At 75.0% G+C, this 56,676-nt stretch carries 54 protein-coding genes and 1 tRNA gene (1 of these 55 only partly in view); 23 read left to right on the top strand and 32 right to left on the bottom strand.

Annotated features, from left to right (window positions below):
• Together ACI78Z_RS10145 and ACI78Z_RS10140 are read left to right on the top strand one after the other, a co-directional pair.
• Positions 1-14, top strand: partial view of an ATP-binding protein gene (locus tag ACI78Z_RS10145; RefSeq protein WP_457036410.1) — the 3' end only. It extends 1,969 nt beyond the left edge of the window; 14 of the gene's 1,983 nt are visible here — the last part of the coding sequence; the start codon falls outside the window, past its left edge; it ends in the stop codon at positions 12-14.
• Between the two features lie 2 nt (positions 15-16).
• Positions 17-1,171 (top strand): acyl-CoA dehydrogenase family protein, encoded by a 1,155-nt coding sequence (locus ACI78Z_RS10140; RefSeq protein WP_457036409.1) that lies wholly within the window; start codon positions 17-19, stop codon positions 1,169-1,171.
• Between the two features lie 116 nt (positions 1,172-1,287).
• Here ACI78Z_RS10140 and ACI78Z_RS10135 read toward each other — a convergent pair whose 3' ends face one another.
• The 6 genes from ACI78Z_RS10135 to ACI78Z_RS10110 form a co-directional block, all read right to left on the bottom strand.
• On the bottom strand, positions 1,288-1,644 hold the full coding sequence (locus ACI78Z_RS10135; RefSeq protein WP_457036408.1) for a hypothetical protein: 357 nt from the start codon (positions 1,642-1,644) through the stop codon (positions 1,288-1,290).
• A 153-nt stretch (positions 1,645-1,797) separates the two neighbouring features.
• Positions 1,798-2,919, bottom strand: coding sequence for a glycerate kinase (locus ACI78Z_RS10130; protein ID WP_457036407.1), 1,122 nt, complete (start codon positions 2,917-2,919; stop codon positions 1,798-1,800).
• Between the two features lie 12 nt (positions 2,920-2,931).
• Complete coding sequence (locus ACI78Z_RS10125; protein ID WP_457036406.1) at positions 2,932-3,945, bottom strand: NADPH:quinone reductase; 1,014 nt, start codon at positions 3,943-3,945, stop codon at positions 2,932-2,934.
• Positions 3,946-3,988: 43 nt separating this feature from the next.
• On the bottom strand, positions 3,989-4,384 hold the full coding sequence (locus ACI78Z_RS10120; RefSeq protein ID WP_457036405.1) for a VOC family protein: 396 nt from the start codon (positions 4,382-4,384) through the stop codon (positions 3,989-3,991).
• A 36-nt stretch (positions 4,385-4,420) separates the two neighbouring features.
• Positions 4,421-4,987, bottom strand: coding sequence for a hypothetical protein (locus tag ACI78Z_RS10115; protein WP_457036404.1), 567 nt, complete (start codon positions 4,985-4,987; stop codon positions 4,421-4,423).
• A gap of 52 nt (positions 4,988-5,039) precedes the next feature.
• Positions 5,040-5,495, bottom strand: coding sequence for a hypothetical protein (locus ACI78Z_RS10110; protein WP_457036403.1), 456 nt, complete (start codon positions 5,493-5,495; stop codon positions 5,040-5,042).
• Between the two features lie 118 nt (positions 5,496-5,613).
• Here ACI78Z_RS10110 and ACI78Z_RS10105 point away from each other — a divergent pair, with 118 nt between their 5' ends.
• Positions 5,614-6,459 carry an ATP-grasp fold amidoligase family protein gene (locus ACI78Z_RS10105; RefSeq protein WP_457036402.1) on the top strand — a complete coding sequence of 282 codons (846 nt, stop codon included), beginning with the start codon at positions 5,614-5,616 and terminating at the stop codon, positions 6,457-6,459.
• A 36-nt stretch (positions 6,460-6,495) separates the two neighbouring features.
• Here ACI78Z_RS10105 and ACI78Z_RS10100 read toward each other — a convergent pair whose 3' ends face one another.
• From ACI78Z_RS10100 to ACI78Z_RS10070, 7 genes are all read right to left on the bottom strand, one after another.
• The gene (locus tag ACI78Z_RS10100) at positions 6,496-9,099 is read right to left on the bottom strand and encodes a bifunctional FO biosynthesis protein CofGH (protein ID WP_457036401.1); all 2,604 of its coding nucleotides are present in this window, start codon (positions 9,097-9,099) and stop codon (positions 6,496-6,498) included.
• 199 nt (positions 9,100-9,298) lie between these two features.
• Positions 9,299-10,156: an ABC transporter permease gene (locus ACI78Z_RS10095; protein WP_457036400.1), complete on the bottom strand. Its 858-nt coding sequence runs from the start codon at positions 10,154-10,156 to the stop codon at positions 9,299-9,301.
• Positions 10,153-11,142 (bottom strand): ABC transporter ATP-binding protein, encoded by a 990-nt coding sequence (locus ACI78Z_RS10090; protein ID WP_457036399.1) that lies wholly within the window; start codon positions 11,140-11,142, stop codon positions 10,153-10,155. The genes ACI78Z_RS10095 and ACI78Z_RS10090 overlap by 4 nt, the downstream gene beginning before the upstream one ends.
• Entirely contained in the window at positions 11,139-12,218 is a 1,080-nt protein-coding gene (locus tag ACI78Z_RS10085; RefSeq protein ID WP_457036398.1) for a hypothetical protein, read from the bottom strand. Before ACI78Z_RS10085 ends, ACI78Z_RS10090 begins: the two co-directional genes overlap by 4 nt.
• The gene (locus tag ACI78Z_RS10080; protein ID WP_457036397.1) at positions 12,202-12,729 is read right to left on the bottom strand and encodes a sigma-70 family RNA polymerase sigma factor; all 528 of its coding nucleotides are present in this window, start codon (positions 12,727-12,729) and stop codon (positions 12,202-12,204) included. Before ACI78Z_RS10080 ends, ACI78Z_RS10085 begins: the two co-directional genes overlap by 17 nt.
• Positions 12,730-12,988: 259 nt before the next feature.
• Positions 12,989-13,504, bottom strand: a complete 516-nt coding sequence (locus ACI78Z_RS10075) for a flavin reductase family protein (protein ID WP_457036396.1) — start codon at positions 13,502-13,504, stop codon at positions 12,989-12,991.
• Positions 13,505-13,556: 52 nt separating this feature from the next.
• Positions 13,557-14,084 carry an NUDIX domain-containing protein gene (locus tag ACI78Z_RS10070; protein WP_457036395.1) on the bottom strand — a complete coding sequence of 176 codons (528 nt, stop codon included), beginning with the start codon at positions 14,082-14,084 and terminating at the stop codon, positions 13,557-13,559.
• Positions 14,085-14,142: 58 nt separating this feature from the next.
• Between ACI78Z_RS10070 and ACI78Z_RS10065 the strand changes: the two genes are divergently transcribed.
• A complete protein-coding gene (locus tag ACI78Z_RS10065) occupies positions 14,143-14,937 on the top strand; it encodes an SGNH/GDSL hydrolase family protein (protein ID WP_457036394.1) in 795 nt (264 codons plus the stop codon).
• Between the two features lie 92 nt (positions 14,938-15,029).
• Here the strand turns inward: ACI78Z_RS10065 and ACI78Z_RS10060 are convergent, their stop codons facing one another.
• On the bottom strand, positions 15,030-16,973 hold the full coding sequence (locus ACI78Z_RS10060) for a putative bifunctional diguanylate cyclase/phosphodiesterase (protein ID WP_457036393.1): 1,944 nt from the start codon (positions 16,971-16,973) through the stop codon (positions 15,030-15,032).
• A gap of 218 nt (positions 16,974-17,191) precedes the next feature.
• Here ACI78Z_RS10060 and ACI78Z_RS10055 point away from each other — a divergent pair, with 218 nt between their 5' ends.
• Entirely contained in the window at positions 17,192-18,217 is a 1,026-nt protein-coding gene (locus ACI78Z_RS10055; protein ID WP_457036392.1) for an LLM class flavin-dependent oxidoreductase, read from the top strand.
• 58 nt (positions 18,218-18,275) lie between these two features.
• Here the strand turns inward: ACI78Z_RS10055 and ACI78Z_RS10050 are convergent, their stop codons facing one another.
• The 4 genes from ACI78Z_RS10050 to ACI78Z_RS10035 form a co-directional block, all read right to left on the bottom strand.
• Positions 18,276-18,938 (bottom strand): DUF4333 domain-containing protein, encoded by a 663-nt coding sequence (locus ACI78Z_RS10050; RefSeq protein ID WP_457036391.1) that lies wholly within the window; start codon positions 18,936-18,938, stop codon positions 18,276-18,278.
• A 149-nt stretch (positions 18,939-19,087) separates the two neighbouring features.
• Positions 19,088-19,160: transfer RNA gene (locus tag ACI78Z_RS10045), tRNA-Arg, on the bottom strand.
• Positions 19,161-19,216: 56 nt separating this feature from the next.
• Complete coding sequence (locus ACI78Z_RS10040) at positions 19,217-20,260, bottom strand: NlpC/P60 family protein (RefSeq protein ID WP_457036390.1); 1,044 nt, start codon at positions 20,258-20,260, stop codon at positions 19,217-19,219.
• Between the two features lie 181 nt (positions 20,261-20,441).
• The gene (locus ACI78Z_RS10035) at positions 20,442-21,266 is read right to left on the bottom strand and encodes a hypothetical protein (protein WP_457036389.1); all 825 of its coding nucleotides are present in this window, start codon (positions 21,264-21,266) and stop codon (positions 20,442-20,444) included.
• A gap of 110 nt (positions 21,267-21,376) precedes the next feature.
• Here ACI78Z_RS10035 and ACI78Z_RS10030 point away from each other — a divergent pair, with 110 nt between their 5' ends.
• The 4 genes from ACI78Z_RS10030 to ACI78Z_RS10015 are packed head-to-tail and all read left to right on the top strand — an operon-like array spanning position 21,377 to position 24,763.
• Entirely contained in the window at positions 21,377-21,523 is a 147-nt protein-coding gene (locus tag ACI78Z_RS10030) for a hypothetical protein (protein WP_457036388.1), read from the top strand.
• Positions 21,495-22,376 (top strand): hypothetical protein, encoded by an 882-nt coding sequence (locus tag ACI78Z_RS10025; protein ID WP_457036387.1) that lies wholly within the window; start codon positions 21,495-21,497, stop codon positions 22,374-22,376. Before ACI78Z_RS10030 ends, ACI78Z_RS10025 begins: the two co-directional genes overlap by 29 nt.
• On the top strand, positions 22,373-23,737 hold the full coding sequence (gene pgsB / locus ACI78Z_RS10020) for a poly-gamma-glutamate synthase PgsB (protein WP_457036386.1): 1,365 nt from the start codon (positions 22,373-22,375) through the stop codon (positions 23,735-23,737). Before ACI78Z_RS10025 ends, pgsB begins: the two co-directional genes overlap by 4 nt.
• Positions 23,738-23,743: 6 nt before the next feature.
• Positions 23,744-24,763: a poly-gamma-glutamate biosynthesis protein PgsC/CapC gene (locus ACI78Z_RS10015; RefSeq protein ID WP_457036385.1), complete on the top strand. Its 1,020-nt coding sequence runs from the start codon at positions 23,744-23,746 to the stop codon at positions 24,761-24,763.
• Here ACI78Z_RS10015 and ACI78Z_RS10010 read toward each other — a convergent pair.
• Both ACI78Z_RS10010 and ACI78Z_RS10005 read right to left on the bottom strand, forming a co-directional pair.
• A complete protein-coding gene (locus ACI78Z_RS10010) occupies positions 24,750-26,009 on the bottom strand; it encodes a GAF domain-containing protein (protein ID WP_457036384.1) in 1,260 nt (419 codons plus the stop codon). The genes ACI78Z_RS10015 and ACI78Z_RS10010 overlap by 14 nt on opposite strands.
• Positions 26,010-26,095: 86 nt before the next feature.
• Positions 26,096-28,186: a CapA family protein gene (locus ACI78Z_RS10005; protein ID WP_457036383.1), complete on the bottom strand. Its 2,091-nt coding sequence runs from the start codon at positions 28,184-28,186 to the stop codon at positions 26,096-26,098.
• Positions 28,187-28,357: 171 nt separating this feature from the next.
• Here ACI78Z_RS10005 and ACI78Z_RS10000 point away from each other — a divergent pair, with 171 nt between their 5' ends.
• The 5 genes from ACI78Z_RS10000 (at position 28,358) to ACI78Z_RS09980 (ending at position 33,649) form a co-directional block, all read left to right on the top strand.
• Positions 28,358-28,984 carry a single-stranded DNA-binding protein gene (locus ACI78Z_RS10000; RefSeq protein WP_457036382.1) on the top strand — a complete coding sequence of 209 codons (627 nt, stop codon included), beginning with the start codon at positions 28,358-28,360 and terminating at the stop codon, positions 28,982-28,984.
• A gap of 194 nt (positions 28,985-29,178) precedes the next feature.
• Positions 29,179-30,849 carry an energy-dependent translational throttle protein EttA gene (gene ettA / locus ACI78Z_RS09995; protein WP_457036381.1) on the top strand — a complete coding sequence of 557 codons (1,671 nt, stop codon included), beginning with the start codon at positions 29,179-29,181 and terminating at the stop codon, positions 30,847-30,849.
• Positions 30,850-31,017: 168 nt separating this feature from the next.
• Complete coding sequence (locus tag ACI78Z_RS09990) at positions 31,018-31,431, top strand: acyl-CoA thioesterase (protein WP_457036380.1); 414 nt, start codon at positions 31,018-31,020, stop codon at positions 31,429-31,431.
• Positions 31,432-31,433: 2 nt separating this feature from the next.
• Entirely contained in the window at positions 31,434-32,498 is a 1,065-nt protein-coding gene (locus ACI78Z_RS09985; RefSeq protein ID WP_457036379.1) for an AMP-binding protein, read from the top strand.
• Positions 32,495-33,649, top strand: a complete 1,155-nt coding sequence (locus ACI78Z_RS09980; protein ID WP_457036378.1) for a thiolase family protein — start codon at positions 32,495-32,497, stop codon at positions 33,647-33,649. The genes ACI78Z_RS09985 and ACI78Z_RS09980 overlap by 4 nt, the downstream gene beginning before the upstream one ends.
• Before the next feature lie 9 nt (positions 33,650-33,658).
• On the opposite strand, the gene ACI78Z_RS09975 is transcribed toward ACI78Z_RS09980, so the two are convergent.
• Genes ACI78Z_RS09975 through ACI78Z_RS09960 form a run of 4 tightly spaced genes read right to left on the bottom strand, consistent with a single transcriptional unit; the run spans position 33,659 to position 36,127 of the window.
• The gene (locus ACI78Z_RS09975; RefSeq protein WP_457036377.1) at positions 33,659-34,189 is read right to left on the bottom strand and encodes an MOSC domain-containing protein; all 531 of its coding nucleotides are present in this window, start codon (positions 34,187-34,189) and stop codon (positions 33,659-33,661) included.
• A complete protein-coding gene (locus tag ACI78Z_RS09970; protein ID WP_457036376.1) occupies positions 34,189-34,830 on the bottom strand; it encodes a CbiQ family ECF transporter T component in 642 nt (213 codons plus the stop codon). The genes ACI78Z_RS09975 and ACI78Z_RS09970 overlap by 1 nt, the downstream gene beginning before the upstream one ends.
• A complete protein-coding gene (locus ACI78Z_RS09965) occupies positions 34,827-35,567 on the bottom strand; it encodes an energy-coupling factor ABC transporter ATP-binding protein (protein WP_457036375.1) in 741 nt (246 codons plus the stop codon). Before ACI78Z_RS09965 ends, ACI78Z_RS09970 begins: the two co-directional genes overlap by 4 nt.
• Positions 35,564-36,127 carry a biotin transporter BioY gene (locus ACI78Z_RS09960; protein ID WP_457036374.1) on the bottom strand — a complete coding sequence of 188 codons (564 nt, stop codon included), beginning with the start codon at positions 36,125-36,127 and terminating at the stop codon, positions 35,564-35,566. Before ACI78Z_RS09960 ends, ACI78Z_RS09965 begins: the two co-directional genes overlap by 4 nt.
• A 562-nt stretch (positions 36,128-36,689) precedes the next feature.
• Here ACI78Z_RS09960 and ACI78Z_RS09955 point away from each other — a divergent pair.
• Positions 36,690-37,058, top strand: a complete 369-nt coding sequence (locus ACI78Z_RS09955) for a hypothetical protein (protein ID WP_457036373.1) — start codon at positions 36,690-36,692, stop codon at positions 37,056-37,058.
• Positions 37,059-37,275: 217 nt separating this feature from the next.
• Here ACI78Z_RS09955 and ACI78Z_RS09950 read toward each other — a convergent pair whose 3' ends face one another.
• From ACI78Z_RS09950 to ACI78Z_RS09925, 6 genes are all read right to left on the bottom strand, one after another.
• The gene (locus tag ACI78Z_RS09950; protein WP_457036372.1) at positions 37,276-38,805 is read right to left on the bottom strand and encodes an ATP-binding cassette domain-containing protein; all 1,530 of its coding nucleotides are present in this window, start codon (positions 38,803-38,805) and stop codon (positions 37,276-37,278) included.
• Positions 38,806-39,011: 206 nt separating this feature from the next.
• Positions 39,012-40,604, bottom strand: coding sequence for a glycoside hydrolase family 13 protein (locus tag ACI78Z_RS09945; protein WP_457036371.1), 1,593 nt, complete (start codon positions 40,602-40,604; stop codon positions 39,012-39,014).
• Positions 40,605-40,677: 73 nt separating this feature from the next.
• Positions 40,678-41,067, bottom strand: coding sequence for a globin (locus tag ACI78Z_RS09940; protein WP_457036370.1), 390 nt, complete (start codon positions 41,065-41,067; stop codon positions 40,678-40,680).
• The gene (locus ACI78Z_RS09935; RefSeq protein WP_457036369.1) at positions 41,064-42,491 is read right to left on the bottom strand and encodes an MFS transporter; all 1,428 of its coding nucleotides are present in this window, start codon (positions 42,489-42,491) and stop codon (positions 41,064-41,066) included. Before ACI78Z_RS09935 ends, ACI78Z_RS09940 begins: the two co-directional genes overlap by 4 nt.
• Complete coding sequence (locus ACI78Z_RS09930) at positions 42,377-43,336, bottom strand: mechanosensitive ion channel family protein (protein ID WP_457036368.1); 960 nt, start codon at positions 43,334-43,336, stop codon at positions 42,377-42,379. The genes ACI78Z_RS09935 and ACI78Z_RS09930 overlap by 115 nt, the downstream gene beginning before the upstream one ends.
• A 121-nt stretch (positions 43,337-43,457) precedes the next feature.
• Positions 43,458-45,527 (bottom strand): prolyl oligopeptidase family serine peptidase, encoded by a 2,070-nt coding sequence (locus tag ACI78Z_RS09925; RefSeq protein ID WP_457036367.1) that lies wholly within the window; start codon positions 45,525-45,527, stop codon positions 43,458-43,460.
• A gap of 149 nt (positions 45,528-45,676) precedes the next feature.
• Here ACI78Z_RS09925 and ACI78Z_RS09920 point away from each other — a divergent pair, with 149 nt between their 5' ends.
• From ACI78Z_RS09920 to ACI78Z_RS09905, 4 genes are all read left to right on the top strand, one after another.
• A complete protein-coding gene (locus tag ACI78Z_RS09920) occupies positions 45,677-46,282 on the top strand; it encodes an HNH endonuclease (RefSeq protein WP_457036366.1) in 606 nt (201 codons plus the stop codon).
• 112 nt (positions 46,283-46,394) lie between these two features.
• Positions 46,395-47,258 carry an SCO6745 family protein gene (locus ACI78Z_RS09915; protein ID WP_457036365.1) on the top strand — a complete coding sequence of 288 codons (864 nt, stop codon included), beginning with the start codon at positions 46,395-46,397 and terminating at the stop codon, positions 47,256-47,258.
• 262 nt (positions 47,259-47,520) lie between these two features.
• Positions 47,521-48,678, top strand: coding sequence for a hypothetical protein (locus ACI78Z_RS09910; protein WP_457036364.1), 1,158 nt, complete (start codon positions 47,521-47,523; stop codon positions 48,676-48,678).
• Complete coding sequence (locus ACI78Z_RS09905) at positions 48,669-49,304, top strand: class F sortase (RefSeq protein ID WP_457036363.1); 636 nt, start codon at positions 48,669-48,671, stop codon at positions 49,302-49,304. Before ACI78Z_RS09910 ends, ACI78Z_RS09905 begins: the two co-directional genes overlap by 10 nt.
• Positions 49,305-49,361: 57 nt before the next feature.
• On the opposite strand, the gene kynU is transcribed toward ACI78Z_RS09905, so the two are convergent.
• On the bottom strand, positions 49,362-50,618 hold the full coding sequence (kynU, locus tag ACI78Z_RS09900; RefSeq protein ID WP_457036362.1) for a kynureninase: 1,257 nt from the start codon (positions 50,616-50,618) through the stop codon (positions 49,362-49,364).
• Positions 50,619-50,651: 33 nt separating this feature from the next.
• Between kynU and ACI78Z_RS09895 the strand changes: the two genes are divergently transcribed.
• From ACI78Z_RS09895 to ACI78Z_RS09885, 3 genes are read left to right on the top strand one after another with little or no spacing between them, the layout of a single operon-like run.
• On the top strand, positions 50,652-52,085 hold the full coding sequence (locus ACI78Z_RS09895; protein ID WP_457036361.1) for an amidase: 1,434 nt from the start codon (positions 50,652-50,654) through the stop codon (positions 52,083-52,085).
• Between the two features lie 38 nt (positions 52,086-52,123).
• Positions 52,124-52,522 carry an aa3-type cytochrome oxidase subunit CtaJ gene (ctaJ, locus tag ACI78Z_RS09890; protein ID WP_457036360.1) on the top strand — a complete coding sequence of 133 codons (399 nt, stop codon included), beginning with the start codon at positions 52,124-52,126 and terminating at the stop codon, positions 52,520-52,522.
• A gap of 52 nt (positions 52,523-52,574) precedes the next feature.
• Positions 52,575-53,039, top strand: a complete 465-nt coding sequence (locus ACI78Z_RS09885; protein ID WP_457036359.1) for a DUF5130 family protein — start codon at positions 52,575-52,577, stop codon at positions 53,037-53,039.
• A 176-nt stretch (positions 53,040-53,215) separates the two neighbouring features.
• Here ACI78Z_RS09885 and pepN read toward each other — a convergent pair whose 3' ends face one another.
• Positions 53,216-55,768 (bottom strand): aminopeptidase N, encoded by a 2,553-nt coding sequence (gene pepN / locus ACI78Z_RS09880; protein ID WP_457036358.1) that lies wholly within the window; start codon positions 55,766-55,768, stop codon positions 53,216-53,218.
• Positions 55,769-55,889: 121 nt separating this feature from the next.
• Here pepN and ACI78Z_RS09875 point away from each other — a divergent pair, with 121 nt between their 5' ends.
• Complete coding sequence (locus ACI78Z_RS09875) at positions 55,890-56,555, top strand: mycothiol-dependent nitroreductase Rv2466c family protein (RefSeq protein ID WP_457036357.1); 666 nt, start codon at positions 55,890-55,892, stop codon at positions 56,553-56,555.
• Positions 56,556-56,676 lie beyond the last annotated feature (121 nt).

The following is a 56,676-nucleotide window of genomic DNA, read 5'->3' as shown; positions in this document are numbered from 1 at the left end:
CCGGGGAGGACTGACCGTGCTGGACTACCGGCTCGACGACGAGACCGAGGCCCTGCGCAAGGTCGTGCGCGAGTTCGCGCACGACGTGATCGCACCGCAGATCGGCGCGTTCTACGAGGCCGACGAGTTCCCCACCGCGATCGTGCGGCAGATGGGCGAGCTCGGGCTGTTCGGCCTGCCCTTCCCCGAGGAGTACGGCGGCTCGGGTGGCACCTACTTCACCCTGTGCGTGGCGCTCGAGGAGCTGGCGCGGGTCGACTCGTCGGTGGCGATCACCCTCGAGGCCGGCGTCTCGCTGGGCGCGATGCCGATCTACCGGTTCGGCACCGAGGAGCAGAAGCGGCAGTGGCTGCCACGGCTGTGCAACGGGGAGGCGCTGGCCGCGTTCGGGCTGACCGAGCCCGGCGGCGGCTCGGACGCCGGCGCCACCCGCACCACCGCGCGCCTGGAGGACGGGCACTGGGTGGTCAACGGGTCCAAGGCCTTCATCACCAACTCCGGCACCGACCTGACCGAGCTGGTCACCGTCACCGCGGTCACCGGCACCCGACCGGACGGCGGCAAGGAGATCTCGGCGATCGCCATCCCGTCGGGGACGCCGGGCTTCAGCGTCGGCAAGCGGTACTCGAAGGTCGGCTGGAACGCCTCGGACACCCGCGAGCTGTCGTTCAGCGACTGCCGGGTGCCTGCGGAGAACCTGGTGGGGGAGCGCGGCCGCGGCTACGCGCAGTTCCTCTCCATCCTCGGCGAGGGGCGGATCGCGATCTCGGCGTTGGCCGTCGGGCTGGCCCAGGGCTGCGTCGACGAGTCGGTGAAGTACGCGGCGCAGCGGGAGGCGTTCGGCCAGCCGATCGGCCGCAACCAGACGATCCAGTTCATGATCGCCGACATGGAGGTGCGGGCGTCGACCGCGCGGCTGGCCTACTACCGGGCCGCGGAGAAGATGCTGCGCGGCGAGCCGTACGCCCGGGAGGCTTCGATCGCCAAGCTCTACAGCTCCGAGGTCGCGATGGACAACGCCCGCTACGCCACCCAGGTGCACGGCGGCTACGGGTTCATGAACGAGTTCCCGGTCGGCCGCTTCTACCGCGACGCCAAGATCCTCGAGATCGGTGAGGGCACCAGCGAGGTGCAGCGGATGCTCATCGCCCGCGACCTCGGCGTCGGCTGAAGAAGGACCTCCCCTCCCCGGCGAGATCACGCGATCCCGCACGCTCCGGGCCCCGTAGCCGTGCGAGATCCCGGGATGCCGACATCCGAGCGCGCGCGATCGCGTCGACCACGAGGTCAGCGCGGCTCGCTCCCCGGCGCGGCCGCCCGCGGGTCCCGCGAGGGGAGCTCCGACTGCACCCGCCGCCAGTGGTAGAGGTACAGCGGGGCGGCGATGGCCAGCGTGGTCGCCGAACCCACGACGCCCAGGACGTCGTTGCGCCGCTGGGACTGCCGGCCGATCTCCTCCTGCCGCAGCCGCTCGGCCTCGCTGAGCCCCTCCCCGGGCACCGCGTAGTAGCCGGGGTCGGGATAGAAGAGCCCGACCGTGCTCCGGGTCAGCTCGACCGCTGCGAACAGGGCGATCACCAGGGTCACCAGGCAGACCAGGTAGAGGTACAGGCTGCGGATGGTGAGCCGCTCGGGCAGGGCCACGGCACGTCCTCTCTCGGACCGGCGAGGCGCTCCGCCGGCACGCGTCGGATCCTGCCGCAGGGAGATCACCGTGCGGGCTCCGGCGCGGCGCCGTGACGGGATCGCGATGACTCGTCCCGCGGGCCCGGTGCGACCAGCGACGCCAGGGGCGGCCTACAGCCGGTCGGCCGCGATCCGGCCGGCCAGGCGTTCGAGCAGCGGACCGGCGTCGACCATGCAGCGCTCGGGGTCCGGCTCGAGGTCGGTGAGCGCGTAGGCGGCGTCGATGCCGGCCTCCCGCAGCGCCGCGTCGTCCAGGTCGCGGCGCCCGCAGACGGCGACCACGGAACCGACCCCGGCCGCCCGGGCCCGCCGGGCCACGCCGACCGGCGCCTTGCCGCGCAGGCTCTGCTCGTCCAGCGACCCCTCGCCGACGACGACCAGGTCGGCGCCGGCCACCAGCCGCTCGAAGCCCAGCAGGTCCAGCAGCAGGTCGATGCCCGGCCGCAGCTGCGCCCCGAGGACGGCGAGCGCCGCGAACCCCACCCCGCCTGCGGCGCCCGCGCCCGGCTCGTCGCGCAGGTCGCGGCCGGTGGCGTCGGCGACCGCGTCGGCCAGCCGGGCCAGGCAGCCGTCGAGGTAGGCGACGTCGTCAGGGCCGGCGCCCTTCTGCGGGCCGTAGACCGCGGCGGCGCCGGAGGGGCCGGTCAGCGGGTTGTCCACGTCGCAGGCCACGACCACCTCGGCCCCACCCAGCGCGGCGGCGACCCCGCTCACGTCCACCCGGGCCAGCCGCTCCAGCCCTGCGCCGCCGGGCCCGACCGGTGCACCGTCGGCGTCCACCAGTGCGGCGCCGAGGGCCTGCAGCAGCCCGGCGCCGCCGTCGGTGGTGGCGCTGCCCCCGATGCCGAGGACCACCTGGCGGGCCCCGGCCGCGAGCGCCGCGGCGACCACCTCACCGGTGCCGCGGCTGGTGGCGGTGCGCGGCTGCTTCCGGCCGCCGGGCAGCCGCGCCAGCCCCGAGACGTCGGCCATCTCCACGACGGCGACGTCCCCGAGCCGGGCGTACGCGGTCTCCACCGGCTCGCCGGTCGGGCCGGTGGCGGTGACCGGGACCCGCTCGTAGCCGGCGGCCAGCGCGGCGGCGAGGGTCCCGTCTCCGCCGTCGGCGACGGGCAGGCAGCTCACCTCCACGCCCGGACGACCGGCGGTGAGCCCGCGCGCGACGGCGGCGGCCACCTCGGTGGCGGTCAGCGATCCCTTGAACTTGTCCGGGGCGACGAGGACGGAAGGCACCGCCCGATCCTGTCAGGCCGTCACGTCGACCAGCACCTTGCCGACGACACCGTCCTCGACCGCGCGGTGCGCCTGCGCGGTCTCGGCCAGCGGGAGGACGTGCAGCGGCAGGCCGGCGTCCTCACCGACGCGTACGGCACCGTCGAGCACCGCGGCGTTGACGTCCTCGACCGCGATCGCCTTGGCGCGCCCCGGCTCGGTGTAGACCAGCACGAACTGCCAGCGCGCGTTGGCGTTCATCTGGGCGCGCACCGGCACCGTGACCTCCGCCCCGCCGTCGTCGGCGTACATCGCGACCGCCCCGTGCAGGCCGATCACCTGGGCGTCGACGGCGGCGTTGGTCGCGGCGGAGACCTCCACGATGGCGTCCACGCCCTTCGGGGCGATCTTGCGCACCTCGGCGACGACGTCCTGCTCGCGGTAGTTGACGACGTGCGAGGCCCCGGCCGCCGCGGCGAGCTGGGCCTTCCGCGGGCCGCTCACCGTGGCGACGACCGTCGCATCGGCCCAGCGGGCCAGCTGGATCGCGGCGTTGCCGACCGCGCCGGCCCCACCCTGCACCAGCACGGTGTGCCCGGTCAGCGCTCCCGGGCCGAGCCGGTCGGGCAGCGACTCCGCCACGGTCAGGCAGCGGTGCGCGGTGAGGAACGGGATGCCCAGCGCCGCGCCCAGCTCGAAGGAGGGCCCGGCGCCGAGCAGCACGACCTGCCGCGCCGGGACGACGGTGTACTCCGCGGCCGTCCCGTGCGGACGCTGCCAGGCCGCCTCCCAGACCCACACCCGCTCGCCGACCAGCACCGGGTCCACGCCCTCGCCGACCGCGTCGACGGTGCCCGAGCCGTCCTGGTCCGGCACCTGGCCACCGTCACCGGGCGGAGCGGTGCGCCGGCGCTTCCAGTCGGTCGGGTTGACGCCGGAGAAGGCCAGCCGCACCCGCACCTCGCCCGGGCCGGGCTCGGGGTCGGGGCGCTCGACCAGCTGCAGGACGTCGGGGTCGCCGTTCTCGGTGTAGACGATGGCTCGCACGGTCCCGTCCTACCGTGTCCCGCACGGCCACGCGCGATCGGGCTCAGGCGAGGTTGAGCTGCCAGGAGACGCCGAAGCGGTCGTTGACCCAGCCGAACCGGCGGCTGAAGCCGTGGTCGCCGAGCTCCATGAGGACGGCACCCCCGTCGGACAGGCCCGCATACAGCCGCTCGAGCTCCTCCGCCGACGTCGTCTCGACCCAGATGGAGAACGACGGCGTGAAGGTGAAGTCGTGGACCGGAGGGCTGTCGAAGCAGCGGAACACCTGGCCGGCGATAGAGAAGGTGGCGCCCTGCACCGTGCCCTCCGCGCCGGGACCGTCGGCTCCCCACCGGGTGAGCTCGAGGACGCGGGCGTCGTCGAACAGCGACGTGTAGAGGTCGAGCGCCCGCTCCGCGTCGCCCGTGAACATCAGGAAGGGGGTCACCTGCTTCGGCATGGCCGTCACCGTAGGGGGAGCTGCTGACGGAAACGCTCACTGCAGTGCGTCGGCGACCGCGGCCAGGAGGTCGTCGACCACGCGGAGGTCGGCGTCGCTGTCCCCCGCCGCGACGACGAGCACCACCACCTCGTCGGAGCGCACCAGGCGGGTCTCGCCGACCGCCGGGTCCGGTCCCGAGACCACGGTGCGGATCCGGACCCCGGCCCACGCCGCCCCCGTCCAGTCGGCCACCGACCGGGTCAGCGCGGACGCCGGGCCGGCGTCGGCCGACGGCGGTGCCGACGCGCAGTCCGGTGCCTCCATCCGCGCCTGCTCGAGGACCGCCTCCGCGACCATGGGAGCCGACGTCACCCAGCCGTACGCGTGCAGGGTCATCCCCTCGGCGGCGTGGCCCACGGCCACCGGCTCGCCGAGCGCGGGATCCAGGCGGGGAGCCCGCGTGCCCGGCGCCGTCGTGCAGAGCTGCCAGGGCGCCGGGGGCGGGTCCACCGGCCGCAGCCCGGGGACGGGCACGGAGAGCGCCGCCGGGAGGTCGGGCGGCCCGCCGGGGGAGGCGGTCCCGTCCACGGTGGCGGTGCAGGAGGCCAGCACACCGACCACAGCCGCAGCCCACGCCACCGTGGTCGTCCGGCCGCTCGGGCGGCCGGGTGGCTCAGGCAGGGCTGAGGGACGGCGCCGGCGCGGGATCGGGCGCCCAGCGGCGGGCCGTACGGCCGATCAGCACGGCCTCGGCCCCGATGACCCCCGCCATGGCCACGAAGACCGCGGTGAGCAGCACCCACTCGTCGGGGGTCAGGTGGTGGGTCGCGCCGAGGTCGCCCGACCCGATGCCGACGGCCTGCACCGCCAGCAGCCCGAGGCCCGTGCCGAGCACGAGCCACGGCCACCGGCCTCGGCTGTAGGCGAGGGCGATGGCGCCGGGGAGAGCGAGGACGACGAAGAAGACCGCGATGAACGCCGTCCCTGCGAGGCTGAACGTGGTCGCGGTCGAGGTCACCTCGGCGACCGCGCGCATCAGCAGGCGGAAGACCAGCGCGGCCACCAGGCCCCAGAGCAGGGCGGCGGTGCCGCCGGCGACCACGGCCTTCACGAGGCGGCGTCCGTTCATGATCGCCGGAGGTTAGCGGGGGGACGTGCTCTGCGGGTCCTTCCCGGTCCCGGGAGGCGCCGCGGCCGGCCACTCGCCTGCGGTTGCCGGTCGCCGTCCCGGCTGGTGGGGTCGAGCGGTGCCCGCTCCGCCACCCGGCGTCCTGCCCGCGCCGGTGCGCCGGACACTGCTCTACCGGCAGGCCACCGGGCACCTCCCGCGGCTGCTGCGCCCGCGCACCTTCACCGAGAAGCTCAACTGGCGGATCACGCTCGACCGGCGGGAGCTGCTCGCGCCCACCTGCGACAAGCTGGCGATGAAGGAGCACGCCCGCACGCTCGCGCCGGGCCTGGTCCGCGTCCCGGAGACCCTCTGGGCGGGCACCGACGTCGGCGAGCTGGCCGACGTCGACCTGCCCGTGCACTGGGTGCTCAAGCCCAACCACTCGTGCATCCGGCGGTTGTTCGGCCGCGGGCCGGCCGACGTCGACGAGCTGCGTCGGCGCACCGCGGGCTGGGTGGCGGAGCGGTACTGGCGCAAGAGCGAGGAGTGGGCCTACCGGCGGGCGCGGGCGTGCCTGCTTGTCGAGGAGTTCGTCGGCGTCCCGGGCGCGGTGCCGGCCGACGTCAAGGTGCTGGTCGTCGACGGCGAGCCCCGGCTGGTCGAGCTGCACACCGGTCGGGACGACGACCACCGCGCCCGCCTCTACTCGCCGGAGTGGGCGCCGCTGCCCTGGACGATCGGCTTCCGGCCCGGTCCGGACGCCGCCCCGCCCGAGCGCCTCGAGGACCTGCTCAAGGCCGCCACCGCGCTCGCCGACGGCTTCGACATGCTGCGCGTCGACCTTTACGAGGTGGACGGCGAGCTGTGGTTCGGCGAGCTCACCCCGTACCCGGGCGCCGGCCTCTCGCCGCTCGAGCCCGACCTGGACGCCTGGCTGGGCGAGGCCTGGACCCTCCCACCGCTCCGGCGCACCCGCGGCTGACCCCCGGCGGTTTCCGCGGAAACCCCCGGCAGCGGGTCAGACCGGGGTGATCGACAGGTCGAGGGCACGGCGGCCCTCCTCGGAGCGGGCGGTCGCCAGCCGCTCGGCCGACGGGGTGCCGTACTCCGTCGTCCGCTGGCGGGCCGGGCGGCCGATCGCGGCGGCGATGGACTCCAGTTCGGCGATGGTCTTCAGCGAGCCGTTCTCGCTGCCGGCCATCCGGCTGATCGTCTCCTCCATCAGCGTGCCGCCCAGGTCGTTCGCCCCGCCGGCCAGCACCGCCCGGGTGCCGACGTCGCCGAGCTTCACCCACGAGGTCTGGACGTTCGGGATCCGCCCGTGCAGCAGCAGCCGGGCGACGGCGTGCACCGCGCGGTTCTCCCGCACCGTCGGCCCGGGGCGGGCGACGCCGGCGAGGTAGATCGGCGAGCTGTGGTGCACGAACGGCAGCAGCACGAACTCGGTGAACCCGCCGGTCTCGTCCTGCACGCGGGCCAGGGTGCGGAGGTGCGCGACCCAGTGGGCGGGGGTGTCGACGTGGCCGTACATCATGGTCGACGTCGTCGGGAGGCCCACCCGGTGGGCGGTGGTGATGATCTCCAGCCACGTCCTGGTGGGCAGCTTGCCCTTGGTGAGCACCCAGCGGACGTCGTCGTCGAGGATCTCCGCCGCCGTCCCCGGCACGCTGTCGAGACCCGCTTCACGAGCGGCGACCAGGAAGTCGGCGAACGACAGCCCGGTGCGGGCCGCGCCGTTGACGATCTCCATCGGGGAGAAGGCGTGCAGGTGGATGCCCGGCCGCCGGCGCTTCACCTCGCGGGCCAGGTCCAGGTAGGCGGTGCCGGGCAGGTCCGGGTGGATGCCGCCCTGCATGCAGATCTCGGTCGCGCCGGCGGCCCACGCCCGGTCCACGCGGTCGCCGACCTCTGCCAGCGACAGCGTGTAGGCGTCGGCGTCGGTGCGCCGCTGGGCGAAGGCGCAGAACCGGCAGCCGGTGTAGCAGACGTTGGTGAAGTTGATGTTCCGGTTCACGACGTAGGTGACGTCGTCGCCGACCGTGTCCCGGCGGACGGCGTCGGCCAGCCCGCACAGCGCCTCGAGGTCCGGGCCGTCCGCGCCCAGCAGCGCCAGGTACTCCGCATCCGACAGCCCCGCCGGGTCGGTCTCGGCGGACCGCAGCGCGGCGTGCACCGCGGGATCGCCGGCGGACCGCGCCGTGGAGCGCCCGTCGCGGGCGGAGACGGTGCGGTCGCGCAGCTCGGCCCAGTCGCCGTAGACGGCGTCGAAGTCGCTGCGCCGGTCGCCGGTGCGTCCGGAGGCGTCGACCTCGACGTGCAGGTCGGTCCGCCCGGACGACACCCACGCCGCGTCCGGCTCCTGCCACGGCAGCCCGGCCGGGACCCGCCCTTCCACGGCCAGCCCGTCGGGACCGGCCAGGGCTGCGACGTGCGGGCGGACCCGCGGGTCCAGCCACGGCTCGGGGGAGAGCACGTACGGCGGTTGGGCGGCCAGCCGCTCGCGCAGCTCGAACCCGGCCTCTGCGGACAGCGCGGCCAACTTGTCGGTGTTCGGCCACGGCCGCTCGGGGTTGACGTGGTCGGGGGTCAGCGGCGACACCCCGCCCCAGTCGTCCACGCCGGCGCGGAGCAGCAGGCCCAGCTCGGTGGAGTCCGACAGGTTCGGCGGCGCCTGCACCCGCGCCTTCGGGCCGAGCAGCAGCCGGGTGACGGCGACCGCGGCGACGTACTCCTGCAGCTCCAGGTCGTCGTGCGCGGCCATCGCGGTGCGCGGCTTGGCCCGGAAGTTCTGGACGATGACCTCCTGCACGTGCCCGTGCCGCTGCGCCGAGGCCCGGATCGCGCCGACGGCGTCCACCCGCTCGGCGTAGGTCTCGCCGATGCCCAGCAGCACGCCGGTGGTGAACGGGACGGCGGAGCGGCCGGCGTCCTCGAGCCCCCGCAGCCGCACCCGCGGCTCCTTGTCCGGCGAGCCGAAGTGCGGGCCGCCCTTCTCCGACCACAGCCGGGTGGCGGTCGTCTCGAGCATCATCCCCATCGACGCCGACACCGGCTTGAGCCGCTGGATCTCCTCCCACGACAGGACGCCGGGGTTCAGGTGCGGCAGCAGCCCGGTCTCCTCGAGCACCCGGATGGCCATCGCCCGCAGGTAGGCCAGGGTGGAGTCGAAGCCGTGCGCCTCCAGCCACTCCCGGGCGACCGGCCAGCGCTCCTCCGGGCGGTCGCCGAGGGTGAACAGCGCCTCCTTGCAGCCGAGCGCGGCGCCGGCCCGGGCGATGTCGAGCACCTCGTCGGGGGAGAGGAACGGCGCCCTGCCCTGGGCACGCAGCTGCCCCGGTGTGGTGACGAACGTGCAGTAGTGGCAGCGGTCGCGGCACAGGTGGGTGAGCGGGATGAAGACCTTGCGCGAGTAGGTGACGACCCCCGGCCGCCCGGCCGAGGCGAGCCCCGCGTCGCGGACCCGGCCGGCCGCGACCAGCAGCCGGTCCAGCGGCTCGCCCTCACCCAGGCCGCGGGCGTGCAGCAGCGTCTCGGCCTCGACGGCGTCCAGGGTCGCCCCGCGCTCCGCCCGGGCCAGCGCACGGCGCACGGCGGACGGCGAGGGGATCAGCGGCTCGGTCATCGATCCCGACGCTAGTAGAAGGACCCCCTGCCCCCCACCACTCGCAGGCTCGCGGCGGGACCCTGCAGGGGGCCGGGGGCCCGCTGCCCGACGTCCTCCGGCCGCGCCTCCCGACGATCATGGAGCTGCGGGAGCGGCACGCCGGGTCCGGACGGCATGTCGCTCCCCGAGCTCCGCGATCGTCGACGGGCGGGAGCCGCTACACGTCGCGGCGGGCGAAGGAGAGCGCGGTCAGCCCCCACACCATGGCGATCCACACCCCGGCCCACGCCAGGTAGGCCGGGGAGAGCGCGGCGTCGGCCAGGAAGGGGAACCCGCCCTCACCCGGGCCCATCTGGACGAGTGCGATCGGGTCCTGGAAGGCGTTCATGGCGCCGCGCCACAGGCCGTCGGTGGGCAGCAGGACCCGCGACACGGTGCCCACGCTCTCCACGCCCTCGTTGCCCAGCGCTCCGCCGATCCCCCCGACCACGCCCGCGACCCAGGTCGCCCCGAACAGCCCGACGGCGACGATGCCCGACGCCATGGTCGACACGACGCTGGACAGCAGGAGGGCCAGGGTGAGCAGCACGACCGTCTCCGCCCCGAGCAGCGCCAGGCCGGTCGCGGGCGACGGCGGCCAGTAGCCCACCGTCGCCGCGACGACGAGGATCTCCCCGAGGCCGGCCAGGACCACGTAGCCGCAGCCGAAGGCCACCAGCCCGAGCCACTTGCCGAGCAGGACCGCCGACCGGCGGACCGGGCGCGCCAGCATGACCAGCGCCTGTCCCGACTCCAGCTCACCGGCCAGCGTGGGTCCGGCGAGGAACGCCGTGCCGATCGCCGCGATGAGACTCAGCCCGAACATGATCAGGTTGAGCAGCAGCGAGGCCACGAGGCGGGCCTCACCACTGGTCATGGTGCCGAGCTCGCTGTCCAGCCCCACCAGCTTCGAGAAGCCCCAGGCGCTGAGCGCGAGCAGGACCACCGTCAGCGCCAGGAGCGCCCAGACGACCCGCCGCCGGACGGCCTCGCGCAGGGTGAGCCCCGCGATGGTCAGCACGGTGCGGGCGGTCACGGCCGGCCGTCCCCGGCGCCGGCCCGCAGGATGCCGAGCAGGCGTTCCTCCAGGCTGATCCGCGCCGGTTCCACCGCGTGGACCCGCACGCCGAGCGCCACCAGGTCGCGCACCAGGCCGGGCACGGCGGTCCCGTCGTCGTCGGCCGGCAGCGCGACGGTGGACCACTCGCCCTCGCGCTCGACCGGCCCCGCCGCGGCCAGCCGGGCCTCGGCCGCCGGGACCACGCCGGTCAGGTGCAGCCGGACCTCGCGCTGACCGAGCAGCTCGGCCAGCGTCCCGGCGGCGGCGACCCGGCCGCGGTCGAGGACGACGACGCGGTCGCACACCCGCTCCACCTCGCCGATGAGGTGCGAGTTCAGCAGCACCGCCACGCCGCGTTCGCGCAGCGAGAGCACCACGTCGCGCACGTCGGCCCGGCCGAGCGGGTCCAGGGCGCTCGTCGGCTCGTCGAGCACCACGAGCTCCGGGCGGGCGACCAGCGCCACGGCCAGTCCCAGCCGCTGCTGCATCCCCTTGGAGAACCCGCCCACCCGGTCGCCGGCGCGGGCGGCGAGCCCGACCAGCTCCAGGCAGCCGTCCTGCTCGGCCCGGGGGACGTCGGCGCCGGACAGCCGGACGTGCAGCCGGAGCACCTCGGCCGCGGTCAGCCACGGCTGGTAGCGGAACAGCTCGGGCAGGTAGCCCACCCGGGCCCGGGCGGAGGGATCGGTGCCGGGCCGACCGAGCACCATCACCTCGCCGGCGTCGGGCCGGACCAGGCCCAGCAGCATCTTGATGACCGTGGTCTTGCCGGCTCCGTTGGGCCCGAGCAGGCCGACCACCTCACCGCGGCCCACGGCCAGCGAGACGCCGTCGACCGCGGTGCGCCGTCCGTACCGCTTGCGCAGGCCGTCACACCACAGCGCCGGGGCCGGGGGCAGGTCCCGGACCAGCTGCGCCGCGGCCCGGACGGCGGCGTCCCCGGGCCCGGCGACCGTCGTCACCGCAGGTCCCCGGCCACGTCCAGCACCTCGTCGGGGCTGAGCGAGCCGCCCACGAGCGTGACGACGCCGTCCTCGACCCACACCACGGCGGCCAGGGCCTGGTTGCGCGCCTCGAGCACGGTGGCGGGTCGGCCGCCGACCTCCGCGGCGGAGGTCTCCACCAGGTCGACCGGCACGGGGAGCGGCAGGGTCGAGCCGTCGGCGGTGTAGGTGCGCAGCTGCGCCGCCACGTCGTCGGGCAGGCCCGGCAGCGAGAGCAGGTAGTCGCGCACCGTCTCGAACGGCACCCCGGAGGAGAAGGCCTGGGGGGCCACCGCGCGGGCGACCAGCAGGGTGGGCACCCCCGAGGGCTGCGACCACACCGCCGCCACACCGGGACCGGCGGTGAGCCGGACCTGGCTGCCGTCGAGGCCCGGGGGCACCGGCGGCAGGGACTCCCCGGACGCCGCCGCCGCGTTCGCCGCCTTCTCCGCCGAGAAGGTGAAGACGCCGCTCAGCTCGCCCACCACCCGGTACGCCGGCTCGCCCTCCACGCCCTCGGGCAGGTCGCCCACCGCGGGGACCCCCAGGCCGGTCTCGGCGCGGGCCGCCGCGGCGTCGGGCACCGGGTGCGGCCCATCGTCCCCGGTCACCTCCACGTCGCCGTAGGAGGTCAGGTCCGGCAGCGCCACCAGGTCGTCGGGGTTGACCTCGAGCGGGGCGACCTGCTCGGTGCGGAAGATCGGCAGCCAGTCGTTGGCCGCCGCGACGCCGGCGCCGGAGAGGACGACGACGAAGGCGAGCACGGCCGCGGCCGGGCGGTGCAGCAGCCCGCTGCGCCGCCGGGGCGCCGCCGGTGCCGGCGTCGCGGTGCGGGCGGGCAGCGCCGTGGACAGGCGTTGCCAGGCGGCGGCGGGGTCGACGTCCGCGGTGCCGTCGGAGCGCAGCGCGGCGCCGACCACCGTGGCGTCCTCGCGTGCGGCGGCCAGGCCGACGAGGCACACGGGGCAGTCGGCCACGTGCTGGCGGTCGGCGTCGGAGACCCCGGCCGGCTCGTCGACGAGACGGCGCAGCACGCCTTCAGTCGGATGACGCATGGCGGTCCAGCTCCTTCCGCAGGGCGGATTCGGCGCGCCGCACCGTGGTGCCGACGCTGGTGGGGGAAAGGTCGAGTGCCGCCGCGACCTCGGCGTAGCTCAGGCCGCTGTGCCGCAGCACGAGCGCCACGGCCTGCCTGTGGGGCAGCCGGGCCAGCGCGGCGCGCACCCGGCGCCGCTCCTCGAGGGTCACCACGGCGTCGGCGACGTCGGGGGTGACGGGGTCGTCGGCCGCCGCGGCGCTCTCCTCGCGGGCGGCGCGGCGGCGACCGGAGCGGATCAGGTTCAGCGCGGTGTGGGCCGCGGCGACGGACAGCCAGCCCCGGGCCTCCCCGGCCGGCACCGACGAGCGGCCGAAGGAGAGGAACACCTCCTGGGCGACGTCCTCGGCGGAGTCCCGCGACCCCAGCACCCGGGCGGCCACGCCGACGACCCGCGGGTACTCCTGGCGGAACACCTCGGCGAGGTCGGCACGCACGCTCCCGGGGGCCGCCGACCGCGGAACCGCCACGCCCTCCGCCCCTCCGACCCGCCCCGTCGCGCTCCGCCGCACCGCGCCGGGGACGGCCAGGACGGCCTCGGGTCGCGCATGCCGCACCAGGTCCATGTCCCTACAGCACCGCCCGGGGCCGCGGTGTGACATCCGCCGCGGATGCCTGCCGATGCCCCCCTGCAGGGTCCCGCCGCCGGCCCCGTCCCGAGGCTCACCCCGAGCCCGCGAGGGGTGCGGAGGACGGGGTCCTCCAACGGCAGGGGCAGGGGGTCCTCTCTCAGGCGCGACCGGCCGCGGACCCCGTCGTGTCGACGTAGCGGCCCCGGTGGCGGAGCAGCGGCACGGCCGACGGGTCGCCGCCGGGCAGCACGTCGTCGACGGCGAGCAGCGCCAGCACGTGGTCGCCGGCCTCGACCAGCCGCTCCAGCCGGCAGTCCAGCGCGACCAGGCCGCCGCCGAGCACGATCCCGCCGCTGCCGGGAGCGCGGGTCCAGGGCACCGACTCGAGCAGGTGGCGGGCGCTGGGCCGCCCGGCCGAGGAGAACCGGCTGGCCACGATGGCGTGCTCCGCAGCGAGGACGGTCAGCGCGCACCGGCCCACCTCCGCCAGCACCTCGGCCGGGTAGCCGCTCGCGGAGAGGCCCACGGCGACCAGCGGAGGCTGCGCGGACACGCTCATCACCGAGGAGACCGTGGTGCCCACGTCGTCGATGTCGTCGCGGACGGTCAGCAGGCACACCCCGGCCGCGTACTGGCGGAGGGCCTCGGCGAACGTGGCGGGGTCGACCGGCATGGCGGCCAGTCGACCACACGCTCTCCTGTGCCGGACGGTGTGCGCCGGGGGCCTACCCGCGGTCCAGCAGCAGGAGGCTGTAGGCGGCCAGGCTCGGCCCGTCGGTGAACCGGCCGTCGCGGACCATCGCGCGCAGCTCGGTCTCGGTCACGAAGGCGTGCCGCATGTCGGCCTCGGTGACCTCGCGCGCGGTCGGCCCCTGGGTCAGGTCGGTGGCCAGCCAGACGTCGAACTCCTGCGTGGACAGCCCCGGCGCGAGGTCCAGGTGCCCGAGGTGGCGCACCGACCCGGCGCGCAGGCCGGTCTCCTCGGCGAGCTCCGCGCGGGCCAGTTCCTCGGCCGAGCCCTGCGCTCCGGCTGTCCAGGTGCCCTGCGGGAACTCCCAGGCCCGCCGGCCGACCGGGTAGCGGAACTGCTCGACCAGCCAGAAGCCGTCGCGCTCGGCGGGCAGCACCAGCGCGAAGTGCGGCTTCTCGACCACGCTGTAGACCCCGGCGCTGCCGTCGGCGCGCTCCACCGCGTCCTCCCGCACCCGGATCCACGGGTTGCGGTAGACCTCCCTGCTGCCCGTCGTCCGCACGACCGCAGCCTCTCAGGGCGGCGGAGGGTGCGCCCCACCACCGTGCTGGAGTGGAGGGGTGCAGCTCGGACCCTCCCGCACCACCTGGCACCGCTACGTCGCCCTCGGGGACTCGTTCACCGAGGGGCTGGCCGACGCCGACCCGCAGCTCCCGGGGGAGTTCCGGGGCTGGGCCGACCGGCTGGCGGAGCACCTCGCGGCCGCGGCGGACGGCGCGGTCGAGTACGCCAACCTGGCCATCCGCGGCCGGCTGCAGGGGCAGGTGCTCGCCGAGCAGGTGCCGGTCGCGCTGGCCGCCGAGCCGGACCTGGTGAGCCTGGTCGCCGGCGGCAACGACCTGCTGCGCCCCGGCGCCGACCCCGACCGGCTCGCCGTCGACCTGGAGGAGGCCGTCGCCCGCTTCCGTGCCACCGGCGCCGACGTGCTGCTGGCGACCGGCGTCGACCCGCGGCAGACGCCGATCCTGCGGCGCACCCGCGGCCGGGTCGCGGTGTTCAACACCTCGCTGTGGTCGATCGCGGCGCGGCACGGTGCCGTCGTCCTCGACCAGTGGGGCGCGGGCTGGATCCAGGACTGGCGGATGTGGGACGGCGACCGCATCCACCTCACCGCCGAGGGCCACCGGCGGACCGCACTGGCCGCGGCGACCGCGCTGGGCCTCCGGGTGGACGGCGACTGGCGCACGCCGCTGCCCCCGCAGCCGCCCCGGGCGCTGCGGGCGGCGCTGGCCGAGGAGGCGGCGTGGGTGCGCGGGTTCGTCGCGCCGTGGATCGGCCGGCGGCTGCGCGGCCGGTCCTCGGGGGACGGCCGCGCTGCCAAGCGGCCGGTGCCGCTGGCGCTACCGCGCGGCTGAGGAAGGACCCCCTGCCCCCGGCCCGGTCCAGGGCACCGCCCTGAGCTCGCGAAGGGCGGGGAGGACGGGGTCCTTCCACCTGCAGGGGGCCGCTACTCCTCCACGTCGGCAGGGCGCTCCTCGGCGAGCGGCCCGATCGGCGGCAGCTCCTCCGCGGTCAGCTCGTCGACCGACATCGCGCGGGTGGCCGGCGGTTGGGGGGCGGGCACCGGCGGCAGCCCGGAGGTCGCCAGGGCCTCGCCGTCCAGCACGTCCTGCACGGTCACCTCACCGGGCGGCAGGGTGCCGGTCAGGTCGACGTCCCCGGTGCTCGGGATGGTGGTGGGCAGCGGCGCCGGGCGGCCGAAGGCGTAGCCCTGGGCCATCTCGCAGCCGTGCTCGCGCAGCCAGTCGGCCTGGTCGAGGTCCTCGATGCCCTCGGCGATCACCTGCAGGCCCATGCCGAGGCCGAGCTGCACCAGGCCCTGCACGAGCGCCGCGGTCGAGGGCTGGGTGACCACGTCGGCGACGAACGATCGGTCGATCTTGACCGTGTGGATGGGCAGCCGGTGGAGGGCGGTGATGGCCGAGTAGCCGGTGCCGAAGTCGTCCAGCGCCAGGGTGACGCCGGCGTCGGTCACCTCGGAGACCGCGTGCAGCGTCGCGTCGGCGGCGAACAGCGCGGTGGACTCCGTGATCTCCAGCTCCAGCCGCTCCGGCGGCAGCCCGGACCCGGCCAGCGCGTCGGCGACCAGGTCGGCGAAGCCGGGCTCGGCGAGGTGCCGCGCGGAGATGTTGACGTGCACCCGCAGGCCGGCCGGCCAGCCCGCCGCGTCGAAACAGGCCTGGCGGAGCACCCAGGCGCCCAGCCGGGAGGTGAGCCGGTTGTCCTCGGCGGCGGTGAGGAACGCCCCCGGCGGCAGCAGCCCGCGGGTCGGGTGCTGCCAGCGGATGAGCGCCTCGTAGCCCAGCAGCGTCTCGTCGGCCAGCGACACGATGGGCTGGTAGAACAGCCGCAGCTCGTCGGACTCCAGCGCGTTGCGCAGGTCGGCCTCCAGCTGCAGCTGGTCGACCTCGCTGTCGGAGAGGCCCCCGTCGTGCACCTCGATGCGGGCGCGGCTGCCGTCGGCCTTGGCGCGGCTGAGCGCGGCGTGCGCCTGGCGCAGCAGGTCGTCGGGGGCGACGTCGGAGCCCAGGGTGAGGCCCACGCTGGCCGAGAGCACGATCTCGCGCTGGCCGATGAGGAACGGGTCGTCGAGCACCCCGAGCAGGCGGTCGGCCATCGTGCGCAGCCCGTCGAGGTCCTCGACGTCCTCGGCGAGGATGAGGAACTCGTCGCCGCCCAGCCGGACCGCGGTGTCCTCGACCCGCGTGCTCCAGCGCAGCCGGTCGGCGACCTGGATGAGCAGCTGGTCGCCGGCCTCGTTGCCGAGGACGTCGTTGACCGCCTGGAACCGGTCGAGGTTCAGGTGCACCAGGCCGACCTGCAGGCCGCGGCGGCGGGACAGCGCCAGGGCGTGGTTGAGCCGGTCGTTGAGCGCCCGCCGGTTGGGCAGGCCGGTCAGCGGGTCGGTGAAGGCCCGCCGCACCAGGTCCTCCTCCGCGCGGCGGCGGTCGGTTCCGTCGACCAGCGAGAGGACGACGAACTGCGGCGCCCCGGTGCTGGTGTGGATGACCTCGTGCGACTGCGTGGCCCACAGCTCGGTGCCGTCGGCGCGGCGCAGCCGGCGCTCGCCGTCCACGCGCAGCCACGGGTCCAGCGGGCCGTCGGCGCGGTCGGGCACCGGGGCCTCGTCGGGGTGGGCGAGCAGGTCGACGTGCCGGCCGACCATGTCCTCGGGCGTGCGCCCGGTCATCGCGCAGAGGGCGTCGTTGACGACGAGGAGGTGGCCGTCCAGGTCGACGAGGGCCTTGGGGATCGGCGCGGTGAGGAACAGGGCGCGGAACAGCTGCCCGCGGTCGGCCAGCAGGGTGTCGATCGCGCGGAGCCTCGAGCCGGCGGCGGCACCGGCGGTCCCCTCCGGGGGACGCGACACGTCGGGGGCGCTCAGGTTCACCCGGACAGCCTGCGGGACAGGAGCCGTCCGGTCCGGGAACCCGCTGACGGAGAGTCGTGGTCGGCTCGTCACAGATCGTGACTGCTTGAGCACGGTGGGGCGCGAGTGCCGGATGGGACGTCGACGGCTCCCCATTCGAAGGGGCGGCGCCCGCCGTCGGGGAACACGCGCGGGGCCCGTGGTGCTCGACCGCAGCAGAGCGACGAGAGGTGAGGGTGATGGAGAAGCGGATCGGGTTCCTGTCCTTCGGGCACTGGCAGCCGATCGCGGGCTCGCGGGTGCGGACCGGGCGGGATGCGCTCGTGCAGAGCGTGGAGCTGGCCGTGGCGGCCGAGGAGATCGGGCTGGACGGCGCCTACGTGCGGGTGCACCACTTCGCCCGGCAGCTGGCCTCGCCCTTCCCGCTGCTGGCCGCCATGGCCGCGCGCACCCGCCGGATCGAGGTCGGCACCGGCGTCATCGACATGCGGTACGAGAACCCGCTGTACATGGCGGAGGAGGCGGCGACCACCGACCTGCTCGGCGACGGCCGGCTGCAGCTCGGCGTCAGCCGGGGGTCACCCGAGACGGCGCTGCGGGGTTCGGAGGCCTTCGGCTACGTGCCGCCGGACGGCATGAGCGACGCCGACCTCGCCCGGCAGAAGACCGCGCTGTTCCTGGCCGCGATCCGGGGTGAGCGGCTGGTGGACGCCGATCCGCGGATGACCGGCGGCATGCCCGGCAGGCTGGCGGTCCAGCCGCAGTCGCCGGGGCTGGCCGAGCGCATCTGGTGGGGGGCCGGCACGCGGGCGACGGGGGAGTGGGCCGCCCGCCAGGGGCTGAACCTGATGAGCTCCACGCTGCTCAGCGAGGACACCGGCGTGCCCTTCGACGAGCTCCAGGCCGACCAGATCGCCCGGTACCGCGCCGCCTGGGCCGACGCGGGCTGGGACCGGACGCCGCGGGTCTCGGTGAGCCGCAGCGTCCTGCCGGTCACCACCGACCTGGACCGGCAGTACTTCGGCGAGCGCTCGGGCGAGGACCAGGTCGGCCTGCTGGAGGGCGTGCGCGCCCGCTTCGGCAAGAGCTACGTCGGCGAGCCCGACCAGCTCGCCGAGGAGCTGGCCAAGGACGCCGCCGTCCGCGAGGCCGACACCCTGCTGCTCACCGTGCCCAACATGCTGGGCGTCGAGTACAACGCGCGGCTGCTGGATACCGTGGCCCGCCACGTCGCCCCGGCCATCGGCTGGCGCCCGCGGACCTGACGCGCGCGGACGCGGTGGCGCCGGTCGGCGCCACCGCGTCCGCGGCGGGGTGTGGCGGTCAGGCGGCTTCGTAGGTGACGTTCCCGGCGTCGTCGACCGTGGCGATGACGTCGAGGCTGTCGGTGGCGTCGGTCGCGTTGGTCACCGTGCAGGGGATCGGGGTCCCGAAGCCCTCGACCAGCACGCTGCGGCCGTCGGCGTCGCAGGTCGTGGTGACCTCGACCTGGGCCTCGGCGCCGACCTGCTGGCTCAGCGCGGCCTCGACGTTGGCGATGATCACGAAGTCCTCGACGCTGGCGATCTGCACGTTCCCCTCGTCGTCGGTCTGCTCGACGGTGAACGAGATGGGCTGACCGTCGAGGGTGCCGGTGCAGGTCGTCGTCGTGCCGGCCTGGAGCGGCACGTCGTCCGGGCAGCTGACGTCGGACGCCGCCAGCCCGGCCTGCTCCTCGGTGATCCGGGCGATCTCGCGCTCGGCCTCGGCGGTGTCGAGCAGCTTGGTGCCGAAGAAAAACAGCGCCGCGACGCCGAGGCCGACGATCGCGAGGACGGCGACGACGATGCCGCCGACGAGGGCGCCGGTGCGGCGGCGCCGGCGCGGCTGCGGGGCGCCGGATCCGGCGGGCGGAGGACCGAACGGCGCGGCCGGCTGACCGGGGGGGCCGTACGACGGGGGCTGCGGCTGCGGGGGGTATGCCGGGTGGCCGATCTGCTGGGTCATGACCTTGGTTCCTTCCGTGGCGGGGGCTCGGGAGGAACGGTGGCGGGTGGGTCTGGTGGCGGACTTGCCGCGGCCTTGAGGCGCACTTGAGTGCCTGCCCGCCGCGTCGCGGAACCCGTGGTGGGTCCGCGCGACGGCGGCCGGGTGGGCGCGCCCGGCAGGGATCGAACCTGCGACCAAGTGCTTAGAAGGCACCTGCTCTATCCGCTGAGCTACGGGCGCTCGCGCTCCGATCATCGCACCGCCCCCAGGACGGCGGATCATCGGCGCCGGGTGGTTCAGAGGCGGCGCGCGGACCTGAAGGACGTGGCGTACAGGCCGCTGCCCGACAGGGTGGACCGGCCACGGACGTCGCCCATCGTGGGGCCGTCGGCTCCCTTCCGGCTGGAGAGGAAGCGGGGCGCCTTCGCGGAGTCGAGCCCGAGGTAGATACCGACGTGGTCGGTGAGCGTGTCGTCGTCGGTGCTCGCGTCGAAGAAGACCAGGTCGCCGGGTTGGAGTGCCCCGAGGCCCGACGGACGTGTGCCGGTGTTGGGGAGCACCATGACACCCGGCGCCGAGGCGTCCATCTGCACGGCCCGCCGCGGCAGGGCCATGCCGTCGGGCTCCAGCACCATGGGGATGCCCGACCGGTACCCGAAGACCATCCGCACGTACCCGGAGCAGTCCACGGCGCCGTGCTGGTCGGTCTCCGGCTGGTCGACCCTGCTCCCGTACGACCAGGGGGTGCCCAGGTAGTCGTTGAAGTCCGAGCCCTCGGCCCGGGTCCCGTCCGCCTGCAGTGGGCCGTAGGAGGCGTCGCCGGCGATGCGCAGCCCCGTGCCGTCCCGCAGGTCGGGTGCGCCGGTGGTGTACTGCCGCGCCACCTCCAGGACGTCGGGGGTCGTGTCGCCGATCCGCGCGGCCAGCCAGGCGTAGTCCACCGCCCCGGCGAACGGCTGGTCCAGCAGCCGCACCCAGGTCGTCGTCGTGACGGTGGCCGAGGTCGTGGACTCGGCGAAGGTGCGCTGTGGACCGCGCAGGGTCACCGAGCGAGAACCCACGGTGAAGGTGGCCACCGGCCCGGCACCGTCCTTGACGACGACGCGATCGGGAGCCGAGAACCGCTCCTCCCGGAGTTGGCCGGTGGTGCCGGGGACGGATGTCCCCGTCTGCGAGGTGGTGGCGACCGTGGCCATCGTGGCGCTGTCTCCAGCGCCGGCCATCGGGGTGGGGCCGGGGCCGGCCACCGCGTCCCCCGCCAGCGCCAGGACGGCCAGGGCGAGTGCCGCCCGGCGCGCCCGTCTCGTCCCCGCAGAACACCGGCTGTCGTCCGTCCGCATCTTGCCGTCTCCGTCCCGGCGCGCGCAGCACCCGATCGACCGATCCCGTCGGCGTGCGATCGACGGCGGACGGCGGCCGGTTGAGGGGGACAGCGGGGCCGGTCACCCCGTCGGGGGAGCGGGGATGCCGCATCGGGTGGCCGGGTCCGGTCGGTGGTCCCGGAGGGTGAGCGCCGACGGGTCAGGAGCCGAGGATCTCGGTGAGGACCTCGACCACCTCGTCGCGGGCGGGGCCGCTCTCGCGCAGGTCCGCGGCGAGCTCCAGGTGGACGAAGGTCGCCCCGACGGCTCGTGCGTGCGCGGCCTGCGTGTTGCGGGTCCCGGCCAGGGCGTCGCAGTGCTCACCGTCGTAGACGCAGGTGTCGAGCCCGGCGTCCTCCAGGGCGTCCGCGAGTTCCTCCACGACCCTGCCGGGTGTCGGGTCGGTATTGGAGAGGACGACGTCTGCCGGACCCCCGTGCTGGGAGGTGTCGAAGCCGTGGACCTGCACCACGACCGTCCCGGTGCCGACGATCGCGCGGTCCACGGCGGCGAACGCGCTGGCGGGCTGGTGCGCCACGTCGGCCGACCCGCCCCCGGCGGTCCGGTGGGCTCCGGCGACGAGGAGGGCATCGGCGCCGAGGGCCGAGAAGAGCTCGACCCCCAGGTCCTCGGTCCACCTGTCGGCGCGGGGGTGCGGGACCTCGACGACGAGCGACGCCGGCGCCCCTGCTGCCTCCCGGACGGCGTAGACGCCCAGTCCCGCCTCGGCGTCGCCGGCCACCACGCGGACCGGCCGGGCGTCCGCGTCCACGCTGCGCAGGAGGGTCACCCCGTCCGGCAGGGCCGGCTCGTCCGCACCGGACAGCAGGGCCAGCACGGCCAGCGCCATCTGGTGGGCGACGAGCGGCTCCGGTGAGCGGTAGGCGGGTGAGTCGCGCCCCGGACCGGCGTCCACGATGCCGGTGACGACGGTGTCGAGCCGGTCCGGTGACGAGCACGCGGTGAGCAGCACGGCCGCTGCCACGGCCGTCACCGGTCCCCGCCGCCGCCCGGGCCGCGTCCGGGACGTCGGCATGTGTCACCCACCACTCGGGTCCGGTTCGAGAGCCGCTCCCCAGGGTATGGGCCGCCGCCGTGGATCTCGTTCCGGCGGCCGCTCTCGACGCCCTGCTGCGCGGCGGTCTCGGCGCCGCGGGTTTCGTGCTGCTGTTCCTGGCCGCTCGCCGGTGGTGGAAGGAGCAGGACAGCAGCGATGCGCAAGCTGATGTCGGGCTGGACTGACCAGCACGTCCCGGTGGCCCTCGCGCTGGCAGTGGCCGCCCTGGCAGGTGCCGTCGCGATGGCGGTGGCCGGGTCCTACTCGCTGGTCGGACTGGCCGCGGTGCTCGTGACGGCTCTCGGCGCGCTGTTCCTGGATGCGTTCGGTGGTCTGGTCCTGGGGTTCGCGACGGCGGCCGGGGTGGTCCTCGTGCTCCGTGTGGCGGAGCGCTGGACACCCGCGACCTTCGCGACGGACCTGGCGCTCGTCCTCGGCCTCGTGGCGCTGGGCTGGCTGGCCGGGATGGTCTCCGCCGGCATCCACGCCCGTCGTGCGGGCGACGGTGAGGGCAGCGGAACGGCCAGACCTGCATACGGGTCGCTGGGGTTGATCACGGAGGAGGTGGCCGAGGCCCGCCTCGACGAGGAGGTGGCACGGGCGCGGAGCCACGGCCGCCCGCTGAGCGTCGTCGTGATCCGCGTGACGATCCTGGATCCGGCGCTCGACGCCAACGCCCGTAACGCCGCGCAACGTGCGGTGGCCCGTCTGGTCGAGAGCATGCTGCGGGACACCGACGTGCCGTTCGCAGCGCCGCCGGACGAGTTCGGCGCGATCCTGCCGGAGACCGACGGAGCGGCCGCCTGGGAGGTCGTAGGGCCGGTCCTGGACGCCGCAGCGCGGGCCGCGTTCACCGTGCGGGAGCAGGACGAGCGACGCAATCTCGTGGAGTGCGCGGAGCTGCACGTGGGGCTCGCCACGCTCGGGGACCAGACCAGCGGGGCGATCGCCCTCCTCGAGGCGGCCCGCCGGGCGGCCCGGGTGGAGGAGGCGGCCGGCGGTGCGCACCGCTCGTCGACGGAGGAGTCTGCGGCGTGACCGCCGGACTCTTCAGCCTCCTCTTCCTGGTCGTCGTGGCCCTCGCACTGATCGTGTACTGGCGCACGTCGGTGTCCGGGCACCGGAACCGGCTGGACCAGCTGGACGTCCGTGTCCACGTCAACGGAATCCGGGGCAAGTCGACCGTCACCCGGCTGGTGGCCGGGGTCCTCCGCGAGGGCGGCTTCGTGACCGTGGCGAAGACGACCGGCAGCGCCGCCCGCGTCATCGAGCGCCGGGGTGAGGAGACGCCGATCTTCCGACGCGGCGCCGCGACCATCAACGAGCAGATCGACGTGGTCGCCCGGCACGTGGACCCGGAGGTCGAGGCGCTGGTGATCGAGTGCATGGCCGTGCGCCCGCTCTACCAGCAGTACTCCCAGGACTACATGGTCCGCTCGGACATCACCGTGATCACCAACGTGCGCGAGGACCACCAGGAGGAGATGGGGGAGAGCCTCGAGCAGATCGCCGACTCGCTGTCGCTGACCATCCCCCGCAACGGCATCCTGATCACCGCTGAGGACCGCACGCACCTCCGGGACCGGCTGCGCGAGCGAGCGGAGGAGCGTGGCAGCCGGCTCATCTACGCGGACCCGCGGGCGGTAGGCGACGAGGACATGCGGGGCTTCGACTACCTCCAGTTCAAGGAGAACGTGGCCATCGGCCTGGCCATCGCCCGCCTCCTCGGGATCCGGCGCCAGGTCGCCCTCCAGGGGATGTGGAAGTCCGTCCCGGACATCGGCGTCGTCCGGCTGCGCTGGTACGACGTCCTGGGCAAGCGGATCCTGTGGATCCCGCTGTTCGCGGCGAACGACCGCGAGAGCGTGGTGCTGACGTTCGAGACGCTCCAGGCCCAGTTCCCGCCCGGTGCCCCGGTGATCGGCATCCTGAACAACCGCCGGGACCGCGGCCGTCGCGCCGAGCTGTTCGCCCAGATGGTCCCCACCGACCTGTCCTCGTACCTCGACCACGTCATCACCTTCGGTGCGTACGAGGAACAGGTCAGCCGCACCATCGTGGAGCTCGGCTATCCGGCCGAACGGGTGCACCTGCTCGGTGAGACGGTCCAGCCCACCCTCGACCAGATCCTGACCACGATCGCAGGGCTCGTCGACGGACCCGAGGGCGTCCTCATCGGCATGGTCAACATCCACACCGACCAGGCCGAGCTGCTCATCGAGTACTTCGAGCACCTGCAGGGTGCCGAGCACCGCAGTGAGCTCGACGAGTCCCGTGACCCCGCCCGGATGCCGGCCAGCACCGGCCGGATCCGTCGCGCCGGTGCGCACCCCGGCGGGACCGGACAGCGGCCGGGCACCGCAACGGACAGCGGCGGCGACGGCCGATCGGGAGGGTGACCGGCGGTGCACGAGTACCTGTTCCGGCCCGAGGTGGTCCGGGTCGCCCTCGTGGTCGGCGTCATCGTCAGCATGTTGTTCTACGAGCGGGTCCAGCTGACCACCGGCGGCGCGATCGTGCCGGCCTACCTGGCCCTGCACCTGCCGCGGCCGCTCTTCATCGCCACCACCGTCGTCGCTGCCTACGGCACCTACCTGGTCGTCAACCGGGCGCTGGCCCGTCGGGTGATCCTCTACGGCCGCCGCAAGTTCGAGGTCGAGGTCCTGGTGGGACTCGGGCTCGTCATGATCCTCACGCTCACCGCCGACCGACTCGCCGCCCTGGACCCGGTCCTGCTGGGACTGGCGGGGATCGGCTTCCTCATCCCGGGGATCCTGGCGCACGACATGGCGCGCCAGCGCCCCGGCAAGACCGTCGTCGCCGTCCTGGGGACGACGGCGATCCTCGGCGTGTTCGTCTACGTCTACACGTCCCTGCTCGAGATCGCGCCGCTGGAACCCGGCGAGACCGTGGGTGGCCTGGTCTCGGTAACCGGGTTCCCGAGGGAACTCCTCATCGTCGCCGCTGCGGCCAGCGTGCTGATCGGGATGTTCGTCTTCTCCCGGCTGGGTCTCCGTTCCGGGGGCTTCATCTCCGGCGCGTACATCGCCCTCGTCGCCCCTCGGTGGCTGGACCTCGTCTTCGCGGCCGTCGTCGCGGTCGCCACCTGGTTCGTCGTCGTGCACCTGCTGATGCCACGGCTCCTGCTCTTCGGGCGGCGCAAGCTCGCCACGATGGTCCTGGTGGGGGCGATCCTCGGGTGGGCCGCCGAGGTGGCCGTGGTGGCCTGGACCGGTGGGGACTACGTCCCGTGGCGGGGGCTGACGATCATCACGCTGATGGTGCCGGCGCTGCTCGCCAACGACGCGCAACGGCAGGGTTGGGCGAAGACGGTCTGGGGGGCCACGCTGACGTCGCTGGGAACGTTCGCGGTCATGAACCTCCTCGGCGCCGCCCTCATGGCCGGCGGTGTCATCGACGGCTGACCTCGGCGGAGCGCGCGGCGAGGTCCCACCGCGCCTCCAGGACCAGCCGGCCGTCCCGCCGGCTCTCGCCGCGCACGGTCCCGCTCTCCGCGGTCACCGCGCCGCCCGTCATCCGGACGCTGGCGGGTGCCGTCGCCGTCCCGGCCTCGTCGCAGGTGGCCTCGTGGAAGCGGGCGACGATCCGGGCGAGCTCACCGGTGGGCACGCGGCAGTCCTCCGCGGTGACCCGGAGGCTGGCGACCGGCCTGTCCCCGTCGGCCGCGGCATGGGCGCCCCCCGGCGTGGGCCCGGCACCCCGGATCACGACGGGGGCGTCCCCGCGGGAGTGGTGCAGGGCGGTCACCAGGACGTGGGTGACCGATCGCTCGAGCCCCAGCGCGTCGCACCAGACCGGCAGGGGCTCCGCGGGGAGCTCGAGCAGGACCGCGTCGGTCCCGGTCGCGGCCCGCGCGCTGCGGACGCAGCTCTCCAGCACCCTGCGGAGGTCGACCGGCTGCCGCCCACGGGGTGTCACCGGAGCCGCTGCGGAGGACGCCGATGCCAGCCGGCGCCCCAGAGCGAGGACGAGCTCCAGGCGTGATCGGGTCAGCGCGGCGTAGCGCTGCAGCCGTGGCTCCTCCTGCTGCTCGGCGAGGTCCACGAGACTGTGCACGGCGTCGGCCAGCGGCGGGACCTGGCGGGCCATCTCCTCGACCAGCTCGTGGAGGCGCCGTTCCCGGGCCTGGGTCAGCCGCTGGTTCACCTCGTTCGCGGCCAGCGCCGTGAGGTCCTCCAGCAGTGCCAGGCGGCTCTCGTCCCAGGCCCGGGCACTGCCGTCGACGACGCACAGCGTCCCCAGCACGTGCCCCGCCGTGGTGCGCAGGGGCACGCCGGCGTAGGCGCCGATGTCGCCGGTCCGTACCGGCTCCGTGTCCCGCACGAGGGGATCCGCCCGACCGTCGGGGATGACCAGCGGCTCCTCGGTGGCCACGGCGAACTGGCACAGCGACCCGCTGAGCGGCGTCTCACGGGCTGCGTCGTCGGGGTTGTCGTGGCGCACCATGCCGGGGAGGTGCTGCCTATCGGGGGTGACGAGGGTGACGAAGGCGCGGGGCGCGTCGACCAGGGCAGCGGCCAGGCGCGCCAGGCGGTCCATGGTCGGGTCGGCGCCGGCGAGCAGCCCGGTGTCCTCGATGGTGGCCAGCCGATCGGGGTCGGTGAGTGCGGGGAGCACCGCGTCGGCGTGCCTGCCCGGGGCGATGGTCATGTTCTAGAGCTCCACTTCCTGTTCCTGGGGGGATGTCAGGGTTGTCGACCGCCGCGGCCGGTGCGGGGTCTCCGCGACGAACCGCCTCAGGGCGACGTCGAGGCGCCGGCCACGGGGTCCCCGGGGGACTCGCCGTCCCGGCCCAGCACCACCGTGGTGTCCTCACGGACGTCCAGGACCGGGTACCGCCGGCCGAACGTGTCCGGCGGGGCCCAGGCGACGAGCTGCACGTCGTCCACCGCGAGGCTCGCGGCGAACTGGACGTCGAGCGGCGGGGGGAGGCGGACCATGGGCTGCACCGCGACGATCCCCGCGGGCACGGTCGCGTCGATCCGGACCTGCCGGCAGTCGTCGTCGTAGGACCCGGCGGGGATCGGCACGGCGGTCGCTGAGGTGCTGCCGCCTCTGGTGTCGGGATACCACCGCAGCTCGAGCGTGGCGCCTTCCGAGGCGTCGCGGACCTCGGCGAGCAGGGACAACTGGGTGCCCGGGGTGACGAGCTGGCGGTGCTGGGGAGTGGCGATCACGTCCTCCGTGCTGACCGGGCTGCGGCTGAGCTGGACGCCCACCGCGCCGGAGCAGGCCGCCGACTCCGAGACGCGGGCGGTCGGGCTCAGGGACCAGCCGTGCAGGCCTTCCGTCCGTGGATCGGTGTCCATGTCCTCGAACGAGCCCGTCCAGAGGAGGTCCTCGCCCATGCGCACCGTCCGATCGCTGTCCGCCGCGGGAGCCCCCTGGACCCACCACCCGGGTGCCAGCCGGGCGACCGTGCCCGCCGCGAACTCCTGCTCGACCGTCTCGGCCGACGGGAGACCCACCGCTGGGAAGACCGCTCCCGGGGCCTGCAGTCGGGCCTCGGGACCCGGGGTCAGGCCGGCGGCCCGGCGGGCGGCGGCGTCGGCGAGGATCCCGACCGTGGGTCGGGGGAGGTAATCGTCGTTGAAGAGGGGGTCGACGGTGGCGAGGACCGGCCGGCCACCGCGGACGTCGACCCTCAGCAGGTAGGACAGGAACGTCGGCCACACGGTCTGGTCGAACAGCAGGTTGCCGATCGTCTCGGCCACCAGCGCCCCCTCATCCAGGCGGACGCCCCCGACCACGTGCGGGTGCCCGTTCACGACGACCGCCGCCCCGGCCGCCTCGGCTGTGGCGGAGAGCTGTCGGACGAGCTCGGTCTGGTGGGCCTCGTACTCCTCGCCGCCGTGGACCATGACGACGACGACGTCGGCCATCTCGCGCGCCTTGCCGACCTCCCGCTCCAGCCGCTCGGTGGTGCACTGCGCGGCGCCGCCCTGGGCGTCCCCGGCCACGTAGGGGATGGGGTGTTCGGTGCCGGTGATGGTGGTGCAGCCCAGGAAGGCGACGCGCTGGCCCTTGCGCTCGACCACGGCCGGCGCCCAGGCCTCGTCCACGGTTCGCCCGGCACCGAACCGGGGCATCCCGGCCGCGTCGAGGGCCGCCAGGGTCTGCTCCAGGCCCCCCTGGAGCGCGTCGAACACGTGGTTGTTGCCCAGAGAGACGACGTCCACCCCGGAGTCCAGGAGAGCCTGCACGGAGACCGGTGAACTGGCGAAGACGTAGTCCTTGGTCGGGTGGAACACGACTGGCCGAGGCTGGGTCGGGTCGACCCAGGGCTGGTCCAGCAGGGGGGTCTCGAAGTTGACGACCGTGAGATCTGCGTCCTCGAGCAGCGGTCGGACGGCGGACAGGAGAGCGCTGTGCTCGGCAGGGGAGGCCCCCTCGCGCAGCAGGCCGTCGCTCCGGTCGCCGTCGTCGTCGTGGTCGTAGAACCTGCGCCCGAACATCACGTCGCCGCCGAAGCGGATGGACACCGTCTCGTCGGGAGCAGAGGTGAGCCGGACCTCCGTGGGCGTGCCCGGGACCACTGCCTGGGTCCGCGAGAGATGGCCCTCTGCGCCGGCCGTGACCAGTCGCGGCCCGCCGGTCAATGGAGCGGTCACCCAGCCGTCCTCGTCGGTCCTGGCCGTGTCGCCGCCGGGCAGGCTGACATCCGTTCCGGCGAGGGGGAAACCACGCTCGTCGACGACCCGTGCGACCAGTCCGCTGGTACCTCTGGCCGGCGCATCTGCTCGAGGGCGCTGCAGCGAGACGACCGCAACAGTCACCAGCAGGACCACGACGACCGCCGTGATCGGCAGCCACCACCGCTTCAGCACGCCTTCTGATCCTCTACCGCCCGTCCGCCATCGCTTCCAGGCGGTCCTGTCGACTTGAGGCCGTCTACCCACTTCGAGCCGGAAGACTCACATTCCCTGGCAGGACTCCGCACGGGATGACGCCAACGCAGGAGGTGACCGTTCCCGCCGCGGTGTCCACAGGTGCTCACGGTGTCCACAGACCCGCGGGGTGGTCACCGAAGTGGATGCCGGGGAACCAGGGTCGTCGGTGTACCGGCACCCCGCCGGTCCCCGCCGGTCCCGGCGGAGAGATCCCCGAGGAGCACCGTAAACGACACCCACGTCACCGTCGTCGGCAACGTCGTCGACTCACCCCGCCGCGTCAGCCTGGAGAACGGGACGGTCACCAACTTCCGGCTGGCCTCGACCGCGCGCCGCTTCGACGGCCAGACCCAGGAGTTCGTCGACGCCGGCACCTTCTGGGTCGACGTCGAGTGCTGGAACGACCTGTCCGGCAACGTGTCCGGCAGCGTCAGCAAGGGCGACCCGGTCATCGTGCAGGGCACGCTGACCACGCACAGTTGGGAGGGCGAGAACGGGAAGCGCAGCACGCCGCGCATCCGTGCCGCCGCGGTCGGCCACAACCTCGCCCGCGGCATCGGGGTCTTCAAGCGCAGCTGGTCGGTCCGCGCCGCGGAGCCGGTGCCGGCGGCTCCCGCCGTCGACTTCCCCGGCGTCGAGGAGGAGCCGGTGCGCGGCCGGGACTACGTGGACGGTCCCGAGACGTTGCAATCGGTGGACACCGCCGACCTCACCACGGAGCCCGCGCACAGCTGAGCGCCCGGGCTGGGAGGATCGGAGGGGAGAACGCACGGGGGCGGGCCCGCCCCCCCCCCGCCCGCCCCCCACCCCCCCACCCACCCCCCCCCCCCCCGCCCCCCCGGACCGAACATAAACACCCAGGTGGGGGAGGCCCAGCACCCGGCCGGCCCGCCCGCCACTCGCGAACCGACGGAAGGCCTCGAAGCCCAGTGGCTCAGTACATCTACACGATGGTGCGTGCGCGCAAGGCGCACGGCGACAAGGTGATCCTGGACGACGTCACCCTGTCGTTCCTGCCCGGCGCCAAGATCGGCGTCGTCGGCCCGAACGGCGCCGGTAAGTCGACCGTCCTCAGGATCATGGCCGGCCTGGACCAGCCTTCCAACGGTGACGCGAACCTGGCCCCCGAGGCCAGCGTCGGTATCCTGCTGCAGGAGCCGCCGCTCAACGAGGAGCTCGACGTCCGCGGCAACGTGGAGGAGGCCGTCAAGCCCCTGCGCGACGCGCTGACCCGCTTCGAGGAGGTCAGCGCGGCGATGGGGGAGCCGGACGCCGACTTCGACTCGCTGCTGGCCGAGCAGGGCGAGCTGATGGAGTTCATCGAGAACCACGACGGCTGGGAGCTCGACGCGCGCATCGAGCAGGCCATGGACGCGCTGCGCTGCCCGCCCGGCGACGCCGACGTCACGGTCCTCTCCGGTGGTGAGCGCCGCCGCGTCGCGCTGTGCAGGCTGCTGCTCGAGGCGCCGGACCTGCTGCTGCTCGACGAGCCCACCAACCACCTCGACGCGGAGAGCGTCGCCTGGCTGGAGCAGCACCTGGAGAAGTACGCCGGCACCGTCGTGGCCGTCACCCACGACCGGTACTTCCTCGACAACGTCGCCCAGTGGATCCTCGAGCTCGACCGCGGCCGGGCCTACCCCTACGAGGGCAACTACTCCACCTACCTGGAGACCAAGGCCGCCCGCCTCAAGGTCGAGGGCGCCAAGGACGCCAAGCGGCAGAAGCGCCTGGCCGAGGAGCTGGAGTGGGTGCGGTCGGGCGCCAAGGCCCGCCAGGCGAAGAGCAAGGCACGCCTGCAGCGCTACGAGGAGATGGCCGCCGAGGCCGAGAAGTACCGCAAGCTGGACTTCGAGGAGATCCAGATCCCGCCGGGCCCGCGGCTGGGCAACGTTGTCGTCGAGACCAGCGACCTCACCAAGGGCTTCGGCGACCGCGTGCTGATCGACGACCTGTCCTTCACGCTGCCCCGCAACGGCATCGTCGGCGTCGTCGGCCCCAACGGTGCCGGCAAGACCACGCTGTTCAAGATGCTGGTCGGCGAGGAGAAGCCGGACGACGGCGAGATCAAGGTCGGCGAGACGGTCAAGGTCTCCTACGTCGAGCAGAGCCGCGCCGGCATCGACCCCAAGAAGACGCTGTGGGACGTCGTCTCCGACGGCCTCGACCACATCAAGGTCGGCAACGTCGAGATGCCCTCGCGGGCCTACGTCGCCGCGTTCGGGTTCAAGGGCCCGGACCAGCAGAAGCCGGCCGGCGTGCTGTCCGGTGGTGAGCGCAACCGCCTCAACCTCGCCCTGACCCTCAAGCAGGGCGGCAACCTGCTGCTGCTCGACGAGCCGACCAACGACCTGGACGTCGAGACGCTGACCAGCCTGGAGTCCGCGCTGCTGGAGTTCCCGGGCTGCGCGGTCGTGGTCAGCCACGACCGCTGGTTCCTCGACCGCGTGGCGACGCACATCCTCGCCTACGAGGGCGAGTCGAAGTGGTTCTGGTTCGAGGGCAACTTCGCCGACTACGAGAAGAACAAGGTCGAGCGGCTCGGCCCGGAGGCGGCCCGGCCGCACCGCGCCACCTACCGCAAGCTCACCCGCGACTGAACGGCCCCGTCCCGAGGCTCGCGCCGAGCGTGCGAGGCGCGGAGGAGGACGGGGTCCTTCCGGTCACCACGGCCGGCCGGAGCACCCGCTCCGGCCGGCCGCCGGCGCGTGCGGGGCGAGCCGGGTCCGGCGGGCCGCGCGCGGTGGGGATGCGGCAGGGTGTCGGTCGTGAGGCACACGGTGCAGGTCCCCATGCGCTGGTCGGACATGGACGCCTACGGCCACGTCAACAACGTCGTCTTCCTGACGTACTTCGAGATGGCCCGCGTCGACCTGTTCTTCGACCGGGCCTCGCTGGAGGAGCAGACCGGCCTGCGGCAGGGCACGGTCGTCGCGGCCCACGACATCCAGTACCGGCTGCCGGTCGTCTACTCACGCGACCCGCTGGACGTGCAGATCTGGGTGTCCGGCATCCGGGCGGCCGCCTTCACCTGCCACTACGAGCTCTCCGACCACGGCCGCCGGGCGGTCACCGGCAGCACGCTGCTGGTGCCGTTCGACTTCGGTATCGACCGGCCGCGCCGGCTCACCCCGGACGAAAAGGCGTTCCTCGCCCGTTACACGGACGAGCAGGACGGCTGACCGTGCCGCCTGCCCCCACCCGAGGAGAGACGGCGTCCCTCGTCGACGTCGCCACCGCCGCGGACCCGGTCACCGCCGTCCTCGACGCCCACGACCGGGGCCACCTCATCGCACTCCGGACGTCCGGCACGACCAGCCGGCCCCGTTCCGTCGTCCGCACCACCGCGTCCTGGGTCGAGTCGTTCGGCCACGTGTCGGCGCTGGCGGATGTCGGTCCCGGGTCACGGGTCTGGCTGCCCGGGCCGCTGTCGACCACGATGAACCTCTTCGCCGCCGTCCACGCCCGGTACGTCGGCGCCTCCCTGGTCGGGTCCCCGGAAGAGGCCACGCACGCCCACCTCACCCCGGCGGTGCTGGTCGCGGCCCTGGCGGCGGGAACGGATCTGCGCGGTCGCTCCGTCGTCGTCGCCGGCGACCGGTTGAGCCCCGAGGTCGCTCGCCGGGCCGCCACGGCCGGTGCTCAGGTGAGCCACTACTACGGGGCTGCCGAGTTGTCATTCGTCGCCTGGGGTGCGCACGAGGCGGACCTGCGTCCCTTCCCCGGGGTCACGGTCGAGGTCCGCGACGGGTGCATCTGGGTGCGGTCCCCGTACCTCTCGCAGGGCTACGACGGCGCGGACGGCCCGTTCGTCCAGGGCGACGACGGCTTCGCCACGGTGGGCGACCGCGGCAGCCTGCGCGGAGACCTGCTGAGGGTCGCCGGGCGGGGGACCGAGGCCGTGGTCACCGCCGGGGTAACCGTGCTCGTCGCCGACGTGGAGCACGCGCTGCGCCGCGCCACCGGCGAAGAGGTGCTCGTCGTCGGCGTGCCGCATCCACGGCTGGGCGCGGTCGTGGCTGCGGTCCTCCCGAACCGGGGCCCGGGCGCCCTCGCCCGGGTGAAGGAAGCCGCCCGGGAGGGGCTGCCTGCGGCGCACCGGCCGCGGCGGTGGTTCCACGTCTCGAACCTCCCGCTGACCGCGGGCGGCAAGGTCGACCGTGCCGCGCTCGCCGACCTCGCCGCATCCGGCCGGCTGGGGCCGGGCCGACCCGGGCCGACCCCGCCTGCCGTCGGGGGACGCCGGTGAGCCGACCCCGATCCGCGGACGCCCCGGTCCTGGTGGCCGCGCGGCGCACGCCGATCGGCACGGCCGGCCGCTCCCTGGCCACGTGCACCGCTGCCGACCTCGCCGCCCCCGTGATCTCGGCCCTCTGGGGGGAGCTGCGCCGAGACGGTGCCGACGACGTGCGCGACGTCGTGCTCGGCAACTGCATGGGCCCCGGCGGGGACGTCGCCCGGGTGGCTGCCCTGCAGGCCGGCCTGCCGGTCTCCATGCCCGCCCTCACCGTCGACCGGCAGTGCGCCAGTGGCCTGGCAGCCATCGTGCTGGCCGTCTCCGCGGTGCGCGACGAGCCGGGCACGCTGCTCGCCGGAGGCGTCGAGTCGGCGTCCACCGCTCCCTGGCGGTCCTGGCCGCCGGCCGCCGGCGGTACGCCGATCCGGTACGAGCGGGCCCCGTTCGCGCCGGCGTCGCTGGGCGATCCCGACATGGGACCGGCCGCCGACCTGCTCGCCGCCGACTCCGGGGTGTCGAGGGAGCGCCAGGACCGGTACGCGGCCCGATCGCACGCCCGGGCCGTGGCCACCCGGCGGTCCGGTGGGTTCGACGACGAGATCGTGCCGGTGGCCGGCGTGGTCGGCGACGACCGCCCGCGCCCAGGACTCTCGCAGGAGCGGCTGGCCCGGTTGCGCCCCGCCTTCCGAGCGGACGGCACCGTCACGGCGGGCAACTCGTGCGGGGTCAACGACGGCGCGGCGCTGGTCGCGGTGGTCGATGCGGCGACCCACCGCCGCACCGGCACCCCGGGGCTGCGGGTCCTCGCCACCGCCACGGCCGGCGTGGACCCGAACCGGCCGGGGCTGGGCATCGTGCCGGCCACCCGGATGGCGCTCGACCGGGCCGGGCTGACCCTCGACGACCTCGACGTCGTCGAGTTCAACGAGGCCTTCGCCGGGCAGGTGCTGGCCTGCTGCGACGCGCTGGGGCTGGACGCGGCGCGGGTCTGCCCCGAGGGCGGGGCGCTGGCCCTGGGACACCCCTGGGGTGCGTCGGGCGCCGTGCTGGCCGTCCGGCTGTTCTCCCAGCTGGTCCGCCGTCCCGGTGGCCGCTACGGCCTGGCGGCCATCGCCGCCGGTGGCGGGCAGGGAGTGGCGATGGTCGTCAAGACCTGCGGGTGACCGACCCGGTCAGACGCGCCGCGGCACCGGTCGGTCCGCGCCGGTCGGCGCACCCCGCTGCGCGGCCTCCTCGTCGGTCACCGGCCGCACCACGGCGCCCTCGGCGATCTGCGCGCCGGCGAACACCGCTGCGTTGATCCCGCCGCGGTGCACCATCGCCTTGACCAGCCGCGCTCCGGTGAGCCGCTCCAGGTGGGTGCACGGCGGGCAGCGCTTCACGCCGAACAGCAGCGCGTCGCCCACCGTGAACCAGCGCCCCACGAGCGCGGGCAGGTCGATGCCCGCGGTGACCAGGTTGCGCCGGGTGGCGCCAGGGGTCAGCGGCACGCCGACCTCGGCGGCGACCGCGGCGACGTCCGCGGTGTCGATCAGGGTCAGCTGCTTCTCCAGGTCCGGGTACTGCGCCCACGTGCCGCCGCCCAGGGCGTAGCGGTCACCCTCCAGGCCCCGGCCGGCCACCAGCCGCGCCGACGGCACCCGTCGCATCGGCGCGGCCGCCTCGCCGGTCAGCCAGATCCCGGTCAGCACGCCGCCGTCCATCACGCTCCCCTCGGCCGGCGCCCAGGCACGTCGTCCGCACCGCGCGCGTCCAGCGCCTCGCTCACGTCGTGGGCCATCTGCAGCAACTGCACCAGCAGCGGGGCGACCGTCGTCCGCAGCGCCCGCAGCCCCCGGGGCGCGCCGCCCCGGGCCGCCTGGGCCGCGCGGATCCGGTCGGCGCGCTCGATCAGCACCGGGACGAACCGCAGCGCCATCGCGAACAGCAGGCCCACCCGCTCCGGCCGCCCGCCCACCAGCCGCAGCGGCGCGCAGAGCCGCTCGACCACGCGCACCATCTCGCTCACCCGCGTCGTCGCCGTCACCACCGCCGCGGCGAGCACCAGCGTCAGCAGCCGCAGCACGGTGTGCGCACCGCTGACCACGTCGGTGGTCAACGCGTGCACGACGAAGAGCACGAGGAGGAACCACCGCAGCGCCCACGCCTGCCGGGCCAGGACGGCGACCGGCAGCCGGGCCGCCCCCAGCCCCACCACCAGCGTGCCGACGAGCGCGGACCCGGCCACCGTGGGGGTCGGCCGGGCGAAGAGCAGGACGGCGAGCGCGGCCAGGCACAGCAGCTTGGCCCCGGCCGGCAGCCGGTGCACGGGGCTGGCGACCGGCACGTACAGCGCGAGGGTCACCGGCGCTCCGCGAGGGTGCGGTAGGCGGCCACGGCCGGGCCGGGGGGAGCGTCCTCGACGACCCGTCCGCCGTCGACCACCAGCACCCGGTCGAAGCCGTCGAGCAGGTCCAGGTGGTGGGTCACCACGACCACCTGCTGCTCGAGGCCGTTGATCAGCTCGGCGACGCGGCGGGCGTTCACCAGGTCCAGCAGCGTCGTCGGCTCGTCGAAGACGATGTGGGCCGGCTGCATGACCAGCACGCCGGCGATGGCGAGCAGCTGCTTCTGGCCGCCGGAGAGCAGGTGGGCCGGGTGGTCGGCGTGCCCGGCCAGGTCGTAGCGCTCCAGCACCTCGGCGACCCGGGCGGCCCGCTCGTCCGGGGGCACGCCCTGGTTGTCCAGCCCGTAGGCGACGTCCTCGGCGACCGTCGGGTGCACGATCTGCGCGTCCGGGTCCTGGAAGACGAAGCCGACGCGGCGGCGCACCGCGCGCACCTGCGTGCGGGTGTCCAGCCCGTCGACCAGCACCTGCCCCGAGGAAGGCACCACCAGGCCGTTGAGCAGCCGGGCGAGGGTGCTCTTGCCCGAGCCGTTGGCGCCGATGACGCCGACGCGCGGCTCGGTCAGCTGCAGGTCGATGCCCTCGAGCACCACCCGGTCGCCGTACCGGTGCCCGACCCCACGGAGTTCGATGCCGCGGCCGGGTTCGGCGACGTCGGTGTCCGCGGTCGCGGCAGGGGAACGGCGGAACCTCACCGGGTGGTGGCGGTCCGGCGGGGACGTTCGATGACCGGGTAGCTGCGCCGCACGACGTCGGCGATCGCCGCTGCGGCGAAGGCCTTGAACAGGTCACCCGGGAGGAACGGGAGCGCGCCGCCGGTCAGCGCCTGACCCCACGTCAGCCCGGCGACGGCCTTGAGCACCGGCACGCCGACGGCGTAGATGACGACGATGCCGCCCACGACGTTGACCAGGGTGCCGCGCAGGACGTTGTAGCGGTCCCAGGAGCGCTCGGTCAGCCAGCCGATGACGAAGGCGGCGACCGGCCAGCTGTAGAGGTAACCGGCCGAGGTCCCGACGAAGGGTGCCAGGCCGCCGCGGCCGCCGGCCAGCAGCGGCAGGCCGACCGCCACCAGGACGAGGAACAGCAGGACGGCGAGGAAGCCGCGGCGGGCCCCCAGGACGGCGCCGGCCAGCATCACGCCGAGCGTCTGGGCGGTGATCGGCACCGGGCCGACGGGGATGGCCGGGATCGTCCCCAGCACGGCGATGACCGCCGCGAAGAGCGCGACGTAGGCGAGGTCCCTGGTCTTCACGGCAGTCTCCTCCCGGTGCACGCGATCGACCCGCGCGGCTCCCGGCGGAAGGTACCCGAGGACCGGGACCGGCCAGGCGCCCCGGGTGGGCGGGGGGCCATCGAGGACGCCGGACATCGGTGGCCGTCGGTGCCTGCGCGCTCACCTGCAGATACGGCCGCCGGTTTGCCGGGGCTGCCGGGGACGTGTTGTCTGGGTTCCTGAGCCCCTCGGCGAAGGCGGAACGACAGGCATGGCAACCGGGTGGTGGGCGTCGCTGTGGTCGTGGGGACGCTCCACGACGCACGAGCTCCCCGCGGAGCGTCCGCAGGACTCGGACCGGTTGCCCGCCACCGGGCACCGGCCCGCGCGGGCATCACCGCCGGACGTGCCTGCCGCCGTCGACGAGACGGCTGCGCACCGCGCTCCGGCCGGTGCGACGAGCGTCCGGGCGGCACCGTCGCCGCCCAGGCACTCCGCGCGCCGACAGACGTCCGGTCCGTCCGGCCGACCCGGGTCACCCCTCGACCCGGACCGCAGCACCCCGCTGCGCCTTCCCCTCCAGACGACAGGAGTCCCATCCGTGGCCCAGCTCGACAACGTCATCGCCGACCTGCTCGCGATCGAGGGTGCCAACGGCGCCGCGATCGTCGACATCGACAGCGGCATGGCCCTCGCGACCGGTGGCACCCCCGGGTTCGACCTGAACGTCGCGGCCGCCGGGAACTCGAACGTGGTGCGCGCGAAGCTGCGCACCATCCAGGACCTCGAGCTGAAGGACGAGATCGAGGACGTCCTCATCACGCTGCAGAGCCAGTACCACCTGATCAACGTGCTCCAGGGCCAGGGCAACACGGGCCTGTTCATCTACCTGGTCCTCAACCGCCTGACCGCCAACCTGGCGCTGGCGCGGCACAAGCTGCGGGCCGTCGCGGCCACCGTGAGCGTCTGACGCCGCGGTGGTGCTGTCCGGCCGGGCGCCGGGCGGCACCGCCCCGGGGTGAGCCGGCCATCGGCCCTCCTGCAGTGGCCCCGGCCCCGTCCAGGGCGCCGCTGGCCCCCTGCAGGGTCCCGCCGCGAGCTGGCGATTGGTGGGGAGCAGGGCGTCCTTCTACGAGGGGTGGGGAGGACGGGTCCTGCTCCGAGTGGCGGGGCAGGAGGGTCCTCCTTCAGGCCGCGGTGGCGGCCTCGACGATCCGCGCCCGCACGGCGTCGACGGCGAGCTCCCGGGTGTCGATCCACCGGGCGACGCGGCCGCCGGCCACGATGCCGACGCGGTCGCAGCACTCGGCCAGTTCGTCGGGGTCCACCGACACCACGACCACCGACGTCCCGTGCGCCGTCGCCTCGTCCAGCAGCCGGCGCACCTGCTGGCGGGCCCGGACGTCCAGGCCCCGGGTGGGCTCGTGCAGGACGACGACGTCCTCCGCCGAGGCCATCCACCGGGCGAGCGCGAGCTTGTGCCGGTCGCCGCCGGACAGAGCACCCACGACGGTGCGGATGCTCAGCGTCTTGACGTCGAGCCGGTGCACGGTCCTGATCACGCCGCGCAGCAGGGCGATCTCGCTGCGGACGTCGGTGAGCGCACCCCACGGCTCCTGGGTGAGCGTCCGGGCGATGGTCTCGCCGGGGTCGACCCCGTAGGCGTCGTCGTCGGGCCGGTAGGCGGGCAGCCGCAGCCCCGCTCCGCCCGCCGACGAGGCCAGCGACCGCGGCTCGCCGCGGAGCACGAGCTCGTCGCTGACGGCCGGCAGCTCCCCGGTCAGGGCGCCGGCGATCTCCTCCACGCCGGAGGAGCGGTGCCCGGTCAATCCGACCACCTCGCCCTGGCGCAGCAGCAGGTCGACCCCGTCGACCCGGCCGGGCACCCGCAGGTTGCGGACCCGCAGGGCCACGTCCTCGTCGGACGGCGCCGGCCACGTGGAGGCGTGCACCGGGGCGTCGTCCCGCCCGGACCGTGCCGCGGCCACCCGGGGTGCCGGCAGCGCCAGCGGCTCGCCCACGGTCTCCGCGGCCAGCCGGACCGGGTCCAGGCCCTCCGCCGGTCCGTCCAGGGCGATCACGCCGTCGCGCAGCACGAGCACCCGCTGGACCACGGTGAGCATCTCGGGCAGCCGGTGGCTGATGTAGAGGACGCCGCGCCCCTGCCGGCTCAGCCGGCCGGCGACGGCGTGCAGCCGAGTGACCTCCACGGGCAGCAGCGCCGCCGACACCTCGTCCAGCACGACGAGCCGGGTGTCCTCGGCGAGCACGCGCGCGATCTCCACCAGGCCGTGCAGGAAGTGCGGCAGCTCCCCGACCAGGGTGTCGGGGTCGACGTCCAGGGTGACCTCGGCGAGCAGCACCCGCGCCTGCTCGCGCAGCTCCGCCTGCGGGCGTGCGGCCTGCGGCGTGCCGCGGAACACCGCCTGCGCGACGGTCAGCGCGGGATCGATCCGGACGAGCTGCTCGACCACCCCGACGCCGAGGTGGCGAGCGTCGTCGGTCGACAGCGGCGCGTACGGGTGGCCCTGCAGCGTCATCACGCCCGAGTCGGCCGCGCTGGTGCCGGCGAGGATGTCCCCGAGGGTCGACTTGCCCGCGCCGTTGCTGCCGACGAGCCCGACGATCTCGCCCTCGGCGATGCTGAAGGAGACGTCCCGCAGGACGCGCCGGGCCCCGAAGGACTTCCTCAGGCCCTCGACCTGCAGCAGCGCCATGGGCGGGCGGGCCTCCCCCGAACAGGCCCCGACCCCGCGGTCGGAGACCGAGCTGTCAGCGTCTCCCGCGACGCTGTGTCACCACCTGGATGCTACCCGGCCCCAGCGGCGGCGCCCGCCGGAGACGGCGACCGCGGATGTGCGGGCGCGGCCCTGCAGGGACCCACCGCGAGCCCGCGAGTGGCGGGGAGGTCGGGGCCCCGGGGTCAGGCGCGGAGCCACACCGCCGTGTCCACGGGCACCACGCCACCGGCCACGTCGTCGCTGGCCAGCAGGACCTCGCCCTCGGGCAGCGGGACGTCGCCGCCCGAGACGTTGAGCAGGCAGACCAGCCCGCCGGGACGGCGGAACGCGAGGCAGCCGTCGGGTGCGGGGAGCCACTCGAGGCCCTCGCCGGCGAAGGCGGGCGACGTCCGCCGCAGCGCGAGCGCAGCGCGGTACAGCGACAGCACCGAACCGGGGTCGCCGTCCTGGGCCTCGACGGTCAGCGGTCCCCAGCCCTCGGGCATCGGCAGCCAGGTCTCCGCGCGCGAGGAGAAGCCGTACGAGGGCTCGGTGCCCGACCACGGCACCGGGATGCGGCAGGCGTCGCGACCCCGCTCGGTGTGCCCGGACCGCTCCCAGATCGGGTCCTGCAGCACCTCGTCGGGCAGGTCGACGTCGGGCATGCCGAGCTCGTCGCCGTTGTAGAGGTAGGCCGCGCCGGGCAGGGCCAGCTGCAGCAGCGCCGCGGCCCGCGCCCGGCGGGTGCCGACCTCGCCGCCGCCGTAGCGGGTCACGTGCCGCGGGCGGTCGTGGTTGGACAGCACCCAGCAGGCGGGCGCCGGCGTCCCGTCGACGGTGGCCAGCGAGTGCACGACGGCGTCCCGCAGCTCGTCGACGTCCCAGTCGGCGGTCAGCAGCGTGAAGTTGAAGGCCAGCTGCAGCTCGTCGGCGCGCAGGTACCGGGCGAGCCGGTCGTCGTCGGACACCCACACCTCGCCGACGGCCATGGTGCCGGGGTACTGGTCGAGGACGGCGCGGATCCGCCGGTGCACGTCGTGCACCCCGTCGTGGTCGAACCGGTGGTCGCCGGGGCCGTGGTCGTCGAGGAGGCCGGTGTCCTCCATCGGCTCCATGTCCGGCAGGCCGGCGGGTTTGGCCATGCCGTGGGCGACGTCGATGCGGAAGCCGTCGACACCGCGGTCCAGCCAGAACCGCATCGTGGTCTCGAGGTCGTCGAGGACCTCGGGGTTGGTGAAGTCCAGGTCGGGCTGTTCGGGCGCGAAGATGTGCAGGTACCACTGGCCGTCGTCCACGCGGGTCCACGCCGGGCCGCCGAAAACCGAGGGCCAGTTGTTGGGCGGCTCGGCGCCGTCGGGGCCGCGGCCGTCGCGGAACAGGTAGCGCGCCCGCTCCGGCGACCCGGGGCCGGCGGCCAGCGCGGCCCGGAACCAGGCGTGCCGGTCGGAGGTGTGGTTGGGCACGAGGTCGACGGTCACCCGGATGCCGAGCGCGTGCGCCTCGGCCAGCAGCGCGTCGAACCCGGCGAGGTCGCCGAAGACCGGTTCCACGTCGCGCGGGTCGGCCACGTCGTAGCCGTGGTCGGCCATGGGGGAGGGGTAGAACGGCGTGATCCACAGCGCGTCGACGCCGAGCCCGGCCAGGTGCGGCAGGCGGGCGCGGATGCCGGCCAGGTCGCCGATGCCGTCGCCGTTCCCGTCGGCGAAGCTGCGGATGTAGACCTGGTAGAAGACCGCGTCGCGCCACCAGTCCACGTCGGTGCGGCGGGCAGCGGGCAGGGACGTGTCCGGGTTCACCGAGCTCCTCGTCGTTCGTGGCCCCTCGGAGGCTCCCGCCACGAGCGCGAGTGGCAGGGGGAGAGGGGGTCCTTCAGCGGTTCTGCATGCTGTGCGCGGCCATCTCCATGTACCCCCACAGCGTGGCGTCCTGCTCGGGGGTCAGCTCCAGGGAGTCGACGGCGTCGCGCATGTGGCGCAGCCACGCGTCGCGCTCGGCGGGGCCGATGGCGAAGGGTGCGTGGCGCATCCGCAGCCGGGGGTGGCCGCGCTGGTCGGAGTAGGTGGTCGGGCCGCCCCAGTACTGCTCGAGGAACGCGCGCAGCCGGCTCTCGGCGCCCTCCCAGTCGTCCTGCGGGTACAGCGGCGCGAGCACCGGGTCGCTGCGCACGCCGGCGTAGAACCGGGCCACCAGACGCGCGAAGGTGGGCGCGCCGCCGACCTCCTCGTAGAAGGTCCGCGCCGACGGCAGGGATCGGCTCATGCCCTCGATCGTCCCCCGGCGGGTGGGGCCGGTGCCACGTGACCCTGGGTACGTCCGTAGCCGACCAGCGGCGGGACGACGGCCAGCAGGCCCAGCCCGCCGATCAGCGCGACCACGCTGCCGGCCGAGAGACCCTCGGCCGCGGCACCGGCGGCGAGCACGCCGATGCCCTGGACGCCGTACAGCCCGCTGACCGCGACCCCGAAGGCGCGGCCCCGGAAGGCCTGCGGCACCGCCTGCACGAAGGCGACGTTGAGCGGGATCGTCCAGGCCAGCCCCAGCCCGGCGAGGAACAACAGCGCGACGACGGCCGCGTAGGCGCCCTGACCGGGCGCCCCCCACACGGTGACCAGCCCCGCCACCAGGATCGGGGCCAGCGACGCGGCGACGAGCGACGGCACCAGCTGCTCGCGGCGCTGCTGGGTGAGCCCGCGGGCGACCAGCAGCCCGCCCACGGTGACCCCGGCGGGGTTGGCCGCGAGCAGGACGCCGACCTGCGCCGCGCCCTGGCCGAGCTGCGCGACCAGCGGCGCGGCGATGCCCTCCGGGGCGTTGGCGAAGAGGGTGCCCACCCAGGTGACGGCGATGATCGCCCGCAGCCGCGGCGTCCGGCCGATCAGCCGCAGCCCCTCGCCCGCGTCCCGCCACATCGAACGGGGGGTCCCGGCGTCGCCGCCGTCGTCCGGGGCCGGACGGCGCTGCAGCCGCGCCCACAGCCAGACGGCGGAGAGGGCGAACGTGGCCGCGTCGATGAGCAGTGCCGCGGACGGGTCCAGCACGGCGACGAGCGTGCCGCCCACCACGAACCCCAGGACCTGGGCCACCTGGGAGCCCACGTTGGTCAGGGACGTCGCCAGCGCGTACCGGTCGCCGTCGAGGACGTCGGCCATGAGCGCCGACCGGGCGGACTCGAACGGCGGCCCGCACACGGCCACGACGAACAGCAGGCCCAGCAGCACCGGCAGCGGCGTGCCCGGGACCGCCATGAGGGCGACCAGCAGCGCGCGGGCGACGTCGGTGGCGATGAGCACCTGGTGCCGGGGGAACCGGTCGGCGAGGGTCGACAGCAGCGGCCCGCCGAGCAGCCACGGCAGGTAGCTGATCGCGAAGGTGACCGCCGACAGCAGCGGCGAGTCGGTGCGCTGGTAGACCAGCACGGTCAGCGCGACGCGGGCCAGCTCGTCGCCGATGGTGGACAGCAGGTACGTGCCGAACAGCGGCCGGAACTCACCGACGCCGAACAGCCCGCGGAAGGTCGCCGGGCGCGGGGCGGCGCCGCCCGGGCTCCCGCCGGCCGGCGCGGTGCCGCTCAGGGGGCTCCCGCCGGCGCGCCGGCCGCCGACAGCAGCGGCAGCGGCGTGCGGATGCCCTCGGCGACGAAGCGCTCCTTGAGCCGCATGCGCAGCTCGCGGCCGACCCGCCACTGGTCGGCGTTGGTGGTGCGGACCTGCAGACGCATGACGACGCCCTCCGCGGTGATCTGCTCGGCACCGAGGGACTCCGGCTCGGCCAGCAGGACCGGCGCCCACTCCTCCTCGCCGTACATCGCGTCGGCCACCTCCTGCATGACCGCCCGGCAGCGCTCGAGGTCGGTGTCGTGGGCGACCGGCATGTCGATGACCACCTGGGCGTAGCCCTGGCTCTTGTTGCCCACCCGCAGGATCTCGCCGTTGCGGGCGTACCAGACCACGCCGTTGACGTCGCGCAGCCGGGTGATGCGCAGGCCCACGGCCTCGACGGTGCCGCTGGCCTCCCCGAGGTCGACGACGTCCCCCACGCCGTACTGGTCCTCGAGGATGATCCCGATCCCGGCGATGAAGTCCTTGACCAGGTTCTGCGCGCCGAAACCCAGCGCGACGCCGACCACACCGGCGCTGGCCAGGATCGGGGCGAGGTTGATGCCCAGCTCGCCGAGCACCAGCACCACCGCGATGGCCAGCACCACGATGGAGGCGCAGCTGCGCAGCACCGACCCGATCGCCTCGGCCCGCTGGGTGCGGCGCGCGGTCAGCTGCTCCGCGCCCTCCCCGAGAGCGGTGGCGCGCAGCCGCCGGGCCCGCAGGATCGACGGCAGCGGTCCCACGGCGGTGGTGTCGGTGAGCCGGCGGATGGCCCGGTGCGCCAGGTACCGCGCCAGCACGGCGACCACGACGATCAGCAGGATCCGCGCCGGCGTGGCGATCAGGGCCTGCGCGTTCTCGGCCAGCCACTCGGCCCCGGACCACTCGTAGACCTGCTGGCAGAGCCAGTAGTCGGCACAGTCGGGCATCGAGTCGGATCCGCCGTCTGCGGCGGCGATCACGGACGGTGAAGCAGTCATCACGCCGATACTCTCAGGTGCCAGAAGAGCACGGCAGGGTTCCCGCGCGTGGCGCGGCGCACGATCCGGGTCAACCGCCCAGGCCGGTGTGCGCGGCGAGGAAGGCCAGCTGGTCGGCGGCCAGCCCGACGGTGCGGCTGACCGCCCGGGCGCCGTGCCCGACCGAGGTCTCCCGCCGCAGCAGGACCGGGGCGTCGGACGACGTGGCGTGCTGCAGCGCCGCGGCCAGCTTCCGAGCGTGCAGCGGGTCGACCCGCGTGTCGGACTCGAAGGTCGTGAACAGCACTGCCGGGTAGGCCGCGCCGTCGGTGACCCGGTGGTAGGGCGAGTAGCCCAGCAGCCAGCCGAGCTGGGTGGGGTCCTCGGCCGTGCCGTACTCGTCGTTCCAGGTGCGGCCCAGGCCGAAGCGCTCGTAGCGGACCATGTCCAGCAGCGGGGCGCTGCAGACGACGGCGGCCGCGAGGTCCGGGCGCTGGGTGAGGGTGGCGCCGACCAGCAGGCCGCCGTTCGAGCCGCCCATCACCGCCAGCTGCGCGTGCGTCGTCCACCCCTCGGCGACCAGGTGCTCCCCGGCCGCGGCGAAGTCGTCGAACACGTTCTGCTTGCGCTCCCGCATGCCGGCGCGGTGCCACTCCTCGCCGTGCTCGGAGCCGCCGCGCAGGTTGGCCACCGCCCACACGCCGCCGGCCTCCACCCAGGCCAGGGCCTGCGCCGAGTAGGCCGGGCTGAGGGCGACGTTGAAGCCCCCGTAGCCGTAGAGCACCGTGGGTCGCGGCCGGTCCGGGGCGCCGGCCGGCGAGAGCACGAACAGGTGCACCGGCGTCCCGTCGGCGGAGGTCGCGTGCGTCTCCACGACCTGCACCGCGGGCACCGCGCCGGCCACCGGCGCCTGCTCCCAGCTCGCCACCCGCGCCGGGTCGGTGGCGTCCCAGCGCAGCACCGAGGGCGGGCTCGAGAAGTCGGTGAACCCGATCCAGGCCGTGCTGCCGCCCTCGGGGGGCGCGCTCACGCCGGAGACGCTGCCCGGGGGGAGGGCGGTCACGTCGGCCACCCGGCCGGTGCCGTCCGCGGCCCAGAGGGAGAGCCGGTCGGTGGCGTCCACCGAGTGCACGGCGAGCACCTGCAGCCCGCCGTCCGGGCCGTCGACGAGGGCGACGTCGGTGAGGACGCCGTCCTCCTGCTGCGGGACGACGTCCCGCCAGGCCGCGGGCGCCCAGGTGGCCGGGTCGGCCGGGTCGGTGACGGCGAGCCGCCAGCGCGGGGTGCCGCGGTCGCTCATCAGCCAGAGCCGGCCGTCGCGGGCCACCCAGGCCGCGGTCTGCGCGTCGACGCCCACCTGCAGCGCGCGCAGCGCGCCGTCCCCGGCCAGGTCGGCCAGCCAGACGTCGTCGCGCGGCGCGGTGCCCACCGAGGCGGAGACCACGAGCCAGCGGCCGTCGCGGCTGGTGTGGGCGCCGAAGTAGGTGGCCGGGTCGCTGCCCTCGCCGTGCACGAGGACGTCGCCGTCGGCGTCGGCGCCCACCCGGTGACGCCAGACCCGCCGGTGGAACTGCTCCTCGCCCGTGGGCACCCGGTCGGGGGCCAGGCGGCGGACGTAGAACAGCTCCTCGCCGCCCGGCAGCCAGGCGACGGGGGAGTAGCGGCAGCGGTCGATGGGCCCGTCGAGCTGCTCACCGGTGGCCACGTCCAGCACGTACAGCCGTGACTCCTCGTCGCCGCCGGTGGAGAGCTGGTAGGCCAGCCGGTCGCCCTCCCAGGACGGCGACCAGGCGTCGAGGGTGGTCGTGCCCGCGGGGTCGACCGCCATCGGGTCGACCAGCACGCGCTCGCTGCCGTCGGGCTCGCGCACCCGCAGCACCGCGTGCTCCTGCCCGGGGTCGCGCCGGGTGGAGAAGGCCCGGCCGGCGCGCCAGACCGGGACGCCGACGGCGCCGGCGTGCACCAGCTCGGCCAGGCGGGCGGCGAAGCGCTCGCGCAGCGGCAGGACGGCCAGCGCCGCGGCGGTCAGCTCGTCCTGGGCGGCGGTCCAGGCGGCCGTCCGCGGGTCGGCGGGGTCCTCGAGCCAGCGGTAGGGGTCGGCGACGGCGTGTCCGTGCAGGTGCTCGACCAGGTCGAGCCGGGGGGCCTCGGGGTAGCGCACGCGGCCCACGGTAGTGAGCACCGGGGCGGTCGCCCCCGGCCCGTCCGCCGACTTCCCGGGAGCGCGCGAGCGCGGTCGCAGGCCAGAATGGGAGCGCCCACGGGTCGCACTGCACCCGGCGCGCGGCCCCGGGCGCTCGGAGGTGCCCCGTGCCGCGTATCGCGTCCGGGTCGTCCGCAGGCCATCCAGGTCCGCGGCGCGACCACCACTCCCATCCGACGACCCCTGTCCCGGCACGGTCCACCGCCGCCGCGACCCTGCTGCTCAACGCCACCTACGAGCCGCTGTGCGTGGTCTCCAGCCGCCGCGCCATCGTCCTCGTGCTCGCCGACAAGGCGGTCTCGGTGCACAGCGCGCCCGAGGAGGTGCACGCCGAGACGGTGGTCCTGCCCGTTCCGGTGGTGGTGCGCCTGACCCGCTACGTCCGGGTGCCGTACCCCGCCCAGGTGCCGCTGTCGCGGCGCGCGGTGTTCCACCGGGACGCCTCCACCTGCGTCTACTGCGGCGGCTCGGCGACCAGCATCGACCACGTCGTGCCGCGCAGCCGCGGGGGCACGCACACGTGGGACAACGTCGTGGCGGCCTGCCGGCGGTGCAACCACACCAAGGCCGACCGGTCGCTGGCCGAGCTCGGCTGGAAGCTGCCGCACCCGCCGCGCACCCCCAGCGGCGCGGCCTGGCGGCTGCTCGGCGCGCGCACCGTCGACCCGCGCTGGCGGGAGTGGCTGGGCATGCCGGAGAGCGTGTCGGCATGAGAGAGGACCCCCTGCCCCCCGCCACTCGGGGAAGGGCCCCGTCCTCCCCACCCCTCGCAGGCGCGGGGCGGTGCGCTGGACGGGGCCGGGGCCCCTGCAGGGGGCCGGGGCGGTGACCTCACCAGCGACGGCCCGGCGGCTGTGGGCGCTGGGCGAGCCGTTCCACGCCCTCACCTACTTCGCCGACGAGTGCCGGACGGCGGCCGAGGCGACGGGCCTGCACGGCTTCTGGCGAGCCTACTTCGCCATGCGCGCGGCGCCGCTGGGCCCGGTCGGCGCGGAGGTGGTGACGGCGACGTTCTACAACTTCGCGCCGGCGTTCGTGGCCCGCCGCGTGCCGGAGGTGTGGGAGGCCGCCGGACCGCCCGCGGTGCTCCACGCGCGGCTGGCCGGGGTGGACGCCGCGGTGCGCCGAGCTCCGGGGGAGGAGTGGCTGAGGTCCGCCCAGGCGGTGGAACTGGCCGGGCTGCTCACCGCGGCCGCAGCCGCGGTGGACGCCCCGGGCCGCCCGCTCGCGGCGGCCAACGCCGGGCTGCCCGTGCCCGCCGAGCCCCACCTGGCCGTCTGGCAGTCGCTCACCACCCTGCGCGAGCACCGCGGCGACGGGCACAACGCCGCGCTGCTGCAGCGCGGGATCTCCGGGGTCGGCGCCCACGTGCTGGCCGCCGCGGCCGGGCGGACGGCGCGGGAGTGGCTGACCCGGGCCCGCGGGTGGGACGACGCGGCGTGGGACGACGCGGCCGAGGAGCTCGCCACCCGCGGCTGGCTGGCCCGCGGGGAGCTCACCGCGGAGGGCGCCGCGATCGTCGCCGCGCTGGAGGCAGACACCGACCGGCTGGCACTGGGCCCGTGGCAGGAGCTGGGCGACGTCCGTTGCGACCGCGTCGCCGAACTGCTGGGACCGGTGCGCCGCGCCGTCGTGGCGGCCGGGCTGTGGCCGGAGGCGAACCCGATCGGCGCGCCCGACCCGGGCTGACCTCCGGTGCGCAGGCGCTGTCGAGGTCTGGTGCCGGATCGCTGTCCCGGCGTCGAGATCTGACACCGGTCGTGGCTCCGCGTCGCCCCTCGCCGGTCAGGAGCTGACGAAGGAACCGGCATCTCAGGTCACACACAGGTCACGCCGTGCCACACCTGACTCGTGTGGCGAGCCTTGTACTCAGCAGAACCCGATGGTCACGTTACGTTCCCGCGGCAGTCAGCGCCGCTGGGGTGCTGCGGTCGCCGGAAGGTGTCCTCCCATGTCAACCACCACCCGCACCCGCCGGCCGCAGGTGCAGCGCCTCGGCCTCGCCGGTATCGGTTCGGCCCTCCTGCTGGTCGGCATCGCGTCTCCCGCCGTCGCCGCCACCGGCGTCGTGATCCCGCTCGAGCCGTCCGAGGTCGCGCTCAGCGCCTTCCCGGTCGAGAACCTCGGCGGGTCCATGGACCCCATGGCCGACCAGGCCGCCGGCGTCCTCACGCCCGTGCCGGTGCAGTACAGCGGCACGATCACCGTGGACCTGCCCTCAGAGCTCGACGGCTCGGCGGCACTCGAGGCCGAGCTCGTCTTCGACGACAACGGCGACGGCACCCCGGAGGCGACGTACTCCTCCCAGTTCGCGCCGAGCAACCCGAACTACCTGGCCGTGGCGGCCACCGCCGGCAGCGTCACCGTCACCCTGCCGGCCGACGACCCGATCGCCGGAGACGAGGCCGACCTTCTGATCCAGCCGGTCACCGACACCCTCGGCTCGGGCTTCACGTTCTTCGACCCGGTCTTCTACAGCCTCGGCTTCGACTCCGCCGCGCCCGCCGCGGTGACCGTCCAGCCCGAGCTGGCCGCCTTCTCGCAGATCCCCTGCGGGATCACGTCCGGCGAGCGGTGCCCCTTCCCGACCCCGGTGACCGTGGGTTCGGCCGTCACGCTCGACCTCACCGCCGGTTCCCTGCTGCGCGACCTCGGCCTGAGCGACCTCACCGGCGTGCTCGTCGGCCTGCAGCAGCTGGACGCCGACGGCTTCCCGACCGGCGCGCCTGCGGAGCTCACCGCTCAGGTCAGCGGCTCGACGGCGTCGGTTCCCATCCCGGCCGGCACCGCCCCCGGCTCCTACTACCTCGTGGTCGCGCAGCAGACGCCGACCGGCGGCATCTCGGTCTTCACCGTCGAGCTCACCCTGGTCGCCGAGGCTGCGCCGGTCGTCCCGCCGGCCGCGGCGCCGACCACCCCGGCCGCCGCCCCCGCGGTGGTCAACGCGGGCCTGCGCTCCAACACGGGCGTCGAGGCGGTCGAAACGGGTTCCACCGGGACCGTCGCGATCGCCGCGGGTGCCGGGATGCTCGTCCTCGCGGGCGCGGGTGGCGTCGCCGTCGCCCGCACCCGTCGTCGTCCGGCGGCCGAGGGCGGCACGTGCGCCTGACCCGACAGAGTCGGCGCACCGCTGCCGTCGCGGCGGTCCTCACCCTCGGCGTCGCCGGGGGCACGGTGCTCGCCGTCGGCCTGACCGGCGGCGAGCAGCCGGCCGCGGCACCGCCGCACGTCGAGGAGGCGCAGCCCACGCTGCCGCCCGAGGGGGTGGTCCTGCCGACGCCCTCGTCCGACGTGCACGTGGCCATCCCCGCGCTCGACATGGACCTGCCGGTCCTGCCGCTGAACCCGCGGAACGGGACGATCAACCCGCCGACGCTGACCGCCGCTTACTGGCTCGACCCGTACGGCGACCCGGTCGGCAGCGCCGAGCAGGCGGACAACACCCTCTACCTCGCGGCCCACTCGACCGGAACCGGCGAGTACGGCTTCGACCCGCTGATGGAGACCGACGGCGGCGGCAGCACGCTCGAGGCGGGCGACGTCATCGAGGTGAGCACGCCGCAGGGCACGGTCGGCTACACCGTCGAGCGCACCGAGCGGTACGCCAAGGGCGAGCTGCCCGCGGCCACCGAGGTGTGGGAGGCCGCGCCGGGCCGGCTGGTGCTCATCACCTGCTTCCAGCGGGGTGGTGGCCGGGCCTCGACCGAGAACCTCGTCGTCTTCGCCGAGGCATGAGACAGGACCCCGTCCTCCCACCCTCGCAAGCTCGGGGCGGGCCCCGGGACGGGGCCGCTAGGTGACGCGGGAGCGCACGGTGGGGTACCCCTCGTGCGCTCCGCTGGCCAGCACCTCGCGGACGCGCGCCATCGCGTCCCAGACGTCGACGAAGCGGGTGTAGAGCGGCGCGGGGCCCAGCCGCACGCGGTCCGGCGTCCGGAAGTCCGGGACCACGCCCCGGTCGACCAGCGCCTGGGTGAGCTGCCAGGCGGCCGGGGAGGCGAGGGTCACGTGCGAGCCGCGGCGCCCCGGATCGCGGGGCGAGGCCAGCGCAACGCCGTGCGGCGCCAGCCAGGCGTCCGCGAGCGCGACGACGAGCTCACCGAGCGCCCGGCCCTTGGCCGCCAGCCGGTCGACCCCGGCCTCGGTCACCAGGCGGGCGCCCACCTCGACCGCGGCGAGGGCCAGCACCGGCGGCGTCCCGACGGCGAAGCGCTCGATCCCCGGCACCGGGTCGTAGGCCGGGCCCATGGCGAACTGGTCCCGCTGGCCGAACCAGCCCCAGATCGGCTGTCGCAGCTGCTCCTGCAGCTCGCGGCGCACGTGGAGGAAGGCCGGCGAACCGGGCCCGCCGTTCAGGTACTTGTAGGTGCACCCGACGGCCAGGTCCACCCCGTTCGCCGCCAGGTCGACCGGCACCGCACCGGCGGCGTGCGAGAGGTCCCACAGCACCAGGGCGCCGACCTCCCGCGCCGCCCCGGTCACCGCCGCGACGTCGGCCAGGGCGCCGGAGCGGTAGGCGACCGCCGACAGGACGACGACGGCGACCCGCTCGTCCAGCGCCGCGGCCAGCACCGCCGGGTCCAGCCCCTCGTCGACGTCGGCCGGGACCTCGCGCACCGTCATCCCGCGTGACTGCGCCACTCCCGCGACGACGTAGCGGTCGGTGGGGAAGTCGTCGGCGCAGCAGACCAGCACGTCCCGGCCCGGGCGGGCGTCGGCGGCGGCGACCAGCAGCTTGTACAGGTCCACCGTGGTCGAGTCGCCCACCAGGACCTCGCCGGGCCGCGCGCCGAGCACGCCCTCGGCCAGCAGGTCGCCGACCCGGGTGGCGGCGCCGATCCACGACGACCAGGAGCGCACCAGCCCGCGCGCCCACTCCTCCTCGACCACCCGGGCGAGCGCGGCCGGCGTCTCCACCGGCATCCGCCCGAGCGAGTTGCCGTCTAGGTAGAGCAGCCCGTCCTCCCCGGCGCCGGCGAACCGGGCGCGGAAGGCGGCCAGCGGGTCGGCGGCGTCGAGGGCCTCGGCGGCCGCGCGGGTCAGGTCCACGCCCTCGTGTCTACCCGTCTAGCGTCCGTCCCCGTGATCTCGGGGACCCACCTGCACGACCTGACCGCGCTCGAGCAGGCCGCCGCCGTGCGAGCGCGGCAGGTGAGCCCGGTGGAGCTGGTGGAGCACGCGCTGGCCCGCATCGAGGCCCTCGACGCGCGGCTCGGCGCCTTCCTCACCGTGACCCCCGAGCGCGCCCTGGCCGCGGCCCGCCGTGCCGAGCGCCGGGTGCGCAGCGGCGGCGAGCTGCCGCCGCTGCTCGGCGTCCCGACGGCGGTCAAGGACCTCAACAACACCGCCGGCGTCCGGACGACGTTCGGCAGCACCGTCCTCGCCGCCAACGTGCCCACCGTCGACGACGCGGTGGTGACCCGGCTGGCCGACGCCGGGACCATCAGTCTCGGCAAGACGAACACACCCGAGTTCGGCTTCCCCTGCTACACCGACAACGCGCTGGCCGGCCCGGCGCGCTGCCCGTGGGACCCCACCCGGCTGGCCGGCGGCTCCAGCGGAGGAGCGGCGGTCGCGGTCGCGGCCGGCATGCTGCCGTTCGCGCAGGGCAGCGACGGCGGCGGGTCGATCCGGATCCCGGCGAGCATCAACGGGCTGGTGGGGATCAAGCCGACCCGCGGCCGGGTGAGCAACGCGCCGTACGGCGGCGACGTGACGGGGCTGGGCACCAGCGGCCCGCTGGCCCGCACCGTCCGCGACGCCGCGGCGATGCTCGATGCGATGGCCGGACCGGTCACCGGGGACCCGGCCTGGGCGCCGCCGCTGCCGCCGGGGGAGAGCTTCCTCGGCGCGGCCGACCGGCCGCCCGGCCGGCTGCGGATCGGCCGGTACCTGGAGTCGCCCGTGGCCGACGCGGGGCTGGAGCCGGAGGTGCAGGCGGCGTTCGACGACGCGGCCCGCCTGCTCGAGGGCCTCGGCCACGAGGTGGACGACGTGCCGCCCGGCCTGCTCGGCCCCCACGTCCTCGGCGCCTTCGAGCGGGTCTGGAGCCTCTCGGGCACGCTGCTGCCGGTGCCGTCGGAGCGGGTCGGCGAGCTGCGGCCGCTCACCCGGGAGCTGCGGGCCCGGGGGCTCGCGCTGTCGGCGCAGCAGGCCATGGAGGCGCTCACCGCGCTGCGGCTGTTCGCCCGCCGCTTCGTCACCGCCACCGCCGGCTACGACGTGCTGCTCGCGCCGGTGACCACGATGACGCCGCGGCCGCTGGGCTGGTTCGACACCGACGGGGACGGCGCGGCGGACTTCGAGCGGCAGAAGCGCTACGCCGCCTTCACCGCGGTCTTCAACGTCACCGGCCAGCCGGCGGTGAGCGTCCCGCTGCACTGGACCGCCGACGGGCTGCCGGTCGGGACGATGCTCGTCGGGCGCCCGGCCGACGAGGTCACGCTGATCGCGCTGGCCGCGCAGCTGGAGGCCGCCCGCCCCTGGGCGCACCGCCACCCGCCGTCCTGGGACTGATCATGAGAGCAGCGGCGGCTGCCGGTAGGTTGAGGGGCGTGACCGTCGTCGAGACCATCCTCGTCTACGCGGTGGCCCCGCTGGCCGTGGTGGCCGTCCTGGCCCTGCTCACCCTCGTCCCCGGACGGCCGAAGAAGGCGCGCTACAAGCCCGGCCAGCCGTGGCAGCACGAGCCGGTCTGGTACGAGCCGCACCCGGTGGGCGGTGGCGGCCACGGCCCCACCGCGGCGCACGGCCCGGCCGCCGTCCCCGGTGACGGCACCACGGCGCTGGGCTCGTCGATGTACCCGGAGCAGCACGGCCCGGGTGCCCCCGGTCAGTCCGGCGCGTACGGCGGGGGCGACTCGCACGGCGCCACCAGCGCGCGCGCCCTGGCCGCCGGGCCCTCGGCCGCGGCCGCCGCGCGGCCCTTCGGCGGCGCGCGCGGCACCTGGTGACCGGCGTCAGCGCCCACAGCAACGCCCCTGAGACCCCCCACGGAGGCCGGAGATGACCCGCGTGCTCGAAGGGACGTCGCACGACACCGCGACGTCCGCCGGCACCATGGCGACGCGCACCGACGAGGCCGAGGCCCCGGACTCGGTCTTCAGCTACCGCGAGCTGCTGCGCCTGGACGAGGCGCTGACCATGTCCTCCCGGGAGACCGGGCTGCGCTTCACCCTCTACATCGGTGACCTCGGCGCCCAGACCCGGGCCCGCGCGGAGGAGCTCTTCGAGCGCGCCGGGCACGACCTGCCGGAGTCGGTGCTGATCGCCGTCTCGCCCGGCCAGCGGGTCGTGGAGGTCGTCACCGGTGCCGCGGCCGCGCGCCGGCTGCCCGACCGCGCCTGCGCGCTAGCCGTGCTGTCGATGACCAACGCGTTCGCCTCCGGCGACCTGGTGGGCGGCATCGTCAACGGCCTGCGCCAGCTGTCGGACCAGGCCGGCCACCCGCGGGGGCTGCGCACGCACTGAGCACCTCGACGCCCTACCGGCCGACACCGCGACCAGGCGCCGTCCCCGGTTGCCGTTGAGCCGCCCCTGTCCTTCGTCGGGGGACCCTTCGGGCCCCCGCTCCTCAGGACACCGCGTTGTACGCGAGAGGTCCAGGACCTGACCGGTCGGGGGCCTCTCGCGGACAACGTCCTGGTTCAGTCGCTCGCCGCGGCGTCCCGTTCCCGCGCGCGCAGCGACCGGGCGATCCCGTCGCGGCCCTCGGCGACCAGCCGGCGCAGCGGCGCGGGGTGGTCGTCCCCGGCCAGCCACGCGTCGGCGGCCTGCACCGTGCGCAGCTCGACCACCGGCGGGAACAGGTACTGCACCGCGTTCTTCGCGATCTCGCCGGGACGGCGGTCCCACAGCGGGCGGATGTCGGCGAAGTACCGCTCGACGTAGCCGGCCGTGAGCGCCCGCTGGGCCGGGTGCCAGAAGCCCTGCAGCATCGCCTCGTGGACCGCGTTGGGGATGCCGTCGTCGGTGAAGGCCCGGGTCCAGGCCTCCTCCTTGGCCTCCGTCGTCGGCCGCAGTGCCCGCGCGGTCGCGGCCCGCCGGGCGCCGGTCGCGGTGGCGTCACGGGCCTCCTCGGCGTCGATCTCGGCGTCCCCAGCCGCGCCGATGGCGACCAGTCCGTTCAGGAAGGCCCAGCGGGCGTCGGCGTCGACCGGCAGCCCCTCGACCACCCGCGAACCGTCGAGCAGCCCGCGCAGCACGGCGGCGTGCTCCTCGGTGCGGGCGGCGGCGGCGAAGGTGCGCGACCACTGCAGCTGGGTGTCGCTGCCCGGCTCGGCGGCCTCCAGCGCGGCCAGCGCCTTGTCGGCCAGCGCCCGCCAGCCGGTCTCGGCCCAGCGTGGGTCGGCGTAGTTGGCCAGCGCCGACTGCACGCGGGCCAGCAGCGACTGGACGACGCTGATCTCGGTCTCGGCGTCCACCCCGGCCAGCACCAGCGCCACCCAGTCGCGCGCCGGCAGCTCGGCGTCCCGGGTCATGTCCCACGCCGCCGACCAGCACAGCGCGCGCGGCAGCGGGTCAGGGATGGTCCCGATCGCCTCCTGCAGGGTGGCCAGCGACCGCTCGTCGAGCCGCAGCTTGGCGTAGGTCAGGTCGTCGTCGTTGACCAGCACCAGGTCCGCCGCGGGGTGCCCGGCGAGCTCGGCGACCTCGGTGAGCTTGCCGTCGACGTCCAGCTCGACCCGGGTGCGGCGGGTCAGTCCCTCGGGGCCCTTGTCGTAGAGGCCGACGGCCAGCCGGTGCCGGCGCAGCACCGGGTGCTCGGGGACGGCGGTCTGCGCGATGGCGAACCGGCGGTAGCGGCCGTCGTCGGACAACTCGAGGACCGGCCGCAGCGTGTTGACCTGGCTGGTCTCCAGCCACTGGCGCGACCACGCGGTCAGGTCGCGGCCGGTCGCCTCCGACAGCGGGTCGAGCAGGTCGGCCAGCGTGGTGTTGCCGAACGCGTGCTCGCGGAAGTAGCGGCGGATGCCGGCCAGGAACTCGTCGCGGCCGACGTAGGCCACCAGCTGCTTGAGCACCGAGGCGCCCTTGGCGTAGGTGATGCCGTCGAAGTTCACCTCGACCGCGGCGACGTCGACCATGTCGGCGGCGATCGGGTGGGTCGAGGGGAGCTGGTCCTGCGCGTAGGCCCACGCCTTCTCAGTGTTGGCGAACGTCGTCCACGCGGTCGTGTACTCGGTGGCCTCGGCCTGGCACAGCGTGGAGATGTAGGTGGCGAAGGACTCGTTGAGCCACAGGTCGTCCCACCAGCGCATGGTCACCAGGTCGCCGAACCACATGTGCGCCAGCTCGTGCAGCACCGTCTCCGCGCGCCGCTCGTAGCGCGCCCGGGTCGCCTTGGACCGGAAGACGTAGTCCTCCAGGAAGGTCACCGCGCCGGCGTTCTCCATCGCCCCGGCGTTGAACTCCGGCACGAAGAGCTGGTCGTACTTGTCGAACGGGTACGGGTAGTCGAAGACCCGCTGGAAGAAGTCGAAGCCCTGCTTGGTGACCCGGAACAGCTCCTCCGGGTCGAGATACCGGGCCAGCGAGGCGCGGCAGTACAGCCCCAGCGGGATGCCCTCGTGGGAGTCGGTGACCCGGGCGTAGGGGCCGGCGACCAGCGCGAGCAGGTAGGTCGACAGCCGCTCCGTCGGCGCGAAGTGCACCAGCTGCGAACCCCCGGCCCCGGCCTCGATGGTGCGCTCGCCGGTGTTGGAGACGACCTGCCAGTCGAACGGCGCGGTCACGTGGACGGTGTAGGTGGCCTTGAGGTCGGGCTGGTCGAAGCAGGCGAACACCCGCTTGGCCTCGGCCGGCTCGAAGTGCGTGTAGAGGTACACCTGCCCGTCCTCGGGGTCGACGAAGCGGTGCAGCCCCTCGCCGGAGTTGGAGTACCGGCAGTCGGCCTCGACGACGAGGGTGTTGTCCTCGGCCAGCCCCGGCAGCGGCAGGCCGCCCTCCTCCGTGTAGCCGGCGACGTCGAGCGGCTTGCCGTTGAGCGTGGCGGAGCGGACGGTCTCCGCGACCAGGTCGATGAAGGTGTCCGCGCCGGGCTCGCGGCAGGTGAACCGCACCGTCGTCGTCGACCCGAACGTGTGCTCGCCGGGGTGCCCGGCGCCGTCGGTCAGGTCGAACTGGACGTCGTAGCTGTCCACCGCAAGCAGTCGGGCGCGGGCAGCGGCGTTCTCGCGGGTCAGGTTGGGTGCGGCCACGCAGGGCAGCTTCCCACGGCACCCCGACACGCCCGGAGACCGGACGGCCGAGGGAACAACGACCCCGCCGCCGGGCTTGCCAGCTGCAGAGACCGATCCCCGTCATCGAGGAGCAGAACGCATGACCGAGGCAGTGCAGAGCGCGCCGGTGAAGGCCCGCGTGGACTTCTGGTTCGACCCGCTGTGCCCCTGGGCGTGGCTGACCAGCCGCTGGGTGCTGGAGGCGGCCAAGGTCCGCGACATCGACCTGCACTGGCACGTCATGTCCCTGGCGGTGCTCAACCGCGGCCGGGACCTGCCGGAGGAGTACCAGGAGATGATGACGAAGGCGATCGGCCCGGTGCGGGTGGCGATCGCCGCGGCCCAGCAGCACGGCGACGCGGTCCTCGGCGACCTCTACACGGCCATGGGGACGCTGCGCCACCACGAGGGGCTGGAGCTCGACGAGCTGATCGCCCCGGCACTGGAGCGCGTCGGCCTGCCGGCGTCGCTCGCCGAGGCGGCCACCTCCACCGAGTACGACGAGGCCCTGGAGAAGAGCCACCACGAGGGCATGGACCCGGTCGGCGACGACGTCGGCACCCCGGTCATGCACATCGACGGCGTGGCGTTCTTCGGCCCGGTCATCAGCCGGGTGCCCACCGGTGAGGACGCCGGCAAGGCCTTCGACGGCGCCGTCCTGCTGGCCAACCTGCCCGACTTCTGGGAGCTCAAGCGCACCCGGCTCTCCGGCCCCGACATGGACTCCGTGCCGGCCGACGCGCTCCAGCTGACCGGCCGCCGCTGACCCCTCTCCCGGGGGGGGGGGGGGGGGGGGGGGGGGGGGGGGGGGGGGGGGGGGGGGGGGGGGGGGGGGGGGGGGGGGGGGCCGCGGGCGGGGGCGCTCCGGGGCGCGGGCGGCGCGCGCG

The sequence above is a fragment of the Geodermatophilus sp. SYSU D01176 genome (assembly GCF_054050015.1).
Note: the sequence above shows the minus strand (reverse complement) of the source record. Positions and strands in the feature narration are given on the sequence as shown.

Bases quoted from the DNA above. Each gene is read 5' to 3' on its own strand.
- ACI78Z_RS10120 (WP_457036405.1), bottom strand. From the start codon at position 4,384: ATGCCGAAGCAGGTGACCCCCTTCCTGATGTTCACGGGCGACGCGGAG.
- ACI78Z_RS10110 (WP_457036403.1), bottom strand. From the start codon at position 5,495: ATGAACGGACGCCGCCTCGTGAAGGCCGTGGTCGCCGGCGGCACCGCC.
- ACI78Z_RS10050 (WP_457036391.1), bottom strand. From the start codon at position 18,938: ATGACCCAGCAGATCGGCCACCCGGCATACCCCCCGCAGCCGCAGCCC.
- ACI78Z_RS09940 (WP_457036370.1), bottom strand. From the start codon at position 41,067: ATGAGCCGATCCCTGCCGTCGGCGCGGACCTTCTACGAGGAGGTCGGC.
- ACI78Z_RS09910 (WP_457036364.1), top strand. From the start codon at position 47,521: ATGTCAACCACCACCCGCACCCGCCGGCCGCAGGTGCAGCGCCTCGGC.
- ACI78Z_RS10075 (WP_457036396.1), bottom strand. From the start codon at position 13,504: ATGCCGGTCGACCCCGCCACGTTCGCCGAGGCCCTCCGCCAGTACGCG.
- ACI78Z_RS09975 (WP_457036377.1), bottom strand. From the start codon at position 34,189: ATGGACGGCGGCGTGCTGACCGGGATCTGGCTGACCGGCGAGGCGGCC.
- ACI78Z_RS09885 (WP_457036359.1), top strand. From the start codon at position 52,575: ATGACCCGCGTGCTCGAAGGGACGTCGCACGACACCGCGACGTCCGCC.
- ACI78Z_RS10085 (WP_457036398.1), bottom strand. From the start codon at position 12,218: ATGCGTCATCCGACTGAAGGCGTGCTGCGCCGTCTCGTCGACGAGCCG.
- ACI78Z_RS10010 (WP_457036384.1), bottom strand. From the start codon at position 26,009: ATGACCATCGCCCCGGGCAGGCACGCCGACGCGGTGCTCCCCGCACTC.
- ACI78Z_RS10100 (WP_457036401.1), bottom strand. From the start codon at position 9,099: ATGACCGAGCCGCTGATCCCCTCGCCGTCCGCCGTGCGCCGTGCGCTG.
- ACI78Z_RS09875 (WP_457036357.1), top strand. From the start codon at position 55,890: ATGACCGAGGCAGTGCAGAGCGCGCCGGTGAAGGCCCGCGTGGACTTC.
- ACI78Z_RS10055 (WP_457036392.1), top strand. From the start codon at position 17,192: ATGGAGAAGCGGATCGGGTTCCTGTCCTTCGGGCACTGGCAGCCGATC.
- ACI78Z_RS10025 (WP_457036387.1), top strand. From the start codon at position 21,495: ATGCGCAAGCTGATGTCGGGCTGGACTGACCAGCACGTCCCGGTGGCC.
- ACI78Z_RS10040 (WP_457036390.1), bottom strand. From the start codon at position 20,260: ATGCGGACGGACGACAGCCGGTGTTCTGCGGGGACGAGACGGGCGCGC.
- ACI78Z_RS09950 (WP_457036372.1), bottom strand. From the start codon at position 38,805: ATGGCGCTGCTGCAGGTCGAGGGCCTGAGGAAGTCCTTCGGGGCCCGG.
- ACI78Z_RS09930 (WP_457036368.1), bottom strand. From the start codon at position 43,336: ATGCCCGACTGTGCCGACTACTGGCTCTGCCAGCAGGTCTACGAGTGG.